Genomic DNA, 55318 nt, shown 5'->3' with positions numbered 1-55318 from the left:
TCGTAAGTCAGCACGGTGCCGGTGCGCAGGCGGCGCTTGAGCTGGTCGCCGCGCTCGCCGGTCACCAGGGCGGCAGCTTCCTGCAGCGCCAACTGCACCTCGGCCAACGCCGGGATCGGGATGTGCGGCGGCAACACCCGGTCGAGGATGCCGTCGCGGCGCATGTAGGCGTGGGCCAGCACGTAGTCGCCGATGGTCTGCGACTGCCGCAGGCCGCCGCAGTGGCCGACCATCAACCAGCAATGCGGACGCAGCACGGCCAGGTGGTCAGTGATGTTCTTCGCGTTGGACGGGCCGACGCCGATGTTCACCAGGGTCACGCCGTCGCCATCCTCGGCGATCAGGTGATAGGCCGGCATCTGGAAGCGATGCCATTCGACACCTGCGACTATGGCATTGGCCTCGCCCTCGTCCATGCCGCGTTCGATGATCACGTTGCCCGGCAACACCATGCGCACGAAACGCGGATCGTCGCGCAGCCGCTCCAGCCCCAGGTGGATGAACTGGTCGACGTAGCGGTGGTAGTTGGTCAGCAGGATCCACGGCTGCACGTGGCGCCAGTCGCTACCGGTGTAGTGCACCAGGCGGCGCAGGGAGAAATCAGTACGCGCGGCGTGGAACAGCGCCAGCGGCATCGGGTCGGCGCCCTCCCACTCGTAGAGGCCGTCGGCGATGCCATCGGAGGTGGCGGACAGGTCCGTGCTGGGGAATACCCGCGCCAGCTCCGCGGCGGTCACCCCGGAGCCGCCCAGTTCGTCGCCCTGCTCCACCACGTACGGGTAAGGAATGTTCTGGTCGCTGACGCCGACCTCCACCCGCACAGTGAAGTCCTCCATCAGCGGGCGCAGCTGCTCCAGCAGGTATTTGCGGAAGGCCTTGGGCTGGGTGATGGTCACCGCGTAGGTGCCGGGCACCTGGACTTTGGCATAGGCACGGGTGGTGGAAGGCACCTCGCCCTGACACAGGTAGATCACCCGCAACTCCGGGTAACGGAACAGGCTGCGCTGCTCGGCGTCGGGCACCACGCGCTCCTTCAGGTAGCGCTTGAGCGCCTGGTTCAGGGCGCCGGTGGCCCGCTCGTGCAGCACGGCCAGTTGGTCGACGGCCTCTTCGGCGGTCTGGGCGACGAAGAGCTCGTCGCCAGTCGAAAGACTCATGGTGGGCATCCTGTCTGAACGATCAGCCCCATCTTGCCTGCTTCCGTCACGGAAAGGGATGACAGATTTCGTACCGGCAGGATGAGCGGAAAGGTTGAATAAACCTTATGACAGAATCCGCGCCTGCAAGTGCGGATGACAGCGCCAATGAACCGGTGCCTGTTCCGTTTTCGCATATCGCGTGACGGGGCGTCCCAAGCTGCCGGCGGTGCCTTGTTTGCCCAGGCGCCCTCGGTAGATTGGCCGGCGCTGCGGTCAATCCCGCAGCCGGGTTTGACGGCCCGATCATTTGGGCGCGCTTGCGTCTAGCGACGCATGTGAAGCTGGCGAACAGAATGGAACGACCCGCTCTGGGTCCGCTACACCAATGTGCCGCAACTACTGCAGCCCAAGCACGACAAACGCTCACTAACCGGCTGGTGGCGCTCGTTACGTTGGCGCCTGTCGATTCCGTAGAGCGCATAACCTGGAACTGGTTATCCGCCGGAACCCTCCCGACAGATAGCCGCTAGCGCGTTATGCGCCCGACGAAACGGGAGAAAGCTCTCAGGCGTGCTGCTCGATGTACTCGCTCAGCGCCCGGCGGGTCAGATCGTTCAGTGTGATGTTCTGCTGGATAGCCGCAATGCTGGCCGCCATATGCAGTTCATGCCCTACGCGAACATTGAAAGATCCCTTGCAGGGAATCTCAGGCTCTACGCCCGTTGCAGCACAGTCGGCCAGGTAATCATCGACCGCAGCGCGGAACGCGCCGGCCAGCTCGGCGACCGTCTCGCCCTCGTAATTGACCAGGGCCCGGATGAACAGCAGCTTGCCGAACAGGCAGTTGTCCTCGGGGCTGGCCTCGATGGACCCGTAATAGCCTCGGTGCTGTAGCAGGTTGTTCATCGAATCAGTCCTCCGCTTTTCAGATGTTCGATCACCTGGCGCCTGGCATAGGCCTTCAATTCATTGCCGGGATGGGGTTTGTGCAGGTTGATCATTGCTCGCGGGTCGCCATTATCGAATTTGACCCGACTGCCATCGCCCTCGAGCTTCCGATAGCCAAGCCCGTGGAGCAACACCACCAGTTCCTGCCAGGTAAGCACGGACTGCTTGTTCAATAGCTTTGCCAGCAGCTTCTCATGCTGAGACATACCCTCTCCCAGCTGCAACTAATTTTAGTTGCAGTTATAAACCAAGGCAATCTCACTGCTGAGCTGCCTGCACGGAAATGAAGACCAGCGAGACTCATCCCGGCACCAGCGAAGAATCCTCCCCGTGCAACCTATTGATCGACAAACAACTGTTCAACCCGAAAGCTTCTACTGAAATTTCCTCAGACCAGATGCGGCGTCGAGCGCGCCACCAGCGCCGCCACATCCACCCCGCGCGGCAGGGTGCCGTAGACGCGGCCGCCGTCGCTCAGGCGGCTGGCAATGAAGGCGTCGGAGACCGTCGCGTTGCCCGCCTCCAGCAACAGCTTGGCCTGCAGGGCGACCGCCACGTTTTCGGTGAGCTGGCGGGCGCGGTACTGGATGTCGTGGGTGTCGGCGAAGGACGCCTTGAGGTTGCCAATAAAGGACGCGAGCCGCGCATCGCCGTGGCCGTCGCCCAGTTCGGCGAACAGCGCGTCGAGCACGCCGGGCTCCTTGGACAGGGCACGCAGCACGTCCAGGCACTGCACGTTGCCCGAACCTTCCCAGGTGGAGTTGACCGGCGCCTCGCGGTACAGGCGCGGAAGAATGGTGTCCTCGACGTAGCCGGCGCCGCCCAGGCATTCGGCGGCTTCGTTGATCATCGCCGGGGCGCGTTTGCAGATCCAGTATTTGCCCACGGCGGTGACCAGGCGGGCAAACTTGTCTTCCTGCTCGTCGTGCAGCCGGTCCAGCGCGCGGCCCATGCGCATGGTCAGGGCCAGCGCGGCTTCGCTTTCCAGGGCAAGGTCGGCCAGCACGTTCTGCATCAGCGGTTGTTCGGCCAGCACGCGGCCGCCGACCTGGCGGTAGGCGCAGTGGTGCGCGGCCTGGGTCAGTGCCTGGCGCATCAGCGAGCTGGAGCCGATTATGCAGTCGAAGCGGGTCATGGCGACCATCTCGATGATGGTCGGCACCCCGCGGCCTTCCTCGCCGATCATCCAGGCCAGCGCGCCGCGGTACTCCACTTCGCTGGAAGCGTTGGACCAGTTGCCCAGCTTGTTCTTCAGGCGCTGGATGTAGAACTCGTTGCGGCTGCCGTCCGGGCGGTGGCGCGGCAGCAGGAAGCAGGTCAGGCCCTTGTCGGTGTAGGCCAGGGTAAGGAAGGCGTCGCACATGGGCGCAGAGCAGAACCACTTGTGGCCGACCAGCTCGTAGGCCTGGCCCGGGCCGGGGATACCCACCGGGTAGGCGCGGGTGGTGTTGGCACGCACGTCGGTGCCGCCCTGCTTCTCGGTCATGGCCATGCCGATCGTCACGCCGCTCTTCTGCTCCATGGGCAGGTTGCGCGGGTCGTACTGGGTGGAGAGGATTTTCGGCAGCCACTTCTCGGCGATGTCCGCTTGCAGGCGCAGGGCGGGCACGCTGGCGAAGGTCATGGTCAGCGGGCAACCGGTGCCGGCTTCGGCCTGGCTGTGCAGGTAGCTGAGGCCGGCGCGGGCGACCTGGGCGCCGGCACGCGGGTCGGTCCAGGGCATGGATGGGATGCCGGCTTCGATCGAGGCGCGCATCAGTTCGTGGTAGGCCGGGTGGAATTCCACCAGGTCGATGCGGTGGCCGTAGCGGTCGTGGGACTTGAACACCGGCTTGTTCTCATTGGCCAGGAAGCCCGCCGCCATCAGCGGACCGCCGGCCAGCGCACCGTAGGCGTCGAGCTTCTGCTCGGCCCAGCCGCCTTCGTAACGGCGTACCCACTCCTGCAGCGGCAGGTCGACGCGGTAGAGGTTGGCGCCGTCCAGCGGCGGTACCTGGTTGGTCACTTCATGGGTTTCGGCGTACTGGTGCAGGCTCATGGCTGATCCTCCTTGGCAGGCGATTGCATAGCGGAAAGGGACGCACCGACGGCGCGCAGGCAGAAATGGACGAGGGCGTCGCTGACATGCGCCAGCGACGCACCGGGCTGGCCGGCATCCCGTGCGGCGCGCGCCGGCGGCGACAGAGGCCCGACCAGGGCTTCGGCGATGGCGCCGACCAGGCAGGCGGCGACCAGGTGAACGGGCTGGGGCGGGAATTCACCCTGGGCGATGCCCTGCTCCAGCAGCTGCACGAACAACGCCGCGTAGGCTTCGCGGTAGATCAGGCGCTGTTCGTCGACTTCGGGATCGACCGGTTCGGCGATCAGCGCGAAGGCGAGTTGGCGGCTGCCCCAGGCCCGCGCGGCAAACTGGCGCAGGCCGTGCTCCAGGCGTTTGGCGGCCTTTTCAGGCGCGTGGAGCGCCTCGGCCAGGGCATCGACTTCATGCTGGCTGGCGCGGGCGAAGACCTCGGCGGCCAACTCGCCCTTGCCGCGAAAGTGCCGGTACAGGCTGCCGGTGGCGATGCCGGCGTCTTCGGCCAAGGTCTGCATGGTCAGCGCGGCGAAACCGCCGTCGGCCACGCGGGCCAGCGCCAGGGAAAGAATCCGCTCGCGCTCCTCGACGTCTCGGCGCTGGCGCGCTTCAGTGACACGGTAGGCCATGCTCTGAACCCGGATTCAGGACTTTCAAGCAGTGAACCATGCTTCAGGACTTGACCAAAGGGGCAAAAGCGCCAGCGGTAGCGACTATCAGGACAACCCCGCGCAACGTCCGATCGGGGGTGTCGCTCGGTTCCCGATGCGACTGATGGCAGGGATATTCACCTGCGAGTGCCCACAGCCGCGAATATCGCCGGTATCATGGCAAGTCTTGGTGGAGTCCTGGTGGCGACCATCAAGCGGTGGACACCGTTCCCGCCGCGCAGCCGAATCCTGGTCGATTCAGGCCGCGCCCGCCGCCAGGGTCCCGAAATCATCTGTCCGGATGCTCGCCTGTCGCTCCCTTGCAGGCGAGCCTTCGGTAATCCCATTGAATGAGGCAACCATGGAACAAAAAGACATCGATTGGGGCTCGCTCGGATTCGATTACATCAAGACCGACTTCCGCTACATCTCCCACTGGCGCGATGGTCTGTGGGACGACGGCAAGCTGACCGAGGACAACACCCTGCACATCAGCGAGGGCTCCACGGCGCTGCACTACGGCCAGCAGTGCTTCGAGGGCCTGAAGGCCTACCGTTGCAAGGATGGCTCGATCAACCTGTTCCGCCCGAACCAGAACGCCGCGCGCATGGCGCGCAGCTGCGCCCGCGTGCTGATGCCGCAGGTCTCCGAAGAGCAGTTCATCGACGCCTGCAAGCAGGTCGTCCGCGCCAACGAGCGCTTCATTCCGCCATACGGTTCCGGTGGTGCCCTGTACCTGCGTCCGTTCGTGATCGGCGTGGGTGAAAACATCGGCGTGCGTCCGGCTCCGGAGTTCATCTTCTCGGTGTTCTGCATCCCGGTCGGCGCCTACTTCAAGGGCGGCATGAAGCCCCATGACTTCATGATCTCCACCTACGACCGCGCCGCGCCCCACGGTACCGGCGCCGCCAAGGTCGGTGGCAACTATGCCGCCAGCCTGCTGCCGGGTTCCCAGGCCAAGAAGGCCGGTTTCGCCGACTGCATCTACCTCGACCCGGCCACCCACAGCCGCATCGAGGAAGTGGGTTCGGCCAACTTCTTCGCCATCACCCACGACAACGAGTTCGTCACCCCGCGTTCCAGCTCGGTGCTGCCGGGTATCACCCGCCTGTCGCTGATGGAGCTGGCGGCTGACCGCCTGGGCCTGAAGGTGATCGAAGGCGACGTGGAGATCAACGACCTGGCGCGCTTCAAGGAAGCCGGCGCCTGCGGTACTGCTGCGGTGATCACTCCGATCGGTGGCATCCAGTACAACGACAAGCTGCACGTGTTCTACAGCCGCGAAGACGTCGGCCCGGTAACCCGTCGTCTCTATGAAGAGCTGACCGGCATCCAGACCGGCGACGTGGAAGGCCCGGAAGGCTGGGTCGTCAAGGTCTGAACCTGACCCGCAGCGGCCTCCCAGCTTCGGCTGGGGGACCGTTCGCCCCAAAGAGCGCCGCGATGCCTGTTGGTATCGCGGCGTTTTTATTTGGGCCGGGGTGAGGGGCCATGCCTCCGGCATGGGAACGGTTCGCGAGCAAGCTCGTTCCTACGAAGAGCGCGCCGGAGCAGACCTGTAGGAGCGAGCTTGCTCGCGAACCCCACGGCACAAAGCAGTACGAAGCTATCGCCGACGAAGCCCGCTCCTACGCAAGCCAGGCCTCAGGCGTGACTCGGCAGCGCAGGCTGGCACAGCAACCAGTCATGCAGCAGCGTCTGCAATTCCTCGAACTTCACCGGCTTGGCCAGGTAGTCGCTCATCCCGGCGGCCAGGCAGCGCTCGCGGTCACCGCTATGGCTGTGGGCGGTGATCGCCAGCACCGGCAGGTCGCCGCAGCGCGGCAGGGTGCGCAGGGCGCGGCAGGTGGCGAAGCCATCCATCACCGGCATCTGGCAGTCGAGCAGCACCGCGTCGACGGCTTCGCGGCGCAGCAGTTCGATGGCTTCGGCGCCGTTGTCGGCGGTACGCACGCGGTAGCCGAGCTTGAGCAGCATGCCGCGGATAACCAGTTGGTTGATGGCATTGTCTTCCACCACCAGCACGGTGCACTGGTCCGGGCTACGCAGCGCCTGCCCTCCCGCGCGGCGTGGCGGCGGGGCGATGCTCTGCACCGGTTGGCCGACCTGCAGGGTCAGGCTGAAGCAGCTGCCCTGTCCAGGCGTGGACTCGTGGGACAGCTCGCCGCCCAGCAAGGCGACCAGTTTGCGGCACAGCGCCAGTCCGATGCCCAGGCCGCCGTACTCGCGGGTCAGCGAACCGTCGAGCTGGTAGAAACGCTGGTAGAGCGCGCCATCCGAGGGCGTAGCGAAGCCGATCCCGCTGTCCTGGACCTCCAGGCGCAGTGCCAGGCCTTCCGCATTGGGCTCGCCGCTGACGCGCAGGCTGACCCCGCCGTGATGGGTGAACTTGATGGCGTTGTCGATCAGATAGCCCAGCGCCTGGGCCAGCTTGCCGGCGTCACCTTCAAGGGTATCGGGCAGGCTCTCGTCCAGTTGCAGCACGAAGCGCAGGCCCCGCTCCTCGGCACGCGGCGCGTACTGGGCGCGCAGGCCATCGCACAGGCCGCGCAGGCTGAACGGCTCGCGGCGCGGGTAGAGCTTGCCGGCCTGCAGTTCGAGCAGTGCGAGAATGTCGTTGACCATGCGCATCATGTCCCGCGCCGAACCGGTGGCGGTCTTGTGGTACTGGGCCAGCTCGATGTCCATCGGCACCGTCTGCATCAGTTCCAGCGAACCGATCACCCCGCTCATGGGCGTACGCAGTTCGTGGGTGACGGTGGCGAGGAATTCGTCCTTCAGGCGGTTGCTGCTGGCCAGCTCCAGGTTCAGTTGCTCCAGCTTGCGGCTGGTCTCCTGGAGGATGCGGGTGCGTTCTTCCTTCATGGCGTTGATGCGGTCCGCCAGCGCCAGGGACAGCAGGCCGACCTCCAGCGCCGAACCGATCTGGCTGGCGTACATGGTGAGGAAGACGTTGGGCAACAGGCCGAGCACCATCAGCGTGTTGACCACCCCGCCGAGCAGGAAGGCACTCCAGGCGAAGATGAAGTAGCGCGCCACGCGCATGCCGCGCAGCCAGGCGAGAATGCCGGCGGTGAAGATCACCACGGTGAAGGCCAGCGCCAGGTAGGTGGCCAGGCGCAGGGCGACGGCGTAGCTGACGGTCAGCGCGAGGGTCATCACCAGCGCCCCAACCCCCATCAGCACCAGCAGCAGGCGGTCGATCCACAGGCTGTGCTCGCGGGTGTGCAGGAAGCTGCGGGCGAACTGACAGCCGAACAGCCCGGCCGAGCCGATCAGGAAAGGCGTGGAGGCATTGGCCCACCAGGGGCTGTTGGGCCAGAAGTACTCGATGCCGGCGCCGTTGACCGAGATCTGGTAGAGGCCGAACGAGGCGATATAAAGGATGTAGTAGAGGTAGCTGGTGTCGCGGACGCTGAGGAAGATGAACAGGTTGTAGATCAGCATCACCAGCAGCACGCCATAGATGATGCCCAGCACGTAAATGCGCCCCGGCTGCTCTTCCAGGTAGGCCTTGGGCGACCAGAGCGTCAGCGGCGCCTGGATAGAGCCCTGGCTTTCCAGGCGCAGGTACACCCGCAGCGGCTTGCCGGGCTCCAGCTTGAGGTCGAACAGGTAGTTGTTCTGGCGGATCGGCCGGCTGGCGAAGGGCAGGGTGTCGCCGGTGCGTTGCGCCAGCTGGAAGCCGCCCTTGCCGTCGGGCAGGTAGAGGTCGAGCTTGTCCAGCGGCGGGTAGGCCAGTTCCAGCAGCCAGTTGGCGGGGTCTCGGGAAGCCTGGGGCTGGTAGTCGAGGTCCAGGCGCAGCCAGAACACCGAACGCGAGTAGCCGGCGTTGAGCACGTCGCGCTCGTGCCGGCGGAAGCTGGCCGCCAGCGCCGGAGAACTGATCTCCGAGATATCGGCCGTGCCGCGCACGTCTTCGAAGACATCCATTGCCCGGCCCAGGGGCAATCGCCCGACATGTTCGTCGAAGCTGATGGCGCTCGCCACTGGCGAGAGGATGAGAAGGATCAGGAAGATCAGCCAATGCCGCATGGTGCCCCGCAGTGCCACCGACAGCCGCGCCGGGGAGCCCCATCTCCCGCTTCGGCGCGCCGTAGAGGCGTTGTGTTGGAATCGGCGAACTCTAGCACAGGCCTTGTGCCACGTGGCATTCGACCCTCCGGCCAGGGTTCGGCCGGGCGATGCGGATCGGACCGTTCGGTCAGCTCAAGGCCACGTTTTGGTGATAAGCTCCCGCGCCATGAAAACGCCAACCTCCCGTCCCGTAGTGCTCTGCCTGTCCGGCCACGACCCCAGTGGCGGTGCCGGCCTGCAAGCCGATATCGAAGCCCTGATCGCCCAAGGCTGCCACGCGGCGCCGACCGTCACTGCGCTGACCGTTCAGGATACCGTCAACGTTTCCGACTTCCGCGTGCTCGACCGCGAGTGGGTGCTGGCCCAGGCCAACGCCGTGATCACCGACATGCCGGTGGCCGCGGTCAAGCTGGGCATGCTCGGCTCGGTGCAGATGGTCGACACGGTCGTCGAGATCATGCAGTCCCTGCCGGGCGTGCCGCTGGTCTGCGACCCGGTACTGCGCGCCGGTGGCGGCGGCTCACTGGGCAAGGATGATGTTGGCTACGCCATGCGCGAGCGGCTGCTGCCGATCGCCGCCATCGCCACGCCGAACCTGCCCGAAGCGCGCATCCTTGCCGAACTGCCCGAGGGCACGGCGGACGAGTGCGCCGAGAAGCTGCTGCCTTATATCCAGCATCTGCTGATCACCGGCGGCCATGGTGACGAATCCGAAGTGCACAACCGCCTGTACACCCGCGACGGCCAGCGCCACACCTTCACCTGCCAGCGCCTGCCCGGCAGCTATCACGGCTCCGGCTGCACCCTGGCGAGCACCCTCGCCGGCCGCCTGGCCCTGGGCGAGGAACTGGTGAGCGCGGTGCGCAGCGCCCTGGACTACACCTGGCGCACCCTGCGCGACGCGGAAGCACCCGGCCACGGCCAGTACGTGCCGCGCCGCCTGCCGCTGGACTACTGCAACTGATCCACCGCACCAGAAGATCGAGGCCTTGATGAAACTGCGCGGACTCTACGCCATCACCGACAGCCAGCTGCTCGACGGCGGCCGCCTGCTGCCCTACGTCGAAGCGGCCTTGAAAGGCGGCGCGAAACTGCTGCAGTACCGCGACAAGTCCGACGACGCCTCGCGCCGCCTGCGTGAAGCCGAGGCCCTGCGCGAACTCTGCGCGCGCTACGGCGCCACGCTGCTGATCAACGACGACGCCGAACTGGCCGCGCGCCTGGGCGTCAGCGTGCACCTGGGCCAGACCGACGGCTCGCTGGCCGCCGCACGCGCCCTGCTCGGCCGCGACGCGGTGATCGGCGGCACCTGCCATGCCAGCCTGGAACTGGCCGAGCAGGCCATCGCCGAAGGCGCCAGCTACGTCGCTTTCGGCCGCTTCTTCAATTCCCAGACCAAGCCCGGCGCCCCGGCCGCCAGCGTCGAACTGCTGGAACAGGCCAAGGCCCGCTTCAACGTGCCGCTGGTGGCCATCGGCGGCGTGACCCTGAACAACGCGCCCGAGCTGATCGCCCGCGGCGCCGACATGATCGCCGTGATCCACGCGCTGTTCGCCGCCGACGCCCCGGCCGAGGTCGAACAGCGCGCCCGCGCCTTCAGCCAACTCTTCGAAACCCGCTGAGCGCGCCATCCGCGCCCGGCACCCGACAGCTTCGCGAGGTACACCCATGTCCCGTTCCGAAACGCTTTTCGCCAATGCCCAGAAACACATCCCCGGTGGCGTGAACTCGCCGGTGCGCGCGTTCAAGAGCGTCGGCGGCACCCCGCTGTTCTTCAAGCATGCGGAAGGCGCCTATGTGGTGGACGAGGATGACAAGCGCTACGTCGACTACGTCGGCTCCTGGGGCCCGATGATCCTCGGCCACAGCCACCCGGACGTGCTCGACGCGGTGCGCAAGCAGCTCGACCACGGCCTGTCCTACGGCGCACCGACCGCGCTGGAAGTGGAAATGGCCGACCTGGTCTGCTCCCTGGTTCCGTCGATGGACATGGTGCGCATGGTCAGCTCCGGCACCGAAGCCACCATGAGCGCCATCCGCCTGGCCCGTGGCTATACCGGCCGCGACAGCATCATCAAGTTCGAAGGCTGCTACCACGGCCACTCCGACAGCCTGCTGGTAAAAGCCGGCTCCGGCGCCCTGACCTTCGGCGTACCGAACTCCCCGGGCGTACCGGCGGCCTTCGCCAAGCACACCCTGACCCTGCCGTTCAACGACATCGCCGCGGTCGAGAAGACCCTGGCCGAAGTCGGCAAGGAAGTGGCATGCATCATCGTCGAGCCGGTCGCCGGCAACATGAACTGCGTGCCGCCGGCCCCGGGCTTCCTCGAAGGCCTGCGCAGCCTGTGCGACCAGCACGGCGTGGTACTGATCTTCGACGAAGTGATGACCGGCTTCCGCGTGGCCCTGGGCGGCGCCCAGGCCCACTACGGCATCACTCCGGACCTGTCGACCTTCGGCAAGATCATCGGCGGCGGCATGCCAGTGGGCGCCTTCGGCGGCAAGCGCGAGATCATGGAGCAGATTTCCCCGCTCGGCCCGGTCTACCAGGCCGGCACCCTGTCGGGTAACCCGCTGGCCATGGCCGCCGGCCTGACCACCCTGCGCCTGATCAGCCGTCCGGGCTTCCACGACGAGCTGACCACCTACACCACCCGTATGCTGCAAGGCCTGCAGGAGCGCGCTGACGCCGCCGGCGTGCCTTTCGTGACCACCCGGGCGGGCGCCGCCATGTTCGGCCTGTACTTCACCGGCGCCGACGACATCGTGACCTTCGAGGACGTGATGGGCAGCGACGTGGAACGCTTCAAGCGCTTCTTCCACCTGATGCTGGACGCTGGCGTGTACCTGGCGCCGAGCGCCTTCGAGGCCGGCTTCACCTCCATCGCCCACGGCGAAACCGAGCTGAAGCTGACCCTGGACGCCGCCGAGCGCGCCTTCGCCGCGCTCAAGTAAGTCCCTGCGAAGGCGCCCGAACGGGCGCCTTCCGCTCTACCCCGCCTTTATTCCCGCGTTACGCCTTCCTCCCCCGCCTTCACCGCTTCTGCAGAAAAAACAGAAAAGAAGGTAAAGACTTTGTAAGGAAGCGCCCGCTTATTTCATAATGTGAAAGCTGGCGCATTTCGCCGGCCGGGCTTTGCCCGCCCCGATTCTGGAGGCCGCTGTTCCCCATGTACCGCACCGGTCGTACCCTGCTACTGGGTTGCCTGTTGCTCGCCTTCCCCCTGTTGACCCAGGCGGGCGGTAACTCGCTGCTGATTCCGGCGACCGGCCGCTGCGTCCTCAACACCGTCCCCGAGCAATTGCAACAGGCTCTGGCCAGCTGCCAGCAGGCAGCCAATGGCGGCGATGCGCAAGCGCAGTACGAGCTGGGCGAGTTCTACTACACCGGCGACCTCGCCCCGCGCGACTTCCAGGCCGCGCTGCACTGGTTCGAGAAAGCCTCGTTGCAAGGCCACGCCAATGCCCAGCTGCGCCTGGGCACCATGTTCTTCCGCGGTGAAGGGGTGAAGGCCAACAACGTGCAGGCCTACATCGTGCTGAAGATGGCGGCAGTGAACGGCGCCGAAGACGCCATGGACAGCGCCGACCTGGTCGCCGAGCAGATGAACAAGGACGAGCTGGACATCGCCACCAAGGTGCTCGGCCAGATCTTCCGCAATTACCTGATCGAACTGCAGACCGCCGGCAACTCGCCGTTCTCGCCGTTGCCCTGAATCACGCCTGCTCTTTGTAGGAGCGAGCTTGCTCGCGAACAGGGCTACACGACTTACATAGGCACTGAGCGCTTCGCGAGCAAGAACCAGGCGTCCCCCTCGCTCCTGCGAAAAGCGAAACCGCGCGGAGGCTTAGTTGTCCTTACCCGGCATCGGCATGGGGAACGGCATGACGTTGCCACTCATCTTGGCTTCGCTGATCTTCGCGGTGCCCAGACGCTCCACCTCGTCGATGCGGATGATCGAGTGCAGCGGCACGAAGCTGCGGATGACGCCGTCGAACTGCGCCTTCAGCTTTTCCTCGCTGGGGTCCACCACCACCTGGGTGCGCTCGCCGAATACGAACTCCTCGATCTCCAGGAAGCCCCACAGATCGCTCTGGTAGATCTGCTTGGCATACATCTCGTACACCTGGCCCTGATTGAGGAAGACCACCTTGTAGATCGGGTTCTCGCGCTTGCTCATGAACGAAGGATGACAGCTTTGCAAAATGGGCACGCAGCATAGCACAGCCGCGTCCGCCCCACTCAGCCAGCGGTGGCAGACACCAGCGCCGAGGCATATAATGCGCGGTCATTTTTTAACCAGCTTAGAAAGATTCCATGGCCAAGAAGCTTTTCATTCAGACCCACGGTTGCCAGATGAACGAGTACGACAGCTCGCGAATGGCCGATCTGCTGGGTGAACACCAGGCCCTGGAAATCACCGAGAAGGCTGAAGAAGCCGACGTGATCCTGCTCAATACCTGCTCGATCCGCGAGAAGGCCCAGGAGAAGGTATTCTCCGAGCTGGGTGCCTGGCGCGTGCTCAAGCAGCAGAATCCGAACCTGGTGATCGGCGTCGGCGGCTGCGTGGCCAGCCAGGAAGGTGCGGCGATCCGCGAGCGCGCGCCGTACGTCGACGTGGTGTTCGGCCCGCAGACCCTGCACCGCCTGCCGGAGATGATCGACGCCGCCCGCGCCACCCGCAAACCGCAGGTGGACGTGTCCTTCCCGGAAATCGAGAAGTTCGACCGCTTGCCTGAGCCCCGCGTCGACGGCCCCACCGCCTTCGTCTCGGTGATGGAAGGCTGCAGCAAGTACTGCACCTTCTGCGTGGTGCCCTACACCCGTGGCGAGGAAGTCAGCCGCCCGTTCGACGACGTGCTCGCCGAGGTGATCCACCTGGCCGAGAACGGCGTGAAGGAAGTCACCCTGCTGGGGCAGAACGTCAACGGCTACCGCGGCCAGACCCATGACGGCCGCATCGCCGACTTCGCCGAGCTGATCCGCGTGGTCGCCGAGGTCGATGGCATCGAGCGCATCCGCTACACCACCTCGCACCCACTGGAATTCTCCGACGCGCTGATCGCCGCCCACGCCGAAGTGCCGCAGTTGGTGAAGTTCGTTCACCTGCCGGTGCAGGCCGGTTCCGACCGCATCCTCGCGGCGATGAAGCGCAACCACACCGCGCTGGAGTACAAGTCGCGCATCCGCAAGCTGAAGGCGGCGGTGCCGGATATCTGCATCAGTTCGGACTTCATCGTCGGCTTCCCCGGCGAGACCGACAAGGACTTCGAGCAGACCATGAAGCTGGTGGAGGACGTCGGTTTCGACTTCTCCTTCTCCTTCATCTACAGCTCGCGCCCGGGCACCCCGGCCGCCGACCTGGTGGACGACACCCCGGAAGAGGTGAAGAAGCAGCGCCTGCTGATCCTCAACAGCCGCCTGCAACAGCAGGGTTTCGAGATCAGTCGACGGATGGTCGGCACCGTCCAGCGCATCCTCGTCACCGACTACTCCAAGCGCGACCCCGGCCAGCTCCAGGGCCGCACCGAGAACAACCGCGTGGTGAATTTCCGCAGCGACAACCCGCGCCTGATCGGCCAGTTCGTCGACGTGGAAATCTACGAGGCGCTGCCCAACTCGCTGCGCGCCACCCTCGTGGAAGCACGCCACTGATCATCGACCGCTGAATACCCCCGATGGCGTCCGAACTTTCGTACTCGCTCGCCCGGGGTTATTCTTCGACCATCCCCTTTCGCAACATGGCGACTTAGACAACACCTTGAACGCCCCTCTGGATATTCATCGTTTCATGCTCGAACCTTTCGAGGCCCGCAGCTTTGCCAACCTGTGCGGGCAGTTCGACGAGCATCTGCACCAGATCGAGAAGCGCCTCGACATCGAGATCCGCAACCGCGGCAACCAGTTCGAGCTGGTCGGTGAACCGGACCGCACCCAAGCGGCCGAAAATCTTCTGCAGCGCCTCTACCGCGAGGCCCAGAACGGCACCGAACTGACGCCCGACATGGTCCACCTGTTCCTGCAGGAATCCGGCCTGGAAGACCTGGTCAACGCCCCCGAAGCGCCCCTGGTAACGCTCAAGACCCGCAAGGCGCACATCCGTCCGCGCGGCGCCAACCAGCAGCGTTATGTGAAGGCCATCCTCGATCACGACATCAACTTCGGCATCGGCCCGGCCGGCACCGGCAAGACCTACCTCGCCGTGGCCTGCGCCGTGGACGCCCTGGAGCGTGAGCAGATCCGCCGCATCCTGCTGGTACGCCCGGCAGTCGAGGCCGGCGAGAAACTCGGCTTCCTGCCGGGCGACCTGTCGCAGAAGATCGACCCATACCTGCGCCCGCTCTACGACGCGCTGTACGAGATGCTCGGCTTCGAGACCGTGGCCAAGCTGATCGAGCGCCAGGTGATCGAAGTTGCGCCGCTGGCCTACATGCGCGGCCGCACGCTGAACAACAGCTTCATCATCCTCGACGAAAGCCAGAACACCACGATGGAACAGATGAAGATGTTCCTCACCCGCATCGGCTTCGGCTCCACCGCGGTGATCACCGGCGACGTCACCCAGGTCGACCTGCCGCGCGGTACCCGTTCAGGCCTCAAGCACGTGATGGAAGTGCTGCGCGACGTGCCCGGCATCAGCTTCACCCACTTCAAGTCCAAGGACGTCGTGCGTCACCCGCTGGTGCAGCGCATCGTCGATGCCTATGACGCCTACGAGAACCGCCTGACCGGCGTCGAAAGCCAAGGCAACAAGCATGCTTGAACTGGACCTGCAGGTCGCCTCGCAAGCGCCCGGCCTGCCGAGCGAAGCCGACTTCCGCCGCTGGTGCGAACTGGCCCTGCGCCAGCGCCAGAACGACTCGGAGCTGACCATCCGCCTGGTGGATGAAAGTGAAGGCCGCGAACTGAACAAGACCTGGCGACACAAGGACTACGCCACCAACGTACTGTCTTTCCCCGCCGACGTTCCCGACGAGCTGCTGGACATCCCGCTGCTCGGCGACCTGGTGATCTGCGCCCCGGTGGTGCAGCGCGAAGCCGCCGAACAGGGCAAATCCCTCGAGGCCCACTGGGCCCATCTCGTCATCCATGGTTGCCTGCACCTGCTCGGCTACGATCACATCGAAGATGCCGAAGCCGAGGAAATGGAAGGCCTGGAACGGGAATTGCTGGCCGAACTGGGTCACCCGGACCCGTACGCGGCCGATGAAGAATAAACGCCACTGAGCAAGGAAAGATGAGCGAAGACCGATCGAGCAATGGGCACAAGTCGTGGTTGGACAAGATCACCCAGGCTTTTGCCCATGAGCCGAGAAACCGCCAGGAGCTGCTTGAGCTGCTGCGCGAAGCCCACGACAACAAGCTGCTCGACAGCGAAGCGTTGTCCATCGTCGAAGGCGCGATTCAGGTGGCGGACCTCCAGGTCCGCGACATCATGATCCCGCGTTCGCAGATGATCACTATCAAGTCGACGCAGAAGCCCGCCGACTTCCTCCCCGCCATCATCGAAGCGGCGCACTCGCGCTACCCGGTGATCGGCGAGAGCCTGGACGACATCATGGGCGTCCTGCTGGCCAAGGATCTGCTGCCGCTGATCCTCCACGACCAGAACCACGCCTTCAACATCAGGGACCTGCTGCGCCCGGCCACCTTCGTGCCCGAGTCCAAGCGCCTGAACGTGCTGCTGCGTGAGTTCCGCGCCAACCGCAACCACATGGCCATCGTCATCGACGAATATGGCGGCGTGGCGGGCCTGGTGACCATCGAGGACGTGCTGGAGCAGATCGTCGGCGACATCGAGGACGAGCACGACGTCGAGGAAGACAGCTACATCAAGCCGTTGCCCAGCGGCGACTTCATCGTCAAGGCGCTGACCCCGGTGGAAGCCTTCAACGATTTCTTCGGCGCGGAATTCTCCGACGAGGAGTTCGACACCGTTGGCGGCGTGGTGATGAGTGCCTTCGGCCACCTGCCCAAGCGCAACGAGACCACCGAACTGGGCGGCTTCCGCTTCCGCGTGCTCAACGCGGACAGCCGCCGCCTGCACCTGCTGCGCCTGACCCCGCTGCAGGACTGAGCTTAGGGCGTACAACCGTTCGCGGTTGTACGCCGATGCTCGCGAACATGTCCCGCAGTGGGGCTGGTTCGCGAGCAAGCTCGCTCCTACAAATAACTCCGACGTTTCCTGCAACACCCTGCCGCAACCGGCTCATGGCTTTTGGCTTGCATCCCCATAGCCTACCGTTCGTCTCTCCATTACTCTTGCGCATCGCTTAACCGCAACAAGGATTCCCGATGCGCTGGATCACCCGCCCCGGCCTGCCAGGCCATCTGCTCGCCCTGGCCGCTGGCGCGCTCACCCCGCTGGCCCTGGCTCCGTTCGGCTACTGGCCGCTGGCGCTGCTGTCCCTCGCCCTGTTCTACCTCGGCCTACGCGGCACCACCGCCGGCTCCGCCCTGTGGCGTGGCTGGTGGTATGGCTTCGGTGCGTTCATCGCCGGCACCAGCTGGATCTACTTCAGCATCCACGACTTCGGTGGTGCCTCAGGGCCCTTGGCCGCCTTCCTGGTGATCGGCTTCAGCGCTGGGGTAGCCTTCTTCTTCGCCCTGCCCGCCTGGGCCTGGGCGCGCCTGTTCCGCCGCAACAACGCGCCAGTCAGCGACGCGCTTGCCTTCGCCGCGCTGTGGGTGGCGCTGGAGCTGTTCCGCAGCTGGTTCCTCACCGGTTTCCCCTGGCTCTACGCCGGCTACAGCCAGCTGCAAGGGCCGCTGGCGGGGCTCGCGCCCATCGGCGGCGTGTGGCTGGTGTCGTTCAGCATCGCTCTCACCGGCGCGCTGATCATCAACATCCCAGCACTCACCCAGCGCCCCGCACGCCTAGTCGCCGGCCTGATCCTGCTGATCGCCCCCTGGGCCGTCGGCATTGCCTACAAGGGCCACGCCTGGACCACCCCGGCCGGCGCCCCTCTGAAGGTCGCCGCCCTACAGGGCAACATCGCCCAGGAAATGAAGTGGGATCCGAAGGCCGTAACCCATCAGCTGGAGCTGTACCGCGACCTGACCGCCGAGCAGAACGGCGTCGACCTGATCATCTGGCCGGAAACCGCCGTGCCCGTGCTCAAGGACCAGGCCACCGGCTACCTGGCAATGATCAACGAAGTTGCCACCGCCAAGAAGGCCGCGCTCATCACCGGCGTGCCCGTACGCCAGAAGGCGGCCGAGGGCGTGCGCTACTACAACGGCATCACCGTGGTTGGCGACGGCAGCGGCGACTACCTCAAGCAGAAGCTGGTGCCCTTCGGCGAATACGTGCCCCTGCAGGACCTGCTGCGCGGCCTGATCGCCTTCTTCGACCTGCCGATGTCCGACTTCGCCCGTGGGCCGGCCGACCAGCCGCTGCTCAAGGCCAAGAGTTACAGCATCGCGCCCTACATCTGCTACGAAGTGGTCTATCCGGAGTTCGCCGCTGAACTGGCGGCGCAGAGCCAGCTGCTGCTGACCATCAGTAACGACGCCTGGTTCGGCACCTCCATCGGCCCGCTGCAACACCTGCAGATGGCACAGATGCGCGCCCTCGAAGCCGGCCGCTGGATGGTGCGCGGCACCAACAACGGCGTGACCGCGCTGATCGACCCGTTCGGCAAGCTGGCGGTGCAGATCCCGCAGTTCCAGCAAGGCGTGCTGCACGGCGAAGTGGTACCGATGCAGGGCCTGACGCCCTATCTCAAGTGGCGCGTCTGGCCGCTGGTGATCCTGGGTTCGGTGCTGCTGGTATGGGCACTGGTGCGGCGGAAGACGCATCCAGAAGAGCGCCGCCTGTTCCGCTGACCGCACAAAGAAAGGGCCTCGTGAGAGGCCCTTTTCCTTAGTGAAGTCAGAAGCTCACCCGAACGCAGGGCGAACAACCGTTCGCGGTTGTTCGCCGATACACCCGGCCCCTCGACCGGCTCCGTGGCTGAGCCCGGAGCGATCTGAAACCAAGGCCAATCGGCGTGCCCTATCGATAAAACACCCGGTAACCCACCAACCCGATCGCCTCGTTGAGCAACTGCTCGCTCTGCCAGATGGCGCGCCCTTCCGGCAGCCAGCCGCCCAGCGGCCGGGCGTTGTCCACGCCGATATAGCCAACCGGCGCCGGAACCACCTCGAAACCCGCCTTCTCGAAGCTCCACATCGCGCGCGGCATGTGCGCCGCCTGGGTCACCAGAACCACGCGCCGGATGCCGGCCTCACGCAGGATAGGCGCGCTGAGCTGGGCATTCTCCCAGGTCGTGCGGCTCGCCCCTTCCTGCCAGCGCACCTCGACGCCGTAGTCGTCGCTCAGGCTGCGGGCCATGATGTCGGCCTCCGTGGGCGGCGTTCCGTAGTGCAGGCCGCCAGAAGTCAGCACCGGCAAGCCGCTGGCCTTGGCCAGGCGGGCGGCGTAGCGCAACCGTTCGCGGGCCATCAGGCCGGGCTGGTCCTCGTCCCAGGCGCGGTCGCCGCGCACCCGGCCGGCCCCCAGCACCACGATGGCGTCGGCGCGCTGCGCCAGCCCAGCCCAGTCCGCCTGTTTCAGCGGCGCCTGCTGCTCCAGCTGGCGCGCGCCCCACTCCACGGTCACCGGCAGGCTCATCGCCAACAGGCCAAGAAAGCCGGTGAAGAAGCACAGGACCGAGAAACGGGGAAAACGTCGGCGCAGGACAAAGGCCAGGAGCAGCAGCAGAAGCAGCAGTCCTGGCGGCATCAGAATCTGTTTGAGAACGTAGCGAAGCGGCATTGGCGACTCCTTGTCGAGCGCCAAGCCTAACGGATCACCGCGCGATCAGCGCGCCTTTGCGTTGCGGAACAACTGGGAACCGCAGGACGTGCAAGGCAGCACGCCCTGGCTACGACTCCAGGCCACCGGCGTGCCGCACAACGCGCATTGCAGCTGCTGCGGATGCGGACGCCCTATCAGCCGTGGGCGGCTGCTGGGCGGCGTGACGTGGCGCGGCGGGCGGGATGTCCGTGCCGGCCCCTGTTCCAGTAGCGCCAACTCCTCTGCGGCAGCATGCCAGCCGCGCAGCCAGTTCACATCCTGATCGAGATAGGCACGGATCAGCTGCATTTCCGCACTGCTCAGGCCGCGCAGCTCCAGCTCGACCGGGCATTCGTCTCGTAAACGTTCAGCGGTATCGGCCTCATCCAGAGCCAGCGCCAGTCGTTGCAACAACCGTTCATACAGACCGGAACCCGAAGCACTTGCGCGATGCAACTCAGCCATCAGTCACCTCAAGACAGGCGGAAACCTCCCGCCCTCAGCCAAAGCTTAGCGGCCCACCCTGCGCCACACCGAGCGTGCGACAAACGGCGCGGGCTACCGGCTCGGGTGGGGGTCATGTATGCTACGAGGCTTTCTGTAGCCGCCCGGCCCATGTCTTCTCAGGGGTCGGTGAGCGGAGGGCCACTCGACCTCCCCGGCCGCACACTTCTTTTCCGTACAGGTTCAAATCGCGCCATGCACGAGCAATATCAGCCTCTCGAGATCGAATCCCAGGCCCAGAAGTTCTGGAACGAACACAACTCCTTCCGCGTCGACGAAGTCGCCGGCAAGGAGAAGTTCTACTGCCTGTCGATGTTCCCGTATCCGAGCGGCAAGCTACACATGGGGCACGTGCGCAACTACACCATCGGTGACGTGATCAGCCGCTATCACCGTATGCAGGGCAAGAACGTCCTGCAGCCGATGGGCTGGGACGCGTTCGGCATGCCGGCGGAAAACGCCGCGATGAAGAACAACGTCGCGCCGGCAGCCTGGACCTACGACAACATCGCCTACATGAAGTCCCAGCTCAACAGCCTGGGTCTGGCGATCGACTGGTCCCGCGAAGTCACCACCTGCAAGCCGGACTACTACCGCTGGGAACAGTGGCTGTTCACCCGCCTGTTCGAGAAAGGCGTGATCTACCGCAAGAACGGCACCGTGAACTGGGACCCGGTGGACCAGACCGTGCTGGCCAACGAGCAGGTCATCGACGGCCGTGGCTGGCGTTCGGGCGCGCTGATCGAGAAGCGCGAAATCCCGATGTACTACTTCAAGATCACCGCTTACGCCGAAGAGCTGCTGGAAAGCCTCGACCACCTGCCGGGCTGGCCGGAACAGGTCAAGACCATGCAGCGCAACTGGATCGGCAAGTCCCGCGGCATGGAGATCGCCTTCCCCTATGACCAGGCTTCCATCGGCGAAGCCGGCCAGATGAAGGTCTTCACCACCCGTCCGGACACCCTGATGGGCGCCACCTACGTCGCCGTGGCCGCCGAGCACCACCTGGCCACCCTCGCCGCCCAGCGCGATCCGTCACTGCAGGCGTTCATCGACGAGTGCAAGCGCGGCGGCGTCGCCGAAGCCGACATCGCCACCCAGGAGAAGAAAGGCGTCGCCACTTCCCTGTTCGTCGAGCACCCGCTGACCGGCGAGAAGCTGCCGGTCTGGATCGCCAACTACGTCCTGATGACCTACGGCGAAGGCGCCGTGATGGCCGTGCCGGGCCACGACGAGCGCGACTTCGAATTCGCCAACAAGTACGCCCTGCCGATCAAGCAGGTGATCGCCCAGGTTGGCGCCGACAATGATTTCGAGCCGACCGTCTGGAAAGAGTGGTACGGCCTGAAGGACGACACCGTCGTCACTGTCAACTCTGGCAAGTACGACAGCCTCGGCTACCAGGCCGCATTCGACGCCATCGGCGCCGACCTCGCCGCCAAGGGCCTGGGCCAGGCGCGCACCCAGTTCCGCCTGCGCGACTGGGGCATCAGCCGCCAGCGCTACTGGGGCTGCCCGATCCCGATCATCCACTGCGACGCCTGCGGCGACGTACCGGTCCCGGCCGACCAGCTGCCGGTCGTCCTGCCTGAAGACGTGGTGCCGGACGGCGCCGGCTCGCCCCTGGCCAAGATGCCCGAGTTCTACTCCTGCAACTGCCCGAAATGCGGCCAGCCGGCCAAGCGCGAAACCGACACCATGGACACCTTCGTCGAGTCGTCCTGGTACTTCGCCCGCTACGCCTGCCCGCAGTTCGAAGACGGCATGCTGGACAAGAAGGCCGCGAACTACTGGCTGCCGGTTGACCAGTACATCGGCGGCATCGAGCACGCCATCCTCCACCTGCTCTACGCGCGCTTCTTCCACAAGCTGATGCGCGACGAAGGCCTGATCGACTCCGACGAGCCGTTCAAGAACCTGCTGACCCAGGGCATGGTCGTCGCCGAGACCTACTACCGCACCAACCCGAACGGCAGCAAGGACTGGTTCAACCCGGCCGACGTGGAAGTCGAGCGTGACGCCAAGGCCAAGGTCATCGGCGCGCGCCTGAAGACCGACGGCCAGCCGGTGGAAATCGGCGGCACCGAGAAGATGTCCAAGTCCAAGAACAACGGCGTGGACCCGCAGGCCATGATCGACGCCTATGGCGCCGACACCTGCCGCCTGTTCATGATGTTCGCCTCGCCGCCAGACATGAGCCTGGAGTGGTCCGACTCCGGCGTCGAAGGCGCGAGCCGCTTCCTGCGCCGCGTCTGGCGCCTGGCCCAGGCCCACGTCAACGCAGGCCCCGCCGGCGCCGTAGACAAATCCGTCCTGGACGACGCGCAGAAGGCCATCCACCGCTCCATCCACCTGGCCATCCGCCAGGCCAGCCAGGACGTGGGCCAGAACCACAAGTTCAACACCGCCATCGCCGCCGTGATGACCCTGATGAACGTACTGGAAAAGGCCCCGACCGCCACCGACGCCGACCGCGCTCTGCTGCAGGAAGGCCTGGAAAGCGTCACCCTGCTGCTCGCCCCGATCACCCCGCACATCTGCCACGTGATCTGGCAGGAGCTGGGCAAGGACGGCGCAGTGATCGACGCCAGCTGGCCGCAGGTCGACGAAGCCGCCCTGGTGCAGGACAGCCTGCAACTGGTGGTGCAGGTCAACGGCAAACTGCGCGGCCACATCGAAGTGCCCGCCAGCGCCAGCCGCGAAGAGGTGGAAGCCTCGGCGCGTGCCAACGAGAACGTACTGCGCTTCACTGACGGCCTGACCATCCGCAAGGTGATCGTGGTTCCGGGTAAGCTGGTCAACATCGTGGCCAACTAACACCAACGCTGGAAAAGACCTATTCGCCCGTGGCACCTTGGCCACGGGCACCCCGGATCAACAGGAGTGAGGGAAGCTTGATGAAACGTATCCTGACCAGCCTCGCGCTGATCGGCCTGGCCAGCGTGCTGACCGCCTGCGGTTTCCACCTGCGCGGCATGGGCGATACGAACTTTGCGCTCAAGGAAGTCGACCTGACCGCCCGCAATGCCTATGGCGAAACGGTCAAGCAGCTCCAGCAAGTGCTCGAAGGCAGCGGCGTGAAAGTCGTCTCCCGCGCGCCTTACCACGTCATCCTCGCGCGCGAAGACGTGACCAATCGTACCGTCAGCTACACCAGCTCGGCACGTAGCGCGGAAAACCAGCTGACCAACACCCTGGACTATGAAATCCGCGGTACCAACAACCTGCTGCTGATGAATGGCCAGGTGCAGGTGCGCAAGGTCTACGTACAGGACGAGAACAACCTGGTCGGCTCCGATCAGGAAGCCGCGCAGATCCGCGAAGAAATGCGCCGCGACCTGGTCCAGCAGATGGCCATGCGCCTGCAGATGATCACCCCGGCCCAGCTGGATGAGCTGCAACGCAAGGCCGATGCCAAGGCCAAGGCCGAAGCGGACGCGCAGAAAGCCGCGGAGGATGCCGCCAAGGCCCAGCCGCAGCAGTCGCCGATCGAATTCCCGAAAGCCGAGTGACAGACAGGGGCCGGACAACCGGCCCCTTTTTCATCATGAAGCTCAATCCCGGACAACTCGCCAAGCACCTGCAAGGCAACCTGGCCCCCGTCTATGTGGTCAGCGGCGACGAACCGCTGCTCTGCCAGGAAGCCTGCGACGCCATTCGCGCGGCCTGCCGCCAGCGTGACTTCGGCGAGCGCCAGGTATTCAACGCCGAAGCCAACTTCGACTGGGGCCAGCTGCTCGAAGCCGGCGCCAGCCTCTCGCTGTTCGCTGAAAAGCGCCTGATCGAGCTGCGCCTGCCATCCGGCAAGCCCGGCGACAAGGGCGCGGCTATCCTGCTGGAATACCTGCAACGCCCGCCGGAGGACACCGTCCTGCTGGTCAGCCTGCCCAAGCTCGACGGCAGCACGCAGAAGACCAAGTGGGCCAAGGCACTGATCGATGGCGACGGCGCCCAGTTCATCCAGATCTGGCCGATCGACGTGCACCAGCTGCCGCAGTGGATTCGCCAGCGCCTGTCCCAGGCGGGACTGGCCGCCAGCCAGGAAGCGGTAGACCTGATCGCCGCCCGGGTGGAAGGCAACCTGCTGGCCGCCGCCCAGGAAATCGAAAAGCTCAAGCTGCTGGCCGAAGGTCAGCAGATCGATGCCGCCACCGTCCAGGCGGCGGTGGCCGATAGTGCGCGCTTCGACGTCTTCGGCCTGATCGATGCAGCCCTCGGCGGCGAAGCGGCACATTGCTTGCGCATGCTCGAGGGCCTGCGCGGCGAGGGCGTGGAGCCCCCGGTGATTCTCTGGGCCCTGGCCCGGGAAATCCGCGTGCTCGCGGCCCTGGCGCAACAATTCAGCCAGGGTGTGCCGCTGGACAAGGCCTTCAGCCAGGCCCGCCCCCCCATCTGGGACAAACGCCGCCCACTGATGACCCGCGCCCTGCAGCGCCACACCGGCAGCCGCTGGAACCAGATGCTGCAGGATGCTCAGCTGATCGATGCGCAGATCAAGGGGCAGGCACAGGGCGATCCCTGGAGCGGTCTCGCCCGCCTCGCGCTGCTGGTCGCCGGACAGCGCATCAGCCTGCCATCGGCCTGATATCCGGTCTACGACGGGTTCGCGAGCAAGCTCACTTCTAAAGGAATGCGTACAGGCTCATCGTAGGAGCGAGCTTGCTCGCACCGCCCATCCATCAAGAATGTACCAGCGGCGCCCGACGCGACTCCCCGCCCCGATCCAGCGCCACTCCCCGTGTATCGCGCCCGGTGCTGATCAGCATGCAGATCAACACCGCCACGACTCCGGCCACAATGGCCATTGCCGTGCCATAGCTGTAGCTCTTTGCAATCTCCGCCTGCAGCGGGGCGTTCACCGAAGCGACCAGATTGCCTAGTTGGTAGACGAACCCCGGCAATACTGCCCGCGTACCCACCGGAGCGAGCTCGTTGAGGTACGCGGGAATCACACCCCAAGCTCCCTGCACCATGAACTGCATGAGGAAGGCGCCCAGACCCAGCGCCACCGCGCCATGGCTGAAGGCCCACAGCGGCAGGACTGGCAGCGCCAGCAGCGAGCCACAGATGATCGCCTTCTTCCGCCCGATACGCTCGGACAGGCTGCCAAACAGGATACCGCCCAGGATTGCAGCGATGTTATAGGCCACCGCGATCAGGCTGACCGTGTGCGGATCGAACCCGTGCTGCACCTTCAGGAAGGTCGGGTACAAGTCTTGGGTGCCATGGCTGAAGAAGTTGAAGCACGCCATCAGCAGCACCGCGTACAGGCACAGCTTCCATTGCTTGCGCAGTACCGGCCACAACGGCGTCGACTCCTTGCGCTCACGCGCCGCCTGCCAGATTGGTGACTCCGGCACCTTGAACCAAATGAACGCCACCAGCACCACCGGCAGACAGCCGAGAATAAACATCCCGCGCCACCCCAGGACTACGAAGAACAGACCGTAGACGATCGAGGCAATCAGGTAGCCGGCCGGGTAACCGGCCTGGAACAACCCTGACACCATGCCGCGGGAGCGCTCTGGGATGGTCTCCATCGCCAGTGACGACGCCACGCCCCAGATCCCCCCCATCGCCACGCCGTAAACCACGCGCAGGATGAGGAAAGTCGTCAGGTTTGGTGAGAAAGCCGAAGCCAACTCCAGCAGCGAGTAGATCAGGATGTTGATCATCAGCACCGGCCGTCGGCCGTATCGCTCGGCGGAGCGGCCGAATAGCAGCGCGCCGATAGGCCGCACCGCCAGGGTCAGCAGGATCGCCAGCGAGACCTGCGGCAGACCGACGTGAAAGGTCTGGGCGATGTCGGTGAGAACGAAGACCAGCAGGAAGAAATCGAAAGCATCCAGCGTCCAGGCGAGCACCGAAGCGATCACCACATTGCGCTGGGTCGGGGACCATTGCTGCATGAGACATCTCCAGCCGATGGCGAGGCAGTCCCTGCGCGCCGTGGCGATAGTTGGCTAGCTATTAACCTAGCTCAGCCCTTGGCTCGCCCATAGCCGTGCGCCCGAAAAGGACTGTTACAACGTTGGCGACAATCCCACAGCCTCCTTCGCCATGCGCTCGCTGTTGCCTGCACAGCAAACGCCTGGAGTTTTTCGTTTCCAGCCGATGCCCCCGAATCGCCCCGTAGTGCGCTAAGCCGGCCGGCCAATCAGCGTCATTCCCATTCCCGCACCTGCCGAACCTCCACGCAGCCCAGTCGCCCTGGCGGAATCTTCGCAGCGATGCGCTGGGCCTCTTCCATATCGGTAGCCTCGATCAGGTAAAAGCCGCCGAGCTGTTCCTTGGTCTCCGCGAAGGGACCGTCAGTGATTGCCAGCCGCTCGCCCTGACCGCGCAGGGTCCGGCCCGTGGGCGTGGGTAGCAGCGCGTTGGCGGCGATGTAGTTGCCGCTGCGTCGCAATTGCTCGCTGTAGGTCATGCATTCATCGACGATGCCGCGCAGCTCGGCCTCCGGCAATTCAGCCGCCTTGCGCTCGTCGAAGTAGATCATGCAGAGAAACTTCATCGCCCTTGTCCTCGTTCTTGTCCATTACGTCAAAAGGTACGCCGCTGCCAGAGTAGCCCCAAATGCCACCTGCCGGCCTTGGTCTGCCCATCGACTGACCAAAGGCGTTGGACATACGTGCCAAATAGGCAGAACATTCGCGCGCCGGCAAGAGGCCGGTCTCGATGAGGACATCATGATGGCAAAGCACTCCAAACGGCCGAACAAGGCCAAATCCCTGGTCGCGCAACCGCTGTTCCGCAGCCGCCAGGAAAAGCCCCTCAAAGGCAAAGGCAGCTACCGCCGCGAAGCCTCCCACAATTGGGAGGCTTCTTCGCTTCTGGCGGCCTGAAAACGTCAGAAAACCTGAACCCTCCGCACCCTTTAGCTTTCAACCGGACAGCCAAGCCAAGGAGGTCCGCACATGAAAGCGCCCCTGATCGTCGCCATCCTCGCCCTACCCTTCAGCCTATCCGCCCATGCGTTCTGCTCCGATCAGGAAGCCGAAGCCAAGGGCAGGCAAGTCGCCGCCAAGGTCACCGAAGTCACCCGCAGCGATCCCCAGCGTGCGCAGAAGCTCAACGAAAAACTCGCGGAAATGAAGAAATCTCGCTCCAGCGAGCAACGCCCGGACGACTGCGCCGCCTATGACGATATGCTCAAGGAACTGGACCAGAGTGCGCCCAAGGTCGATCAGGAAAACGGAACCCAGCCCAAGCAATAGCGGCTTGGCCACCCCCGTGCCGCCCGGCGGGCACTGCGCGACCTCGGGAATTTTCCTTTACCGTTGCCATCGAAGCCTGCAGACCCGTTGCTTCTGCCCAGCGCAGACGCTTCACAGTGGCCATGCTATGGTGGCCGCTCCCCTGCCAGTACTCGAGGAGAGCAATGCGCAAGCCCGTTCCATCTGTTGTCGGCCAACGCTGCCTGCTCGTCGCCGCTCTGTCCCTGGCCACCTTCGGCCTGCTGTCATCCTGTGCCGAGGCGCCACCCCAAGGCACGCCTGGCACCCCATTCGCCACGCAACCGACACAAAGCTTCGCCCAGTGGCGCGACGATTTCCGCAGCCAGGCCATGGCCGCCGGCATCAGCGCCCACACCTTCGATACGGCCTTCGCTGGCATCGAGCCGGATGATTCCGTGATTACCGCCGACCGCAGCCAGCCCGAGTTCACCCGCCCGATCTGGCAATACCTGGAAGGTGCCGTTTCAGCGGCGCGGGTGCGTAACGGCCAGGACCGGCTTCTGCAGAACACCGATGCGCTACAACGCATCGACAGCACCTACGGTGTCGACCGCGAAGCGGTAATGGCCATCTGGGGCATGGAGAGCAACTTCGGCCAGCAGATGGGCAGCAAGAACGTGATCCGCTCGCTGGCCACCCTGGCCTACGAAGGTCGCCGCCCGGAATTCGGCCGCGACCAGCTGATCGCCGCCCTGCAGATTCTCCAGCACGGCGACGTGCCGGCGAGCAACATGATTGGCTCCTGGGCCGGCGCAATGGGCCAGACCCAGTTCATCCCCACCACCTACAACCGCTACGCGGTGGATTTCGACGGGGACGGCCGACGCGACATCTGGGGCTCATCCAGCGACGCCCTGGCTTCGACTGCTAACTACCTGCACGCTTCGGGCTGGCAGCGTGGCCAGACCTGGGGCTTCGAAGTAAGCCTGCCCCAAGGCTTCGACTACGCCGAAGCGGACATGGGCATCCGCAAACCCATCGCCGAATGGCAGCGCCTGGGAGTGCGGCCAGTGAGCGCCAATCAGCCCATCGCGGCCACCAACGCCTCGCTGCTACTGCCGGCAGGCCATCGCGGCCCGGCCTTCCTGGTCACGGACAATTTCCGCGCCATCCTCAAGTACAACAATTCAACCTCCTACGCCCTGGCTGTCGGTCTGCTGGCTGACAGCTTCAAGGGCGGCGGACAGTTGGCGGGACAATGGCCAGTCGATGAGGCGCCACTCAGCCGGAGCGAGCGTATCGAACTTCAACAGAAGCTGATGGATCGCGGCTTCAACCCCGGTTCCGTAGACGGCATTATCGGCGCCAATACCCGGCAGGCGATTCGCGCCTTCCAGAAAACCATCAGTTGGCCGGCAGACGGTTATCCGACCCAAGCACTGCTGGACCGTCTGCGCGATTGAAAGGCGCAGAAAAAGGGCCCTGAAAGGGCCCTTTTTCACCTGGCTTATCGACGCACGCCGATAGGTCAATTGTACGTAAGGTACAGGTAGGTAAATGTCGAGAGATCCCCGCCAGTCACCGGCAGCGCCTTGGCATAGTACTTGGCTACATAGGTGAACGTCTGGCTGGTGGTAGTGAAGCTGACGCCCGGATCGTTCACCAGGTTGATGGCGGTAGTGCCATCACTCTTGAACAACTGAATCTGTGCACTGGTGCCGCTCGAGTTGGTGTTCTTCAGCGTACCGGCAGCGGCATCGACGTTCACGGCCGCGTCCCACTTCATTGTGGTGGTGGCCGTCGGGCAGTTGGTCAATACGATATCGAACGACTTCTGATTCTTGCTCAGCGCGCCCACTGCCGCAAAATCACTGCTCATGACCGAACTCAGCGGTACGTTGATCTGAGTCGGGGCGCTTCCAGTGCCTGCGATAGTGCAAGTTCCGTCGATAACCTTACCAGTAATATTGATTTGCGCGTCCGGTATTGCCGCGTATACGTTGGCGGCGCAGGAAAATATCCCAGCAGCAGCAAGAATTTTTTTCATATCAACCTCACCTTTCTTGAATTTTACGTATTAAAGATAAAGCATCGTCAATTGGACAAGCCCGACCACTTGCCCGGGCGTTACTTGCGCCGCAGTACCGGTTCTGTAATAAGCCACATTCAGGTTGATCGGCAACATTGAGTTTCCGCTGGTCGGACTGTAGCCCGCCAACGTATAGCTGGAGTCTGCAAACCTGATCGGGTTGGTTCCGGTACTATCGGTGATCCTAATTCCCACTCCACCAGCCATTCCTGGGCCGGATTGGTTGCTGAAAGTACCGTTTGTAGAACTGATGATGCTCGCTCCAATGGGCTCCAGTTCGTAGCGAATAACATTCATGCCCGATGGGCAATTCTTGACCTGGATCTGTAGCGGCTTCTTCTTAACCTCTGTCGTCGAGGCGTAGTCCCACACATACGAGTCGGCCAATTGCAGATCCACAGAGTCCACTTGGCACATCAGTACGTTGAACTGTACCGGAGATGTCATAAATTGTTTTGGGCCGCCTTGCGCCCCATAACTTCCATCCACATAAACCACCGCACGTGTTAGCTCGCCGCCAACGAGCATCCCCGCAGTGATTTGTCCATATTGAACGAGACGAATCTGTACTTGGCCACCGTTGGTTATAGCTCCATCAGCGTTACAGGCGTTATATCCATAGGGATACGTACTTGAAACCAGCCCATTCCAGCCAGCCCACCCGCAACCATTCGCATAGACATTATATTTAAGTACAAAGCCAACCCCATCCTTGCTGGTTTTCCAGACTGTGTACGTACCGCTGCCATCCGAGTAGGAAGCATTTGCGCTGGCAGGCTTAAAAACAGCAGAACCGGTATTAGAGTTATTAGAAGTATTACAATTCCACCAGTTTGTAGCGGATGGGCCCGCAACCCAACCGGTAAGGGCCGTCACTTGTGTACTATCACGAGGCACGGAGATTGCCGATGGAAAATTGAACGTATCCGGTGCTGGATTGCCACTACAGGTGGCTGCAGCCACTGCCTTGCCCGACATGAGAGCCACAATCGAACAGACAAGGATTACCCGCAGCAGCGTATCGCTGAACCACCACCTCTTCCCATATATCTCATGCAAACCCATTGAACACCTACTTCCGAATTAACAATTCAGACAATTACGATCAGTAATTAGCGCCCGGCAACTTTAGGTGCATCCAGAATCGCCCGGCAGGTCGAACTCACCTTCATGAAGGGGAGCTTGTCATCGCTCTGAGCTGGCAACGAGTAATCGATCTGGCAAGTTTGCCCGGAGCCATCCCCCCACTTGACGAACAAACGGCCCTTCGGCTCCAGGCCCCGCAGGAATATCCTGCCGCCTTGACCAACCATGGACAGATTGTTGCCTTTCGCATCCAACACTTCGGCGCCCATGGGGATGGCCTCCCCACTATCCCGCACCACCTGCATGAGGACAGGGGCACCGGTGATGGTGGAATACTTCAGCATGACCACCGAGCCATAGCGCGGCGCTGTCTGCTGGGAGGTCACCTCAAGCTCAACATCCTTGGAAGTACCCTTAGGATCCAAGTCAATGTCATTACGACGGTAGGGTGTCAGCCCGCCAACGACGGCATAGCCGTTTTTGGCAACCTTGGCACCGACGTTGGTGCTGATGGACGCACCTTCAGCCCCCTTGGCCTCGACCACGGCCATGGTTTCGCTCTGGTTCTGCGAGAAGTTGATGCCACCAGGGTGTGCGACGACCGATCCGCGAGCGCCAAGTCCTACTTGCTTGTATCCGTCACCTGTACTGAAGTTGGCGTTGTAAATAGCTTCCGGCGCGCTGTAGGAAATGTTTGCGCCGCTGTTGTAGGTGCGGTCGCCGTCATACTTGTTACCGGACCCGTAAACACCGTAGGCAATCTGGTTGTCGTCACCTGCCGAGCCGTTCAGGCTGGTCTGAATGCTGTTGTTCTTGCCGTTGGTAAAGTTGACGTTACTCGTCAGCGACATCGGATGGCGATTACCCAAACCAATGGGAACGGTCACACTCAGCATATAGGTGTTGTCGTATTCACCGTCCTGGTTGCTGGTACGTGAGGCCGATAGCGACATCGATCCCCAGTTAAAGCCCGTGTTGACGCCACCCTGGAAACTGGCATCACTGCTGCCCTTGTTCCAGTAGTTCTGCTTCGAACCACTGAAGTACAAGGAGCTGCGATCCGTAAGCGGCTGGTTGATACCTAGCTGATAACGGTTACGCTGGCGATACAGGTTGTAGTTGTTCTGGTGGTCAGTACCCCAAGCCTGGGCAAAGTCCTGGAAGCTCAGGTAGTTTTCGCTGTTGAAGCGATAGGCAGCGATAGTGAAGTTGGTATTCGTCGGTTCCAGCAGCTTGCTGTAGGTCACGCGGTAGCTCTGGCCGCTCATGTCCTTTTTCAGGCCGTACTGGCTGTCATTCAGGTCTTTGGCCTTGGACTGTGTTACGTCCGCCGCCAGGGCCCCCAGCGAAGTACTCAACGCCAGGCCCCCCTGGGCCGCCGCGTAGTCCTCAGCAACGATGCCGCCGGTATAGGCAGTCAAGTAGTTACTGATACCGTACTGGTACGTGCCCTGAGCGAAGTTGGGCTCACGATCCAGGTTGTCATCGCGATACTTGCCCGCCGTTACGCTGTACCGGGATATACCTGGGCGGACGAGCTGGTTGATCGACGCGAACGGCACCAGGAACGATTTCACGCGTCCATCGGCCTCGGTGATTTCCACCGTCAGGTCGCCGGAATATCCCGTGTTGTAAAGGTCGTTGATCTCGAACGGACCGGGAGCGACGCTGGTTTCATAAATGACGTTGTCGCCCTGCTTTACCCGCACCCGCGCATTGGTATCCGCCACGCCACGGATGTTGGGCGCGAAGCCCCGCTGAGAATCCGGCAACATGCGATCGTCGCTGGCGAGCTGCACGCCGGTGTAGGGCACGGAGTCGAACACGGCACTGTCGGTGTAATACTGACCGGCGGTGAACTGCGCCTTCAACGGTGTAACGTCACGTTGGACGTAGGTACTGATGGAGTTGTAGTTGCTTGTTGTCTTGCTTTTATCCGTTTCGTTGCGACTGTAACTACCGTTATAGCGGGCACGCCATTCGCCCAGGTTCACACCCGCGTTGATGCCCGCGTAATAGTTGGTCGAGTCGGAACCCTGGCTATCGCTCTTGTAGACGTTGGTGTCGTACATGAGGAAGCCGGCGGTTACGCCACTGTCCCACTCTGATGGGTCGACGTAACCGTGGACTTGCCGGCCCAGATACAGTTGCGGCACAGAGATGCTGGCGGAGAGTTCGGAGAGGTCCACATCGAGCTTGCCCGAAGGGACGACCGCATTGAAATCAACGCAGTCACCGGTAATCAACTTCTGCTTTTCTGGCGGAAGCTTGCTGACATCGACGCCCAGTTCGGCGAACTGGGAGCTCTTGATGCAATAGGTCGAGGTGGCGTCCCGGCCGCTACCTTCAGACACCGCGCGTACCGGCATCCGTCCCACCCAGGACTGGTTGACGTAGATGTCCAGGCGATAGACGCCGGGCTCGACGGGTGTCCCTTTCTCGAAACGGGAAACGTCCACGCTCGGCACGCTGCCGCCATGGTCGAAGAAGCTCGGGTTGAATTCAGCGACCTCCAGGGAGCTGGAACTCCGCTTTACGGCAGGCGCGTCATCCGCCAGGGCGGAGGCCACGCCAAAAGCGAGCAAGACTCCGTACAGCAGACAACATCCCATGGCGACAGGGAGCCAAGTCGACCCCATGGCGATCGCTGCCGCCAATGGGGTACGTTGCTGGGTGAAGGGGCCTTGCGTGATATCCATAATCGTTTTCTCTGTTGATCCGTCTTCTTGCGGACGAGCAAGTCCACACCCGGACGAAGGCTGGGTGTGCAGGGTGGAAACGCATTTGGTTCGCTAGGGCCGCCAGCCGGCGCTTGGCTCAACTGGCGGAATCAGGCGGTCAGAGCTTGGCTTCAACCTTCTGCGGGGAACCCCAGTCGTTCACCCATTGGTAGTCGACTTGGGTTCCAGCACCGGGTGCGGTATTCAGCCCTTGAACCGGGAAGGTCTCGCTGGCACCGGGAGCGACCATCTTCACGTCCTCAGGCTTGACCTGATACGACCTGCCATTGGCCTGCACAGTGATGGTCGAGAGCGAGACGTGGAAGGCACCGCCGTTCGTGGCGCGCACGGCATAGCCGCCGCCTGTCTGGACCACTGACCATTTCAGGCCCTGGGCCGATTCAGCCGGGGAGCCGGGTAGGCCGTCAGGGCGATAGAAGATCTTGAGGCGCGAACGGACTGCCACCTGGAGGAAGTTGGCTTCCTTGTCCTTGGGCATGGGCGGAACGTCGAGCACGTTCAGCCAGAAAACGGTTTCCTGCTTCTTGGAAGCAGCGTCATCGCCGGTGTAGACCAGGCGCAGCGCCTGCCCTTTCTTCGGCTCCACCCGGGTAATGGGTGGCGTGATGAGGAACGGGCCATCGGCCTTGTCGGGCGTCAGCTTGGAATTGCCTTTGTCGACCCAGGCTTGAACGAGTGACGGCTCTTCTGCGTTATTGGTCATCTTGACCGTCACTTCTCTGTCCTTGGCGGGGTAAACAACGCGGGAGCCAGTGATCACGATGCCAGCACTGACCATGCTGGACCACAGGACGACTGCGCCCATGCAGCCGGCAAACCACAGGGATCTGGAAGAGAGCTTGAACATCACACACCAACCTTTGAGAAGGGACGTCGGGAGCGAAGCGCTCCCGACGGGTATTGCAGCCACCCGATGCGGCACAGCGGCCGCACGACCTTAGTAGGTCAGGGTGATGTAGCCGTAGGTGTTGACCAGACCGGTAGTGGCCGGCAGCACGTTGGCGTAGTACTGGCCGTAGTAGCTCACGGTGGCGCTGTTGGAAGCGTCCAGCGTCACTGGGAAGCCAGCGTCGTTGTTCAGGTCGATCACCTGCTGGGCCTGGTTCAGAACCTGGACCTGGACGTTGGAACCGCCAGTGGACAGGTTCTTCAGGGCGCCAGTGGTCAGGTCAACGTTCGGCAGCGGCTCCCAACGCAGAGTCGGGGCAGCGGTGCAGTCGGTCAGGGTCAGGTCGAACTTCTTCGCGCCGGAAACTCGGGAGTTGACAGAGAAGGAGGTCGCACCGACCTTCGGCAGGGTGACAGCGACGTCGACCATCGGGTCGGAACCATTGATCTTGCAGGTCTGGTCAACCACTTCGCCGTCGAAGGTGACTTTGACGTCAGCGGCGTAAGCACTGATGGAAGCAGCGGAGACCAGGGCAGCTACGAGCAGCTTTTTCATTTGAATTTCTCAGCAGTGTTCTGGGAGGCCGGGGGTGCTCCTTCCAGGGAGTCGAGCCACATCGTTGTTCCCCCGTGGCACATGTCGCTCCCCGTTGGATGGGGGCTCGCGACACGGGCCATTTTCCGGACTGGAGAACCTGGGCGATGTCGGCTCACTCTTCATGGCCTATCAGAATTTTCTTGTTCGAAGCGAATCGAGCTGAAATTCAAAGATTTCAGTATTTCCGGGGGCATTGATGATTAGCGATGGCCTCGCGCGATATGAACCGTTATGTGGAGGGGCGAAGCGCGGCGGGCAGTTCAGCGATGCCGATGCTGGGCTGAGATAAAACAAAAGGCCGCGTCCCTGGCGGGAGGCGGCCTTGTTTGGAACAGGCTCGATCAGCCGATCTTGTGCCCGTGCGCCTGCTGGTCGGCATGGTACGAGGAACGCACCAGCGGGCCGGAAGCGACGTTCTTGAAGCCCATCTTCGCGCCTTCCTCGGCGAACCAGGCGAAGGTATCCGGGTGGACGAAGCGCTGCACCGGCAGGTGGTTGCGCGAGGGCTGCAGGTACTGGCCGAGGGTGAGCATGTCGATGTCGTGCTCACGCATACGCTGCATGACTTCGATGACTTCCTCGTCGGTTTCGCCCAGGCCGAGCATCAGGCCGGACTTGGTCGGTACGTGGGGGACCATCTGCTTGAACTTCTGCAGCAGGTCCAGCGACCACTCGAAGTCGGAACCCGGACGCGAGGACTTGTACAGGCGCGGCACGGTTTCCAGGTTGTGGTTGAACACATCCGGCGGCTCGTTGGCGGTGATTTCCAGGGCGATATCCATGCGGCCGCGGTAGTCCGGGACCAGGGTTTCCAGCTGGATGCCCGGGGACAGCTTGCGGATCTCGCGCAGGCAGTCGGCGAAGTGCTGGGCGCCGCCGTCACGCAGGTCGTCGCGGTCCACCGAGGTGATCACCACGTATTTCAGGCGCAGGTCGGCGATGGCGATGGCGAGGTTCTTCGGCTCGTCGACGTCCAGCGGCTTCGGCCGGCCGTGGCCGACGTCGCAGAAGGGGCAACGGCGGGTGCAGATGTCGCCCATGATCATGAAGGTGGCGGTGCCGCCGGAGAAGCATTCGCCCAGGTTCGGGCAGGAGGCTTCCTCGCAGACGCTGTGCAGCTTGTGCTTGCGCAGCAGTTGCTTGATGCGGTCGACTTCGGGCGAAACGGGGATGCGCACGCGAATCCAGTCGGGCTTCTTCGGCAGTTCCTCGGTGGGGATGATCTTCACCGGAATGCGCGCGACCTTTTCCGCGCCGCGCAGCTTCACGCCGACTTCCACCTTGCCCGGCTTGGCGGCTGGGGCAGCCTGACCCGGGTTGTCCACAACAGTGCTCATCTAGGTTAGATCCCGCCCGTTAGGGTCTTCTGTGCTGCGTAGCCAAGGCGCTGGACGAGTTCGCCACGCAGGCGCTCGCGCACATCGGCCAATGCGATGGGGCCCGCCAGCTCTCGCAGCTGGGTCATGGCCATGCCTGCGTAACCGCAGGGATTGATGCGTCGAAAGGGTTCCAGGTCCATGTCCACGTTCAGCGCCAGGCCATGGAAGGAGCGGCCGTTGCGGATGCGCAGGCCGAGGGATGCGATCTTCGCGCCGTCAACATAGACGCCCGGAGCATCGGGTTTGGACACAGCGTTCACGCCGTAGCTGTCCAGCAGACCGATGAGGCTCTGTTCGATGCGAGAGACCAGATCGCGCACGCCGATGCCGGAACGGCGCACGTCGAGGAGCAGGTAAGCCACCAATTGGCCGGGGCCGTGGTAGGTGACCTGGCCGCCGCGGTCGACCTGAACGACCGGGATATCGCCGGGGAACAGCACATGTTCGGCCTTGCCGGCCTGCCCCTGGGTGAAGACGCGCTCGTGTTCGAGCAGCCAGACTTCGTCGGGCGTAGCGGGCTCGCGCTCGGCGGTGAAGCGCTGCATGGCGTGCCAGGTCGGCTCGTAGGGCAACATGCCCAACTCACGAAATCCCAGCGTTTCGCCCATCAGAGCACCATGTGGACGCGACCGGTGGCGCGCAGGTCTTTATGGATGTTCTGCAACTGGTCGACGCCAGTGGCGGTGATCAGCACCTGCACGGACAGGAAGCGGCCGTTGCGGCTGTCACGGGTGACCAGGGTGGTGACGTCGAGGTCGGGCGCGTGGCGCTGGATGATTTCGACGACCAGGTCGGAGAAGCCTTCGCCGGCGTCGCCAATGACCTTGATCGGATAGCGTTCGCAGGGGAACTCGATCTTCGGCGCGGGCTGCTCGTTCCCGGAATTGAGGGGGTCGACGGTATTGGTGGTATCAGTCATGGCACTCGCGGGCGGGTGGCCCGCCTCCGCATGAGCGCCCTGGATGAGGTCGCTCCGGGTGGATCGGACGACGGCTGCCGGGCCACGGGGGGACCGCGCAGTCGCAGGCGGGCATTTTACCCGAGTTTGCGACTGCGCGTGAGGATCAATCCCGGCTTTGTATACAAAAGTACAAGGCCGGGACGGGCGGTCAGTTGAACAGGCCGTAGAAGAACAGGCGCAGGCTGTCCCAAATGCGGCGGAAGAAGCCGCCTTCTTCAACGGCGTTCAGCGCGACCAGGTCGGAGGTACGGACGACCTTGTCACCCAGCTTGACCTCGACCTTGCCGATCACCTGACCCTGCTGGATCGGGGCCATCAGGCTCGGCTCGACAACCATGTTGGCCTGCAGCTGCTTGAGCTGGCCGCGCGGTACGGTCATGGTCAGGTCTTCGGCCAGGCCGGCTTTGACTTCGTGCTCGGAGCCCTTCCAGACCATGGCCTTGGTCAGCTCGGCGCCCTTCTTGTAGAAGGTCTGCGATTCGAAGAAGCGGAAGCCATAGGTCAGCAGCTTCTGGGTCTCGGCGGCGCGGGCCTGTTCGCTGTTGGTGCCGAACACCACGGCGATCATGCGCTGGCCGTCACGCACGGCGGAGGCCACGAGGCAGTAGCCGGCTTCGTCGGTGTGGCCAGTCTTCAGGCCGTCGACGGTCTTGTCGCGCCACAGCAGCAGGTTGCGGTTGGGCTGCTTGATGTTGTTCCAGAAGAACTCTTTCTGCGCGTAGATGGCGTAGTGGGTCGGCTCGCCGTAGATGATGGCGCGGGCCAGGACGGCCATGTCCTTGGCGGACGAGTAGTGGTCCGGGTTGGGCAGGCCGGTGGCGTCCATGAAGTGGGAGTTGGTCATGCCCAGCTTCTGCGCGGTGGTGTTCATCATGTCGGCGAAGGCGTCTTCGCTGCCGGCGATGTGCTCGGCCAGGGCGACAGAGGCGTCGTTACCCGACTGGATAATGATGCCGTGCAGCAGGTCACTCACCGAAACTTGGGAGCCGACCTTGATGAACATGCGCGAACCGCCGGTGCGCCAGGCATGCTCGCTGACGGTGACCATGTCGGATTCGGCGATGCGGCCGCCTTCGATTTCCTTGGTGGCGATGTAGGCGGTCATCAGCTTGGTCAGGCTGGCCGGGGGCAGGCGCTCGTCGCCGGCGTTCTCGACGAGAATCTGGCCGCTGGCGCCGTCCATCAGGACCCAGGCCTTGGCCGCCAGTTGCGGCGCGGCGGGAACGACTTCAGCGGCCCAGCTGGCCACGGGGGCGCTGAGCAGCACAAGCAATGACAGGCGTTTGGCGATGTTGAAGATGTTCATCCGTTTCTCTGGGGTTCACTAATGGTCAAACAAACAATCCCCTCGTGGGGGAACTCATGCCGCGGCCTCTACGGACCACTGCGGCTCGTGCCGTGGAGACTCAGTCCAGATGCACGAGCTTGGGTTGGCCAAGATTGGCCACGCGGATGCTGTCCTGCATCCGGCTTGCTTCATCCTGCGTGTTGATCGGCCCCAGGCGCACTCGGTACAAGGTCTGCTGGTTGACCACGACCGAGCTGATAAAGGATTTCGCCCCCGTCAGGCTGCCGACCTTCTCCTTGAGAAGCTCCGCAGCGTCCGGGTTGGCGAAGGCACCCACCTGGAGATACAGGCCATCGGCTGGTAATGAAGCGTTTTTTTTTGAGTCGATCTGAACCGGCGCCACGGGCGCTGCGTGCTGCGTGGGCGGCGGGGTGTAGGTTTCGATCGATTGCGCCATGGCCACGGCCTGTGGCTGCGCGGCGGCCGGCTGCTGCGGGGCCATTTTCGGCAGCGCCATGATCATCGGCTGCGACTTGCCCTGGGAGGCCCACCAGCGATCCGGGTCGATACCCTCGACCTTGACCCGCGCGGTGCCGGTTTCGGCGTAACCGAGCTTCTTCGCCGCGGCGAAGGACAGGTCGATCACCCGGTCGGAATAGAACGGACCACGGTCGTTGACCCGGACGATCACGCTCTTGCCGTTGTCCAGGTTGGTGACGCGCACGTAGCTGGGCAGCGGCAGGGTCTTGTGCGCGGCGGTCATGCCGTACAGGTCGTACTGCTCACCGTTGGCGGTGGCCTGGCCGTGGAACTTGGTGCCGTACCAGGACGCGGTGCCTACCACGTTGTAAGTACGTGCGTCGTTCATCGGGTAGTAGGTCTTGCCCAGCACGGTGTAGGGGTTGTTCTTCACCGGCCCGTTGTGGCGCATCGGCACGGCATCAGGGATGCGCGAAACGTCGACGTCCCACCAGGGCGCGCCGTCGCGATGCGGGCGGTTGTAGTCGTAAGGGCCGGAAATGCCGCTGCTGGCGACTGGCTGCTGCTGCGGCGCGCGGTTACCCGTACAACTGGCGAGGAACACAGTGCTCAGGCCAACGCAGGCGGCCAGCGACCAGAGGCCGGGACTTGCGATTCGCTTGCTCAATGGACACCTCGCGCCTTGGCGATCTCGCCAGCCAGCTGATGGACCGCCATGGCATACATGGCGCTGCGGTTGTAACGGGTGATCACATAGAAGTTCGGCAGCCCGACCCAGTATTCGGAGCCCTGGTCGCCTTCCAGGCGCATGGCGGTGACCATCAGGTCGTCGCGCAGTACGTCATGGGTGCGCCAGCCCTGAGAGCGTAGCTGACCGAGGTTCAGCTGCGGCTCCAGGCCCTGGGTGATGGCATCCTCGGCGGTGGAGGTGCCCAGCTCGGCCTGCGACACCACCGGTTCGCCGGTGTGCCAGCCGTGCTGCTTGAAGTAGTTGGCGACGCTACCGATGGCATCGGTCGGGTCGCTCCAGATGTTGATGTGGCCGTCGCCGTCGAAGTCCACGGCATAGGCGCGGAAGCTGCTTGGCATGAACTGCGGCAGGCCCATGGCGCCCGCGTAGGAGCCGGTCAGGCTGAGCGGGTCGACCTGCTGTTCGCGGGCCAGGAGCAGGAACTGCTTGAGTTCCTTGCGGAAGAAGTCGGCGCGCGGCGGGTAGTCGAAGCCCAGGGTGGACAGCGCGTCCATCACCTTGAAGTTGCCGGTGTTGCGGCCGAAGAAGGTCTCTACGCCGATGATGGCGACGATGTATTGGGCCGGCACGCCGTATTCCTGCTCGGCGCGAGCCAGGGCCTCGGCGTTCTGGTTCCAGAAGTCCACGCCACGGTTGATGCGCGCGTCGGTGACGAAGATCGGGCGGTATTCCTTCCAGGTCTTCACCCGTTCGGCAGGGCGGGAGATGGCGTCGAGGATCGATTGCTTGCGTTCCACGTCATGGAACAACGCCATGAGCTGTTCGCCGGCGAAGCCGTACTCACGGGTCATTTCGCTGACGAACTCGGCCACTTGCGGCGAGCCATCGTAGTCGCCCGCGGCAGCGGCACCGGACATGCCGATCGCCCCCGCGATTCCGACCCAATGCACTCCCCTGGCAGCCCAGGCGCGCAATACTTGCATCCCTTTCTTCACTCTTGTCATCAAACCTGGGCGATCCACTTGCGATGGGTATGGATCGACATCAAAACCCCGAACCCTGACATCAGGGTCACCAGTGAAGTTCCGCCGTAACTAATGAAGGGCAGCGGAACCCCCACCACTGGCAACAACCCGCTGACCATACCAATGTTGACGAACACATACACGAAGAAGGTCATGGTGATACTGCCGGCGAGCAGCTTGCCGAACAGCGTCTGCGCCTGGGCGGTGATCCACAGCCCCCGGTAGATCACCAGCAGGTACAGCACCAGCAGGAGGCACACCCCGACCAGGCCGAACTCTTCGCCGAGCACGGCAATGATAAAGTCCGTGTGGCTTTCGGGCAAAAAATCCAGATGGGACTGCGTACCCAGCAGCCAGCCCTTGCCGAAGACCCCGCCCGAGCCGATGGCGGCCTTGGACTGGATGATGTTCCAGCCGGTGCCCAGCGGGTCGCTTTCCGGGTCGAGGAAGGTCAGTACGCGCTGCTTCTGGTAGTCGTGCATGACGAAGTACCACATGGCCACCGCCACCGGCACCGCCGCCGACACGGCCATGATGATCCAGCGCCAGCGCAGGCCGCCGACGAACAGCACGAAGGCGCCGGAGGCCAGCACCAGCATGGCGGTACCCAGGTCCGGCTGCTTGAGGATCAGCACGAAGGGCACCACGATCAGCGCCAGGCCCACCACGCTGTGCTTGAAGCCCGGCGGCAGCGAGCGCTTGGACAGGTACCAGGCGATGGTCATGGGCATCAACAGCTTCATGAACTCCGCCGGCTGGAAGCGGATCACCCCCGGGATGTTGATCCAGCGGGTCGCGCCCATGGCGTTGTGGCCCATCACGTCCACTACCACCAGCAGCGCCACGCCGATCAGGTAGCCCAGCGGCACCCAGCGGGCGAGGAAGCGCGGCTCGATCTGCGCCAGTACGAACATAGCCCCCAGGCCCAGGCCGAAGGATGACGCCTGCTTGATCAGCAGGTCCCAGCTCTTGCCGCTGGCCGAATAGAGGACGAACAGGCCGACGGAGACCAGGGTCACCAGCAGCAGGAGCAGCAGGCCGTCGATGTGCAGGCGCTGCAACAGGCTGGAGCGCCGCTTCATCACGTCTTCGTTGGACAGGGTGCGGTCGAAATTGCCGTTCTTGGTCATGGCTTGGCGGCCTCCGCCGTGGCCTGGGGCGCGTATTCAGGCTTGAGCTTGCCGTTCTCGTCGAGCAGCCAGGCGTCCATCACCTGCTTGAGCACGGGTGCGGCGACGCCGGAGCCGGACTCGCCGTTCTCCACCATCACCGCCACGGCGATCTGCGGGTTGTCCGCCGGGGCGAAGCCGACGAACAGGGCGTGGTCACGGTGCCGTTCGAGGAGCTTGGAGCGGTCGTACTTCTCGCCCTGCTTGATCGCCACCACCTGCGCCGTACCGGACTTGCCGGCGATGCGATAGACGGCGGTGGCGCCGACCTTGTGCGCGGTGCCACGGGCACCGTGGACCACCTGCTGCATGCCATTGTCGACCAGGCTCCAGTTGTTCGGGTCCTTGAGCAGGATGTCCGGCATCGGTTCGGGGTCCACTGGCGGCTGGCCGTCGATGGTCTTGGCCAGGTGCGGACGGATCCACTTGCCCTTGTTGGCGATCAGCGAGGTCATCTGCGCCAGTTGCAGCGGCGTGGCCTGCATGTAGCCCTGGCCGATGCCGAGGATCAGCGTCTCGCCGGGGAACCAGGCCTGGCGGCGCAGCGCGCGCTTCCATTGCCGGGAGGGCATCAGGCCCTCGGCCTCGCCGAACATGTCCAGGGCCACGCGCTGGCCGAAGCCGAACTCGCTCATGTAGTCGTGCAGGCGGTCGATCCCCAGCTTGTGGGCCAGGTCGTAGAAGTAGGTGTCGTTGGACCGCATGATCGCGGTTTCCAGGTTCACCCAGCCATCGCCCGAGCGGTTCCAGTTGCGGTACTTGTGGTCATAGTTCGGCAGTTGGTAGTAGCCGGGGTCGAACACACGGGTGGAGGGCGTCACCACGCCGGCGTCTAGGCCGGCGATGGCCACCGCCGGTTTTACCGTCGAGCCCGGCGGATAGAGGCCGCGCAGCACGCGGTTGTACAGCGGGCGGTCCTCGGAATCGCGCAGGGCGGAATAGTCCTTGAAGCTGATGCCGGTGACGAACAGGTTGGGGTCGTAGCTCGGCTGGCTGACCATCGCCAGCACGTCGCCGGTGGACGGCTGGATCGCCACGATGGCGCCACGACGGCCGGCCAGGGCCTCCTCGGCCTTGGCCTGCAGCTTGCTGTCGATGCTCAGTACGATGTCGCGGCCGGACACCGGCTCGGTGCGCTTGAGCACGCGCAGCACGCGGCCACGGGCGTTGGTCTCTACTTCCTCGTAACCCACGGTGCCGTGCAGTTCGTTCTCGTAGAACTTCTCCACGCCGGTCTTGCCGATGTGGTGGGTGCCGGAATAGGCCACCGGGTCGAGCTTCTTGAGCTCCGCCTCGTTGATCCGCCCGACGTAGCCGACCGAGTGGGCGAAGTGTTCGCCCAGCGGGTAATGGCGGACGAACTGCGCGGCCACGTCGACGCCGGGCAGGCGGTACTGGTTCACCGCGATGCGGGCGATCTGCTCTTCGGACAGCTCGAACATGATCGGCACCGGTTCGAACGGCCGGCGGCCCTGCTTCATGCGCTTCTCGAAGATGGCCTGGTCTTCCTCGGTGAGGCCGAGGATGTCCACCAGGGTCTTGAGCGTGTCCTTGAGGTTCTCGGTGCGCTCGCGGGTGATGGTCAGGCTGAAACTGGGACGGTTGTCGGCAATGATCACGCCATTGCGGTCGAAGATCAGCCCGCGGTTGGGCGGAATCGGCTGGACGTGGACTCGGTTGTTTTCCGACAGCGTCGAGTGGTAGTCGTACTGCGTCACCTGCAGGTGATACATGCGCGCCACCAGCACCAGCGCCAGCAGGAAGATCGCCACCCCGCCGACGATGACGCGGGCGCGGACCAGGCGGGCGTCCTTCTCGTGGTCCTTGAGCTGTATCGGCTGCGGCATCGAAAACGGCTACGACTACTTGTGGTAGGGGTGCCCGGACAGAACCGTCCAGGCGCGGTAGATCTGCTCGCCAACCAGGATGCGCACCAGCGGATGCGGCAGGGTCAGCGGCGACAGCGACCAGCGCTGTTCGCTGCGCGCGCAGACCTCCGGCGCCAGGCCTTCCGGCCCGCCGACCATGAGGTTGACGGTGCGCGCGTCCAGGCGCCAGCGGTCGAGCTCCTGCGCCAGCTGGGGGGTGCTCCAGGGCTTGCCTTCGACTTCCAGGGTGACGATGCGTTCCCCGGGCTGGACCTTGCTCAGCATGGCCTCGCCTTCCTGGCGAATCAGCCGCGCCACGTCGGCATTCTTGCCACGCGTGTTGAGCGGGATTTCCACTAGCTCCAGGGACAGCTCCGAGGGCAGGCGCTTGACGTACTCCTGCCAGCCCTCTTCCACCCAGCGCGGCATGCGCGAGCCGACCGCGATCAGACGCAGACGCACGGCGGACTTACTCGGCGCTGTGGTGTGCGCGGCTCTGCTCGGCGCCCTGCCACAGGCGCTCCAGGTCGTAGAACTGGCGGGTGGCCGGCTGCATGACGTGGACCACGACGTTGGCGAGGTCGATCAGAACCCACTCGCCGCCTTCCTGGCCTTCGCTGCCAATCGGCTTGACGCCCTGTTCCTTGACCTTCTCCAGCACGTTGTCGGCCAGCGACTTGACCTGGCGGCCGGAGCTGCCGGTGGCGATGACCATGACGTCGGTGATGCTGGTTTTCTCGCGCACATCGATGACGGTGATGTCCTGCGCCTTGAGATCTTCCAGAGCGGCGATGGCCAGCTCGACCAGTTGTTCGGTTTGCATTGAATGACTCTCTAACTTGATCAGTGAGGCGCCTGGTACAGGCCGTGTGCCTCGATATAGTTCAACACCGCGTCCGGCACCAGGAAGCGCGCCGAGCGCCCTTGCGACAGGAGTTGGCGAATCTGGGTGGCGGAAACTGCCAGCGGCGTCTGCCAGACGAAGGTGATCTGCCCGGCCGGGCCGGTCATCGCCTTCGGGTCGGCAACACTGCGCGCCGCCAGCAGGTCGCGCAGGTCTTCCGGCGGCTCGCTGTCGGCATCCGGGCGCTGCAGCACGACGACATGGCAGTGCTCCAGCAACTCTTCCCAGCGATGCCAGGTCGGCAGACCGCAGAATGCGTCCCAGCCGACCAGCAGGAACAACTGGTCCTGCTCATCCAGCTCCCCACGCAGCGACTCCAGGGTGTCGATGGTGTAGGAGGGTTTGTCACGTTTGAGCTCGCGGTCGTCGACCACCAGCGGGGCCACGCCGGCCACCGCCAGCTCGACCATCGCCAGCCGCTGCGCCGGCTTCACCTGCGGGGTGTCGCGGTGCGGCGGACGAGCGTTGGGCATCAGGCGCAGTTCGTCGAACTCGAACTGCTCTGCCATCTCCACCGCGCTGCGCAGGTGGCCGATGTGCACCGGATCGAAGGTGCCGCCGAACAGGCCGATCCGCCGGGGACGCGCCTTCTTCATCAGGTGCGCACGTGCCCGTCGCCGAACACCACGTACTTCTCGCTGGTCAGGCCTTCCAGGCCGACCGGGCCGCGGGCGTGCAGCTTGTCGGTGGAAATGCCGATCTCCGCGCCCAGGCCGTACTCGAAACCATCGGCGAAGCGGGTCGAGGCGTTGACCATGACCGAGGCCGAATCCACTTCGGTGAGGAAGCGGCGGGCGTCGGTGAAGTTCTCGGTGATGATCGCGTCGGTGTGCTGCGAGCCGTAGGTGTTGATGTGCTCGATGGCCTGTTCCAAGCCATCGACTATACGGATCGACAGGATCGGCGCGTTGTACTCGGTGCGCCAGTCTTCCTCGGTGGCTTCCAGCACGTCGTTGCCCAGCAGCGCGCGGGTGGCGGCGTCGCCGCGCAGCTCCACGCCCTTGTCGCGGTAGATGGCGGCCAGCGGCGGCAGCACGCGGTCGGCGATGCCGGAGTGGACCAGCAGCGTCTCCATGGTGTTGCACGGCGCGTAGCGCTGGGTCTTGGCGTTGTCGGCGACGCGGATCGCCTTGTCCAGGTCGGCGGCAACGTCGATGTAGACGTGGCAGATGCCGTCCAGGTGCTTGATCACAGGGACCTTGGCGTCGCGGCTGATGCGCTCGATCAGGCTCTTGCCGCCGCGCGGAACGATCACGTCGACGAACTCGGGCATGGTGATGAGCGCGCCGACGGCAGCGCGGTCGGTGGTTTCCACCACCTGCACGGCGCTCGCCGGCAGACCGGCGGCGGCCAGGCCCTGCTGGATGCAGGCGGCGATGGCCTGGTTGGAATGGATCGCCTCGGAGCCTCCGCGCAGGATGGTCGCGTTGCCCGACTTCAGGCACAGGCTGGCGGCGTCGATGGTCACGTTCGGACGGGATTCGTAGATGATCCCCACCACGCCCAGCGGCACGCGCATCTTGCCGATCTGGATGCCGGACGGCACGTAGCGCATGTCGCGGATCTCACCGATGGGGTCCGGCAGCGACGCGACCTGGCGCAGGCCCTCAATCATGTCGTCGATGCGTGCCGGGGTCAGGGCCAGGCGGTCCAGCATGGCTGGTTCCAGGCCATTGGCGCGGCCGTTGGCCAAGTCCTTTTCGTTGGCTTCGGTCAGCTGGGCGCGGGCGGCGTCCAGGGCATCGGCAGCGGCCAGCAGGGCTTGGTTCTTCTGCGCGGTCGTGGCGCGCGCGACAACGCGCGACGCTTCACGGGCGGCGCGGCCCAGGCGGCTCATATAGTCGAGAACGGACTCGGTCATGATCTAACGCGTCTGCGTGAGGGAAATGCGCGATTATAGCGGGACCGCGCCCTTACCGGCCAGCCACAGCAGCCGGCCGGTAGACAGGCCGTTTCACGCCCATCCGGGTAACGCCATCCCTGCGCACGCCCAGGCGCCCGGCGGCGAAACGGTGACACCCAGGCCGTTCCCCTCGCACATCGCCCCCCGAAGGTTGGGTAAACAAATTCGTATCCACTGTTTACTTTGCTCAGGGCCTGCAGTCGTTTCGCATCGGCCTCGCCTGAACGGCTGCAGGCCCTGGTGCGAAATGCCCCCGTGCCTCCATCACACGGCGCCAGGGAAGAACAACAAGAGGCGGCCCACCGCCGGAGAACTGCCATGCGCTATCGCACCGATTACAGCGCCCAGACGCTGAGCGCCGCTCCCGCGGTGCTCGATCTGGACGGTTGGCAACTGCATTACCAGGCCTTCTCCTCGCGGGAAGACGACCCCAGGCCGCCGGTACTGCTGCTGGGGGGCGCGTTCCAGAGCTTCCGCTCCTTCGCCAGCGAGGTCTCCGAGCTGCTCGCCGGGCATCCGGTGATCCTGCTCGACCTGCCCAGCCAGGGCGGCAACCTGCAACTGGCGCCAGAGCTGAGCCTGGAAGACCTGGCTGACCTGATCGCCGCCTTCGCCGAGACCCTGCAGTTGCCGCCGCTGATGCCCATCGGGCTGTCCTACGGCTCTGCGTTGGCGGCGCTGTTCGCCGCCCGCCACCCACGGCGTTGCGCGCGCCTGCTGCTGGCCGGCATCACCGCCTTCGGCCGTCCCGGCGCCCGCGCCTTGCTGGAAGAGGCCCTGGCCCGCCTGGAGCTGGGCGAGCAGGAGCCCTTCGCCTACGGCGTGCTGACCGGCCTGATCAACCCGCTGCGCCTGGCCGATACCGGTGTCTCCCCGGTATTTCGCAAGGCCCTGCTGCGGCAGTTGCAGCGCCTGACCCCGGCGGAAATCGAGCGCTACCGACAGAACAGCCAGCGCCTGCTGGCCTTCGGCGGCTTCGACCGCCATCCGCAGTGCCCGACCCTGGTGCTGGCCGGCGAATACGATCACTTCACCCAGCCGTGGGAGCACGCCGAGTTCGCCCACGCCTGTGCGGACGCGCAATTCGCCCTGATCCACAACGCCGACCACCTGGCCCAGTTCGAACGCCGCGACGCCTGCGCCCGGCTGTACAACCCCTTCCTGCGAGGTGAAGCCCTGCCCCGCAGCGCGGCGGGCAGCACACGCTTCCAGCGTCAGCAACTGCTGCATCTGGAGCGCCGTTTCGAACCGCGCCTGGCGCCGTCCGACACCCGTGCCGTGCTGCGCAATGGCGAAGGCGGCGAATGGCGCTGCGAGCTGGCGGAGCTGGGGTATTTCGGCGGGCTGATTCGCGTCCAACTGCCAGCCGAGCGCCCGGCACGGGGATGGAAGCTGGCCTCCGCCGACCTGCCCGAGCTGGATATCCTGCCGCTGCGCTACAGCGGCGACGGCCTGGCCTTCATCTTCGCCCACGGCGACCCACAGGCCAGCGCGGCGCTGGCGGCGATGGTGGTGCCGATGCAGCAGGGGGCCTTCGCAGCCTGATAAATAATCCCCGTAGGGCGCATGACGCCTCGGGAGTTATCCGCCATCAGCCGGGTCAATCGAAGAGAGGTGGCGGATAAAGCGTTCCGTTTTATCCGCCCTACGACCTGGCACCGTTCGCGAGCAAGCTCGCTCCTACAAAAAGCGGCTCCGGTGCATCCGGGACCTTGTAGGAGCGAGCTTACTCGCGAACCGCCCGGCCCAGAATCTAAACCCGCGCCTCGATCACCCGCACCAGACTCGGCATCCGCCCCTTCGGCAAGCCCAACCCCGCGCCATCCACCTGCGGATCGAGCACCGACACCCGGCCGAACCCGCAGCCGCGGAATGCTTCGCCGATCTCCCCGGCACTGCGGTAATGCAGCGGATACCCGCCCCGAGTCAGCCGCCCGATCAGCCCCACACCCCAGCGAATCTGCCGGTAGCGCGGATGCTCGCGCAGGTCAGGATAGAGCTCGGTCAGGTAGGTCGCCTCCGGGAATACCCGCAGCGCCTCCGCCAGCCGTCGCCAGAAGCCCTCGATCACCGGCCGCTGGAAGTAGTTCACCAGCCCTTCGGTGATCACCACCACCGGACGGCTCGGGTCGAGCCCGGCCAGCAGGGCGCCGAGGCTCTGCTCGCCGTGCTCGGCGAGGATATCCACGGGCCGCACGCGGTGCTTGCCGTCGAGCCAGCCCTGCTCCTGCAGCAGCTCCGACTTGCGCGCAGCCATGGGCGGCAGGTCGGCCTCGAGGTAAGTGAGCTGTGGATAACGCTGGCGGAAGCGCCGGCCACGGGGCGACAACCCGCAGGCGATCTCCACCACCTGGGTGACCCCGCGCTGCTCGATAGCCTGGGAGAGCCGGGCGTCGATCAGCAAATGACGCTGCAGCAGGAAGTCTTCGATATTCAGGCCGAAGCCGATGCGCGCGCCCCAGTTGATCGGCGCCACGCAGCCATGCACCCAGCGGCCGAAGGTCGTGGCGAAGGCCGGTTCGGCCAGTTGATGGCGGAACCACACGTAACCGGTGTAGTGCGCGCTTGGAGTGATGTGGGCGCTGTCGGCCCGGACGCGTTCAGCCATGGTTAAGATTCTTGTTGTTATGATTCGCCAGCCTAAGACCGGCTCTCCTGGCCCGACAATCCGATGCCCGACGAACCCAACCTAAGTTTGCCCTGGCCCGACGCCAATCCCCTGCCGGATACCTTCTTCAACCGCGATGCGCTCACCGTCGCCCGGGAACTGCTGGGCAAGGTGATCCGCCACCGGGTCGGCGACCTCTGGCTGTCGGCGCGGATCATCGAGACCGAAGCCTACTACCTGGCCGAGAAAGGCAGCCACGCATCCCTCGGCTACACCGAGAAGCGCAAGGCGCTGTTCCTCGACGGCGGGCACATCTATATGTACTACGCGCGCGGCGGCGATTCGCTCAACTTCAGCGCCGGCGGCGCCGGCAACGCCGTGCTGATCAAGTCCGGACACCCCTGGATGGACCGCATCTCCGGCGACGCCGCCCTGGCTTGCATGCGCCAGCTCAACCCGGCCGCCGACGGCAGCGAGCGCCCCATCGGCAAGCTTTGCGCCGGCCAGACCCTGCTCTGCCGCGCCATGGGCCTGAAGGTGCCGGACTGGGACGCCCAGCGCTTCGATCCGCAGCGACTGTTCGTCGACGACCTCGGCGAGCACCCCGCGCAAGTCATCCAGGCCGCGCGCCTGGGCATTCCCCACGGCCGCGACGAACACCTGCAATACCGCTTCGTCGATGCCGCCTTCGCCCCCTTCTGCACGCGCAACCCGCTGCGTCGCGGACAGGTCGAAGGACGCGACTACCACCTGCTCGAAACTCAGGACGCCCCACTGCGATGATCGACCTCGCTGCCTTCAACACCTGGATGGCCACCCACCCGCAATGGCTTGCCGGGGTCCTGTTCCTGGTCGCCTTCCTCGAATGCGCCGCCATCATCGGCATCCTCCTGCCCGGCGTGGTGATGCTCTTCGCCATCGCCGTGCTGGCCGGCAGCGGCATCCTGGGTCTGGGCGAAACCCTGGCGCTGGCGTTCTTCGGCGGCCTGCTGGGCGATATCTCGTCCTACTGGATCGGCCGCCACTTCCACCAGGACATCCGCCGCCTGCCTGTGCTGCGCCATCGCCCGGAATGGCTGGCCGGCGCCGAGGGCTTCTTCGCCCGCTACGGCGTCGCCAGCCTGCTGGTCGGCCGCTTCATCGGCGCGCTGCGGCCGTTCCTGCCGATGATCGCCGGCATGCTCGACATGCCCTTCGGCCGTTTCCTCGCCGTCTCGATCGTCGCCGCTGCCGGCTGGTCCATCGCCTACCTGGTGCCCGGCTGGGCAACCGGCGCCGCCATGCGGCTGCCGCTGCCGGAAGGTTTCTGGGCGGAGGCCGGGGTGGTTGCCGCGTGCATCGCGGCGGTGCTGGCGCTGATCATCCACGCCGAACTGCGCAAGGAACGCAACGCACCGCTGATCGGCGCCATTGGCTGCTTCGCCCTGCTGATCGCCATGCTGGTCGGCTGGCCGCACCTGGACGCCCTTGACCACGGCCTGATGGCGCTGGTGCAGGAGCATCGCCAGGGCTGGCTGGATGAGGTGATGGTGGCCGTCACCCGAGTCGGCGACTTCCGCACCCAGTTCATCGCCGGCGCCCTCCTCGCCCTGCTCCTCGCCGTGCTGCGCCTGTGGCGCCACGCCATCTTCGCCGCCGGCACCCTGGTCGGCACGGCGCTGCTCAACACCACGCTCAAGCACTTCTTCGGGCGCGCCCGCCCCGAGGTGATCGCCGACCCGCTGTCGGCCTTCAGCATGCCCAGCGGCCACGCATCGGCCTCCTTCGCCTTCTTCCTGGTGCTCGGCGTGCTGGCCAGCCGCGAGAAAAGCCCGCGCGTGCGCCTGACCTGGATGCTGCTGGCAGTCATCCCGGCGGCCTTCATCTCCATTTCGCGGGTTTACCTGGGCGCCCATTGGCCCAGCGACATCACCGCCGGCGCCCTGCTCGGCGCCTCGGTGTGCGCCGCCAGCCTGTGGATAAGCCAGCGCCGCCTGGAGCTGTCAGCCCTGGCGCCCCGCCTGTGGTGGAGCCTGCTGCCGACCGTCCTGATGTTGCTGGCCTTCGCCAGCATCTGGGGCCTGGGCAGCGCCATTCATCGCTACCAGCCCCTCTAGGGTTTACGCCCAGGGCCGATCCCGCATCAGCTCGGCGCAGCGCAACTGGATGAACTCGCGCAGCTGAGTCACCGCCCGGCTGAGCTGCGCGCGGTGGGTGCAGAACAGATTCATCGGCGTGGCTTCGCCCAGGTAGTCCGCCAACGCCACCTCCAGGCGGCCGGCGCGCACGTCAGCCGCCACGTCCAGCCAGGACTTGTACACCAGGCCCTGCCCCGAGACCGCCCAGCGGCGCACCACGTCCGCGTCATCACAGAGGCGGTCACCGCGCACCGTCACCTCGTGCTGTTTGCGGCTGTCGCTGAAGCGCCAGCGCTCATGGGCGCGGCCGCCGAGCATGTAGAGCAGGCAGTTGTGCTTTTGCAGCTCGTCCGGATGCCTGGGCTTGCCGTGGCGGGTGAAGTAGTCCGGCGCGGCGCAGAGTACCCGGCGGTTGTCCGGGGCCAGCGGCAGCGCCACCAGGTTCGAATCCCCCGGCAAGCCCAGGCGGAACGCCACGTCCACCGGCTGGCGGTAGAGATCGGCCTGGCGGTCGCTGATCAGCAGGCGCAGGTTCATCCGTGGATGCAGTGTCTGGAACTCGTCGAGCCAGGGCAGCAGCACGTTGCGGCCGAAATCCGAAGGCGCCGAGACCTGGAAGTTGCCGGCGATCTCGCTCTTGCCGCCGGCCAGCAACTGGCGGCCATCATCCAGGCTCTGTAACGCCGCGCGGGCATGGGCCAGGTACAGCTCGCCCTCGGCGGTCAGGCGCAGGCTGCGGGTGGAGCGGGCGAACAGCCGCACGTCCAACTCGCTTTCCAGGCGCTTGAGCGCCGCGCTGGCCACCGCCGGCGATAGTTCCAGCTCGCGGGCCGCGGCCGAGAGACTGCCGTGTTCGGCGGTGCGGACGAAGATCTGCAGGTCGTCGAAACGCAACATTTTCAAAATTCCTTTGAAAGAGACTCTCTACTTACGCGGTTTTTCTTGATGGCGAAAGAGAGCAGCATGCCTTCACCTTCAACGCACCTGGAGACCTTACGGATGAGCCTGACCCTGATCGCCATCATTCGCGCCAAGCCCGGCCGCGCGGACAGCCTGCAGCAGCACCTGCACGACATGCTCGCGCCGTCCCGCGCCGAAGCCGGTTGCCTGCAGTACGACCTGCACCGCGACATCAAGGACGCCGATCTGATCTACATGATCGAGCAGTGGCGTGATGAAGACGCCCTCGCCGAACACGAAGCGAGCCCGCACTTCCAGGCCCTGCTGAAGGCCTCCGAACCTGACCTGGCGGAACTCGACATTCGCCTGATGAACCGCATCGACTGAAAGGAACGCCCATGAAAGCCATCGGCTACACCCAGAGCCTGCCCAGCAGCGACCCGAACGCCCTGATCGACATCCAGTTGCCGGAGCCCACGCCCGGCCCGCGCGACCTGCTGGTGGAGGTCCGCGCCATTTCCGTCAACCCGGTGGACACCAAGGTGCGCCTGCGCGCCCAGCCCGCCGAAGGCCAGTACAAGGTGCTCGGCTGGGACGCCAGCGGCGTGGTCCGCGCGGTGGGCAGCGAAGTCAGCCTGTTCAAGCCGGGCGACAAGGTCTGGTACGCCGGCGACCTGACCCGCCCCGGCAGCAACGCCGAGTTACAGTTGGTGGACGAGCGCATCGTCGGCCATATGCCGCAGAGTCTCGACTTCGCCCATGCCGCCGCCCTGCCGCTGACCACCATCACCGCCTGGGAGCTGCTGTTCGACCGCCTGCAGGTAGCCGAGGGCAGCGCCAGCAAGGGCCAGAGCCTGCTGATCGTCGGCGCGGCCGGCGGCGTTGGCTCGATCCTCACCCAACTGGCGCGCCAGCTCACCGGCATGACCGTGATCGGCACCGCGTCGCGGCCGGAAACCCAGGAATGGGTGCGCAACCTCGGCGCGCACCACGTGATCGATCACCGCAAACCGCTGAGCGAGGAGCTCAAACGCATCGGCATCGGCGAAGTCACCCACGTGGCCAGCCTGAACCAGACCGAACAGCACCTGGCCGAGATCGTCGCCAGCCTGCGCCCGCAAGGCCGCCTGGCGCTGATCGACGACCCGGAGAACCTCGACGTGCGCCTGCTCAAGCAGAAGAGCCTGTCGCTGCACTGGGAGTTCATGTACACCCGCTCGATGTTCCAGACCGACGACATGATCGAGCAGCACAAACTGCTGCAACGCGTGGCCGGGCTGATCGACAGCGGCGTGCTGAAGACCACCCTGGGCGAGCACTTCGGCCGAATCGACGCGGCCAACCTGCGCCGCGCCCACGCGCTGCTGGAGAGCAATACGGCCAAGGGCAAGATCGTGCTGGAGGGGTTCTGATACAGGCGCTCGCGAACCCACCCCACTCAGTCCGTGACCTTGGCCCCCGCCAACAACCGGCAGAGCTTCTCGGTGGCATCGAGCATCGCGTAGCTCGGTCGCTCCAGATTCTTGTCGGGGATGGGCCAGAGCTGGCCCAGGCGCGTGGCGGTGAGCTGCGGCATCTGTGTCCAGGATTGCAGCTCGGCATGGCTGCCCCCCAGGATCACCTCCGGATCGCGCGCCAGCACGGCCTCCTGGCTGACCTGCGGCGCCGGCAGGCTGAGGTCGGCGAACAGGTTGCGGCCGCCGCACACGCCCAGCGCATCGCTGATGATCTGGTTGCCGCCCAGCGTGTAGAGCGGGCGATTCCAGACCTGATAGAACACCTTCAGCGGCCGCTCCCGGTGGAACTGGCTACGCAGCGTCTGCAAACGCTCTTCGAAATGCTTCGCCAGCACCTGTCCCTGTTCCTGCCGGCCCAGGCGCTCGCCCAGCTCGCGCAGTTGCCGCGCGACGTCCTCCAGGCGATGGGGATCAGCGATGTAGAGGGGAATACCGAAGGATTTCAGCCGCGCCAACTGCGCTTCCGGCACGGCGCCGGGCCACACCAGCAGCAGATCGGGGCGCAGGTTGAGCACCTGCTCCAGATTCACCTGCCCATAACGCCCCACCGACGCCAGGCCATCCAGCCCCGGCGGACGCGGCCCACCATCGAGCACGCCGACCAGCCGGTCGGCCGCGCCGAGTTCGAGCACCATGTCGGTGAGGGACGGCGCCAGGCTGACCACCCGCTCCGCCGCCGCCAACGGCAGCGCCAGCAGCAGTGAAAGCAGGCAGAGGAGACGACGCATTCAGACGAGCTGGCGGGGAATGCGGTACAGCCAGAGGATGACCAGGCTGGCCAGCCCCAGCAGTAGGACGGCGACGCCACTCAGGTCGACCAGCACCGCCAGAGCACCGAGCCAGGCCGGCAGGCTGCCGACCAGCACGCCACGGCGTTGCGCGGCGCCGAGCGCCTGCCAGGCCGCGGGCTCTTCGGCGGAGTCACGGGCGTTCTGCGCGGCGACCAGCGCGCGCTTGTAGCCACGGAACAGCGGCAGGGTGAAGAACATCGAGATCAGCCCGGCGACGAAAACCGGCGTGGCCAGCTGTTCAGACCAGCCCGTTTCACCCACCAGCGCCAGCAGCAGATGCTGCGGCGCCAGCGCGAGGGCCAGCAGCAGCCACCAGATCAGATTCAGCCGGCGCCGCGCGACGGCGCGGTTCACGAAGCTTCGACCTCGGCCTCGGCTTCGCCCTGATGCATGTTGCCCAGCATGTGGCCGAGCTTGCCGGCCTTGGTCGCCAGGTAGCGCTTGTTGTGCGGGTTCAGGCCCTTCTGCAGCGGCACCCGCTCGGCAACGGTCAGGCCGTAGCCTTCCAGCGCCTTCACCTTGCGCGGGTTGTTGGTCATCAGCTTCAGCGAGCAGACGCCCAGGTGCTTGAGCATCGGCAGGCACATGGCGTAGTCGCGCTGGTCGGCGCCGAAACCCAGGGCCAGGTTGGCTTCCACGGTGTCCGCACCCTCATCCTGCAGGGCGTAGGCGCGAATCTTGTTGAGCAGGCCGATGCCACGGCCTTCCTGACGCAGGTACAGCAGCACGCCGCGACCTTCTTTGGCGATGGCCGAGAGTGCGCCTTCGAGCTGGAAACCACAGTCGCAGCGCAGGCTGAACAGCGCATCGCCGGTCAGGCACTCGGAGTGCAGACGTCCCAGCACCGGCAGGCCGTCGTCGAGCTGGCCCATGGTCAGGGCGACGTGTTCCTTGCCGGTTTCCTCATCGAGGAAGCCATGCATGGTGAACTCGCCGAAGGGAGTGGGCAGCTTGGAGGCGGCGA

General features: G+C 64.7%; 54 protein-coding genes (2 of these 54 only partly in view). 21 read left to right on the top strand and 33 right to left on the bottom strand.

Going from position 1 to position 55318, the window contains the following annotated elements:
• The 5 genes from amn to O6P39_RS03705 form a co-directional block, all read right to left on the bottom strand.
• Positions 1 to 1157, bottom strand: partial view of an AMP nucleosidase gene (gene amn, locus O6P39_RS03725; protein ID WP_275610085.1) — the 5' portion only. Its footprint begins 319 nt before the window's first position; the window shows 1157 of its 1476 coding nt (coding positions 1–1157); its start codon is at positions 1155 to 1157; the stop codon falls past the left edge of the window.
• Between the two features lie 546 nt (positions 1158 to 1703).
• Positions 1704 to 2045 carry a type II toxin-antitoxin system HicB family antitoxin gene (locus tag O6P39_RS03720; protein WP_275610084.1) on the bottom strand — a complete coding sequence of 114 codons (342 nt, stop codon included), beginning with the start codon at positions 2043 to 2045 and terminating at the stop codon, positions 1704 to 1706.
• Positions 2042 to 2293, bottom strand: a complete 252-nt coding sequence (locus tag O6P39_RS03715) for a type II toxin-antitoxin system HicA family toxin (RefSeq protein ID WP_275610083.1) — start codon at positions 2291 to 2293, stop codon at positions 2042 to 2044. Before O6P39_RS03715 ends, O6P39_RS03720 begins: the two co-directional genes overlap by 4 nt.
• 182 nt (positions 2294 to 2475) lie before the next feature.
• A complete protein-coding gene (locus O6P39_RS03710; protein ID WP_275610082.1) occupies positions 2476 to 4125 on the bottom strand; it encodes an acyl-CoA dehydrogenase family protein in 1650 nt (549 codons plus the stop codon).
• Entirely contained in the window at positions 4122 to 4790 is a 669-nt protein-coding gene (locus O6P39_RS03705) for a TetR family transcriptional regulator (protein WP_275610081.1), read from the bottom strand. Before O6P39_RS03705 ends, O6P39_RS03710 begins: the two co-directional genes overlap by 4 nt.
• A 382-nt stretch (positions 4791 to 5172) precedes the next feature.
• Between O6P39_RS03705 and O6P39_RS03700 the strand changes: the two genes are divergently transcribed.
• On the top strand, positions 5173 to 6192 hold the full coding sequence (locus O6P39_RS03700; protein ID WP_275610080.1) for a branched-chain amino acid aminotransferase: 1020 nt from the start codon (positions 5173 to 5175) through the stop codon (positions 6190 to 6192).
• A 263-nt stretch (positions 6193 to 6455) separates the two neighbouring features.
• On the opposite strand, the gene O6P39_RS03695 is transcribed toward O6P39_RS03700, so the two are convergent.
• On the bottom strand, positions 6456 to 8846 hold the full coding sequence (locus tag O6P39_RS03695; protein WP_275610079.1) for a hybrid sensor histidine kinase/response regulator: 2391 nt from the start codon (positions 8844 to 8846) through the stop codon (positions 6456 to 6458).
• Between the two features lie 208 nt (positions 8847 to 9054).
• Between O6P39_RS03695 and O6P39_RS03690 the strand changes: the two genes are divergently transcribed.
• From O6P39_RS03690 to O6P39_RS03675, 4 genes are all read left to right on the top strand, one after another.
• Entirely contained in the window at positions 9055 to 9852 is a 798-nt protein-coding gene (locus O6P39_RS03690; protein ID WP_275610078.1) for a hydroxymethylpyrimidine/phosphomethylpyrimidine kinase, read from the top strand.
• A gap of 28 nt (positions 9853 to 9880) precedes the next feature.
• Positions 9881 to 10510, top strand: coding sequence for a thiamine phosphate synthase (thiE, locus tag O6P39_RS03685; protein WP_275610077.1), 630 nt, complete (start codon positions 9881 to 9883; stop codon positions 10508 to 10510).
• 46 nt (positions 10511 to 10556) lie between these two features.
• Positions 10557 to 11843, top strand: a complete 1287-nt coding sequence (gene hemL / locus O6P39_RS03680; protein WP_275610076.1) for a glutamate-1-semialdehyde 2,1-aminomutase — start codon at positions 10557 to 10559, stop codon at positions 11841 to 11843.
• A gap of 215 nt (positions 11844 to 12058) precedes the next feature.
• Complete coding sequence (locus O6P39_RS03675) at positions 12059 to 12604, top strand: tetratricopeptide repeat protein (RefSeq protein ID WP_207884645.1); 546 nt, start codon at positions 12059 to 12061, stop codon at positions 12602 to 12604.
• A gap of 132 nt (positions 12605 to 12736) precedes the next feature.
• Here the strand turns inward: O6P39_RS03675 and O6P39_RS03670 are convergent, their stop codons facing one another.
• On the bottom strand, positions 12737 to 13069 hold the full coding sequence (locus O6P39_RS03670) for a DUF1820 family protein (RefSeq protein ID WP_275610075.1): 333 nt from the start codon (positions 13067 to 13069) through the stop codon (positions 12737 to 12739).
• A gap of 137 nt (positions 13070 to 13206) precedes the next feature.
• Between O6P39_RS03670 and miaB the strand changes: the two genes are divergently transcribed.
• From miaB to lnt, 5 genes are all read left to right on the top strand, one after another.
• Positions 13207 to 14544 carry a tRNA (N6-isopentenyl adenosine(37)-C2)-methylthiotransferase MiaB gene (gene miaB, locus O6P39_RS03665; RefSeq protein WP_275610074.1) on the top strand — a complete coding sequence of 446 codons (1338 nt, stop codon included), beginning with the start codon at positions 13207 to 13209 and terminating at the stop codon, positions 14542 to 14544.
• Positions 14545 to 14650: 106 nt separating this feature from the next.
• Positions 14651 to 15652 carry a PhoH family protein gene (locus tag O6P39_RS03660; protein WP_275610073.1) on the top strand — a complete coding sequence of 334 codons (1002 nt, stop codon included), beginning with the start codon at positions 14651 to 14653 and terminating at the stop codon, positions 15650 to 15652.
• On the top strand, positions 15645 to 16106 hold the full coding sequence (gene ybeY, locus O6P39_RS03655; protein WP_275610072.1) for an rRNA maturation RNase YbeY: 462 nt from the start codon (positions 15645 to 15647) through the stop codon (positions 16104 to 16106). The genes O6P39_RS03660 and ybeY overlap by 8 nt, the downstream gene beginning before the upstream one ends.
• 20 nt (positions 16107 to 16126) lie before the next feature.
• Positions 16127 to 16966 carry an HlyC/CorC family transporter gene (locus O6P39_RS03650; protein WP_275610071.1) on the top strand — a complete coding sequence of 280 codons (840 nt, stop codon included), beginning with the start codon at positions 16127 to 16129 and terminating at the stop codon, positions 16964 to 16966.
• Between the two features lie 218 nt (positions 16967 to 17184).
• Positions 17185 to 18717, top strand: coding sequence for an apolipoprotein N-acyltransferase (gene lnt, locus O6P39_RS03645; RefSeq protein ID WP_275610070.1), 1533 nt, complete (start codon positions 17185 to 17187; stop codon positions 18715 to 18717).
• Between the two features lie 169 nt (positions 18718 to 18886).
• Here the strand turns inward: lnt and O6P39_RS03640 are convergent, their stop codons facing one another.
• Positions 18887 to 19648: an ElyC/SanA/YdcF family protein gene (locus O6P39_RS03640; RefSeq protein WP_275610069.1), complete on the bottom strand. Its 762-nt coding sequence runs from the start codon at positions 19646 to 19648 to the stop codon at positions 18887 to 18889.
• A 45-nt stretch (positions 19649 to 19693) separates the two neighbouring features.
• On the bottom strand, positions 19694 to 20134 hold the full coding sequence (locus O6P39_RS03635) for a hypothetical protein (RefSeq protein ID WP_275610068.1): 441 nt from the start codon (positions 20132 to 20134) through the stop codon (positions 19694 to 19696).
• A gap of 234 nt (positions 20135 to 20368) precedes the next feature.
• On the opposite strand from O6P39_RS03635, the gene leuS reads away from it, so the two are divergent.
• The 3 genes from leuS (at position 20369) to holA (ending at position 24758) form a co-directional block, all read left to right on the top strand.
• A complete protein-coding gene (leuS, locus tag O6P39_RS03630; protein WP_275610067.1) occupies positions 20369 to 22990 on the top strand; it encodes a leucine--tRNA ligase in 2622 nt (873 codons plus the stop codon).
• Positions 22991 to 23070: 80 nt separating this feature from the next.
• Entirely contained in the window at positions 23071 to 23685 is a 615-nt protein-coding gene (gene lptE, locus O6P39_RS03625) for an LPS assembly lipoprotein LptE (RefSeq protein WP_275610066.1), read from the top strand.
• 35 nt (positions 23686 to 23720) lie between these two features.
• Entirely contained in the window at positions 23721 to 24758 is a 1038-nt protein-coding gene (holA, locus tag O6P39_RS03620) for a DNA polymerase III subunit delta (RefSeq protein ID WP_275610065.1), read from the top strand.
• 94 nt (positions 24759 to 24852) lie between these two features.
• Here the strand turns inward: holA and O6P39_RS03615 are convergent, their stop codons facing one another.
• Entirely contained in the window at positions 24853 to 26082 is a 1230-nt protein-coding gene (locus tag O6P39_RS03615; protein ID WP_275610064.1) for an MFS transporter, read from the bottom strand.
• Between the two features lie 254 nt (positions 26083 to 26336).
• Positions 26337 to 26687, bottom strand: coding sequence for a YciI family protein (locus O6P39_RS03610; RefSeq protein WP_275610063.1), 351 nt, complete (start codon positions 26685 to 26687; stop codon positions 26337 to 26339).
• A 178-nt stretch (positions 26688 to 26865) separates the two neighbouring features.
• Here O6P39_RS03610 and arfA point away from each other — a divergent pair, with 178 nt between their 5' ends.
• From arfA to O6P39_RS03595, 3 genes are all read left to right on the top strand, one after another.
• Positions 26866 to 27018 (top strand): alternative ribosome rescue factor ArfA, encoded by a 153-nt coding sequence (gene arfA, locus O6P39_RS03605; protein ID WP_275610062.1) that lies wholly within the window; start codon positions 26866 to 26868, stop codon positions 27016 to 27018.
• 72 nt (positions 27019 to 27090) lie between these two features.
• The gene (locus O6P39_RS03600) at positions 27091 to 27390 is read left to right on the top strand and encodes a hypothetical protein (protein WP_275610061.1); all 300 of its coding nucleotides are present in this window, start codon (positions 27091 to 27093) and stop codon (positions 27388 to 27390) included.
• Between the two features lie 164 nt (positions 27391 to 27554).
• Complete coding sequence (locus tag O6P39_RS03595; RefSeq protein ID WP_275610060.1) at positions 27555 to 28814, top strand: lytic murein transglycosylase; 1260 nt, start codon at positions 27555 to 27557, stop codon at positions 28812 to 28814.
• Positions 28815 to 28879: 65 nt separating this feature from the next.
• Here O6P39_RS03595 and O6P39_RS03590 read toward each other — a convergent pair whose 3' ends face one another.
• The 17 genes from O6P39_RS03590 to O6P39_RS03510 all read right to left on the bottom strand — a co-directional run bounded on the left by O6P39_RS03590 (position 28880) and on the right by O6P39_RS03510 (position 46379).
• Positions 28880 to 29398: a fimbrial protein gene (locus tag O6P39_RS03590; RefSeq protein ID WP_275610059.1), complete on the bottom strand. Its 519-nt coding sequence runs from the start codon at positions 29396 to 29398 to the stop codon at positions 28880 to 28882.
• A gap of 30 nt (positions 29399 to 29428) precedes the next feature.
• Entirely contained in the window at positions 29429 to 30418 is a 990-nt protein-coding gene (locus tag O6P39_RS03585) for a fimbrial protein (RefSeq protein WP_275610058.1), read from the bottom strand.
• A 134-nt stretch (positions 30419 to 30552) separates the two neighbouring features.
• Positions 30553 to 33225: a fimbria/pilus outer membrane usher protein gene (locus tag O6P39_RS03580; protein ID WP_275610057.1), complete on the bottom strand. Its 2673-nt coding sequence runs from the start codon at positions 33223 to 33225 to the stop codon at positions 30553 to 30555.
• A gap of 139 nt (positions 33226 to 33364) precedes the next feature.
• Positions 33365 to 34114 (bottom strand): fimbria/pilus periplasmic chaperone, encoded by a 750-nt coding sequence (locus O6P39_RS03575; protein WP_275610056.1) that lies wholly within the window; start codon positions 34112 to 34114, stop codon positions 33365 to 33367.
• 90 nt (positions 34115 to 34204) lie between these two features.
• Positions 34205 to 34711 carry a fimbrial protein gene (locus O6P39_RS03570; protein WP_275610055.1) on the bottom strand — a complete coding sequence of 169 codons (507 nt, stop codon included), beginning with the start codon at positions 34709 to 34711 and terminating at the stop codon, positions 34205 to 34207.
• A 383-nt stretch (positions 34712 to 35094) separates the two neighbouring features.
• Positions 35095 to 36090 (bottom strand): lipoyl synthase, encoded by a 996-nt coding sequence (gene lipA / locus O6P39_RS03565; RefSeq protein WP_275610054.1) that lies wholly within the window; start codon positions 36088 to 36090, stop codon positions 35095 to 35097.
• Positions 36091 to 36095: 5 nt separating this feature from the next.
• A complete protein-coding gene (lipB, locus tag O6P39_RS03560) occupies positions 36096 to 36740 on the bottom strand; it encodes a lipoyl(octanoyl) transferase LipB (protein ID WP_275610053.1) in 645 nt (214 codons plus the stop codon).
• Entirely contained in the window at positions 36740 to 37051 is a 312-nt protein-coding gene (locus O6P39_RS03555; protein ID WP_275610052.1) for a DUF493 domain-containing protein, read from the bottom strand. Before O6P39_RS03555 ends, lipB begins: the two co-directional genes overlap by 1 nt.
• A 190-nt stretch (positions 37052 to 37241) precedes the next feature.
• Positions 37242 to 38399 carry a D-alanyl-D-alanine carboxypeptidase family protein gene (locus tag O6P39_RS03550; RefSeq protein ID WP_275610051.1) on the bottom strand — a complete coding sequence of 386 codons (1158 nt, stop codon included), beginning with the start codon at positions 38397 to 38399 and terminating at the stop codon, positions 37242 to 37244.
• A gap of 100 nt (positions 38400 to 38499) precedes the next feature.
• Complete coding sequence (locus O6P39_RS03545; RefSeq protein ID WP_275610050.1) at positions 38500 to 39528, bottom strand: septal ring lytic transglycosylase RlpA family protein; 1029 nt, start codon at positions 39526 to 39528, stop codon at positions 38500 to 38502.
• A complete protein-coding gene (gene mltB / locus O6P39_RS03540; protein ID WP_275611878.1) occupies positions 39525 to 40547 on the bottom strand; it encodes a lytic murein transglycosylase B in 1023 nt (340 codons plus the stop codon). Before mltB ends, O6P39_RS03545 begins: the two co-directional genes overlap by 4 nt.
• 8 nt (positions 40548 to 40555) lie before the next feature.
• Positions 40556 to 41659, bottom strand: a complete 1104-nt coding sequence (gene rodA, locus O6P39_RS03535; RefSeq protein ID WP_275611877.1) for a rod shape-determining protein RodA — start codon at positions 41657 to 41659, stop codon at positions 40556 to 40558.
• A gap of 44 nt (positions 41660 to 41703) precedes the next feature.
• Positions 41704 to 43593 carry a penicillin-binding protein 2 gene (gene mrdA, locus O6P39_RS03530; RefSeq protein WP_275610049.1) on the bottom strand — a complete coding sequence of 630 codons (1890 nt, stop codon included), beginning with the start codon at positions 43591 to 43593 and terminating at the stop codon, positions 41704 to 41706.
• Positions 43594 to 43608: 15 nt separating this feature from the next.
• Complete coding sequence (gene rlmH, locus O6P39_RS03525) at positions 43609 to 44076, bottom strand: 23S rRNA (pseudouridine(1915)-N(3))-methyltransferase RlmH (RefSeq protein ID WP_205338922.1); 468 nt, start codon at positions 44074 to 44076, stop codon at positions 43609 to 43611.
• Between the two features lie 7 nt (positions 44077 to 44083).
• Positions 44084 to 44437 (bottom strand): ribosome silencing factor, encoded by a 354-nt coding sequence (rsfS, locus tag O6P39_RS03520; RefSeq protein ID WP_275610048.1) that lies wholly within the window; start codon positions 44435 to 44437, stop codon positions 44084 to 44086.
• 20 nt (positions 44438 to 44457) lie between these two features.
• Positions 44458 to 45114, bottom strand: coding sequence for a nicotinate-nucleotide adenylyltransferase (gene nadD, locus O6P39_RS03515; RefSeq protein WP_275610047.1), 657 nt, complete (start codon positions 45112 to 45114; stop codon positions 44458 to 44460).
• Positions 45114 to 46379, bottom strand: coding sequence for a glutamate-5-semialdehyde dehydrogenase (locus tag O6P39_RS03510; protein WP_275610046.1), 1266 nt, complete (start codon positions 46377 to 46379; stop codon positions 45114 to 45116). The genes nadD and O6P39_RS03510 overlap by 1 nt, the downstream gene beginning before the upstream one ends.
• Before the next feature lie 360 nt (positions 46380 to 46739).
• Here O6P39_RS03510 and O6P39_RS03505 point away from each other — a divergent pair, with 360 nt between their 5' ends.
• A complete protein-coding gene (locus O6P39_RS03505; RefSeq protein WP_275610045.1) occupies positions 46740 to 47966 on the top strand; it encodes an alpha/beta hydrolase in 1227 nt (408 codons plus the stop codon).
• 208 nt (positions 47967 to 48174) lie between these two features.
• Here O6P39_RS03505 and O6P39_RS03500 read toward each other — a convergent pair whose 3' ends face one another.
• A complete protein-coding gene (locus tag O6P39_RS03500; protein WP_275610044.1) occupies positions 48175 to 49029 on the bottom strand; it encodes a class I SAM-dependent methyltransferase in 855 nt (284 codons plus the stop codon).
• Between the two features lie 63 nt (positions 49030 to 49092).
• On the opposite strand from O6P39_RS03500, the gene O6P39_RS03495 reads away from it, so the two are divergent.
• Together O6P39_RS03495 and O6P39_RS03490 are read left to right on the top strand one after the other, a co-directional pair.
• Entirely contained in the window at positions 49093 to 49812 is a 720-nt protein-coding gene (locus O6P39_RS03495; protein ID WP_275610043.1) for a DNA-3-methyladenine glycosylase, read from the top strand.
• Entirely contained in the window at positions 49809 to 51125 is a 1317-nt protein-coding gene (locus O6P39_RS03490) for a bifunctional DedA family/phosphatase PAP2 family protein (RefSeq protein WP_275610042.1), read from the top strand. The genes O6P39_RS03495 and O6P39_RS03490 overlap by 4 nt, the downstream gene beginning before the upstream one ends.
• Positions 51126 to 51128: 3 nt before the next feature.
• Here O6P39_RS03490 and O6P39_RS03485 read toward each other — a convergent pair whose 3' ends face one another.
• Entirely contained in the window at positions 51129 to 52043 is a 915-nt protein-coding gene (locus O6P39_RS03485) for a LysR family transcriptional regulator (protein ID WP_275610041.1), read from the bottom strand.
• A 102-nt stretch (positions 52044 to 52145) separates the two neighbouring features.
• Between O6P39_RS03485 and O6P39_RS03480 the strand changes: the two genes are divergently transcribed.
• Together O6P39_RS03480 and O6P39_RS03475 are read left to right on the top strand one after the other, a co-directional pair.
• Positions 52146 to 52433 carry a putative quinol monooxygenase gene (locus O6P39_RS03480; protein ID WP_275610040.1) on the top strand — a complete coding sequence of 96 codons (288 nt, stop codon included), beginning with the start codon at positions 52146 to 52148 and terminating at the stop codon, positions 52431 to 52433.
• 11 nt (positions 52434 to 52444) lie between these two features.
• Positions 52445 to 53458, top strand: a complete 1014-nt coding sequence (locus tag O6P39_RS03475; RefSeq protein ID WP_275610039.1) for a zinc-binding alcohol dehydrogenase family protein — start codon at positions 52445 to 52447, stop codon at positions 53456 to 53458.
• Positions 53459 to 53484: 26 nt separating this feature from the next.
• On the opposite strand, the gene O6P39_RS03470 is transcribed toward O6P39_RS03475, so the two are convergent.
• The 3 genes in view from O6P39_RS03470 to ribA are tightly spaced (each overlapping or abutting the next) and all read right to left on the bottom strand, a layout consistent with a single transcriptional unit that may run on beyond the window.
• A complete protein-coding gene (locus O6P39_RS03470) occupies positions 53485 to 54291 on the bottom strand; it encodes a cobalamin-binding protein (RefSeq protein WP_275610038.1) in 807 nt (268 codons plus the stop codon).
• A complete protein-coding gene (locus O6P39_RS03465) occupies positions 54292 to 54708 on the bottom strand; it encodes an MFS transporter (protein WP_275610037.1) in 417 nt (138 codons plus the stop codon).
• On the bottom strand, positions 54705 to 55318 hold the 3' portion of the coding sequence (gene ribA / locus O6P39_RS03460; RefSeq protein WP_275610036.1) for a GTP cyclohydrolase II. It continues 16 nt past the right edge of the window; 614 of the gene's 630 nt are visible here — the last part of the coding sequence; its start codon lies beyond the right edge, outside the window; the stop codon is at positions 54705 to 54707. The genes O6P39_RS03465 and ribA overlap by 4 nt, the downstream gene beginning before the upstream one ends.

The sequence above is a fragment of the Pseudomonas sp. PSE14 genome, assembly GCF_029203285.1.
Taxonomy (GTDB): Bacteria; Pseudomonadota; Gammaproteobacteria; order Pseudomonadales; family Pseudomonadaceae; genus Pseudomonas.
This window is presented reverse-complemented; position numbering and strand designations above follow the sequence as displayed.

What these genes read in the sequence shown, in the direction of transcription:
- O6P39_RS03720 (WP_275610084.1), bottom strand. Translation starts at nt 2,045, where the DNA reads ATGAACAACCTGCTACAGCACCGAGGCTATTACGGGTCCATCGAGGCC.
- O6P39_RS03715 (WP_275610083.1), bottom strand. Translation starts at nt 2,293, where the DNA reads ATGTCTCAGCATGAGAAGCTGCTGGCAAAGCTATTGAACAAGCAGTCC.
- O6P39_RS03710 (WP_275610082.1), bottom strand. Translation starts at nt 4,125, where the DNA reads ATGAGCCTGCACCAGTACGCCGAAACCCATGAAGTGACCAACCAGGTA.
- O6P39_RS03705 (WP_275610081.1), bottom strand. Translation starts at nt 4,790, where the DNA reads ATGGCCTACCGTGTCACTGAAGCGCGCCAGCGCCGAGACGTCGAGGAG.
- O6P39_RS03700 (WP_275610080.1), top strand. Translation starts at nt 5,173, where the DNA reads ATGGAACAAAAAGACATCGATTGGGGCTCGCTCGGATTCGATTACATC.
- O6P39_RS03695 (WP_275610079.1), bottom strand. Translation starts at nt 8,846, where the DNA reads ATGCGGCATTGGCTGATCTTCCTGATCCTTCTCATCCTCTCGCCAGTG.
- O6P39_RS03690 (WP_275610078.1), top strand. Translation starts at nt 9,055, where the DNA reads ATGAAAACGCCAACCTCCCGTCCCGTAGTGCTCTGCCTGTCCGGCCAC.
- thiE (WP_275610077.1), top strand. Translation starts at nt 9,881, where the DNA reads ATGAAACTGCGCGGACTCTACGCCATCACCGACAGCCAGCTGCTCGAC.
- hemL (WP_275610076.1), top strand. Translation starts at nt 10,557, where the DNA reads ATGTCCCGTTCCGAAACGCTTTTCGCCAATGCCCAGAAACACATCCCC.
- O6P39_RS03675 (WP_207884645.1), top strand. Translation starts at nt 12,059, where the DNA reads ATGTACCGCACCGGTCGTACCCTGCTACTGGGTTGCCTGTTGCTCGCC.
- O6P39_RS03670 (WP_275610075.1), bottom strand. Translation starts at nt 13,069, where the DNA reads ATGAGCAAGCGCGAGAACCCGATCTACAAGGTGGTCTTCCTCAATCAG.
- miaB (WP_275610074.1), top strand. Translation starts at nt 13,207, where the DNA reads ATGGCCAAGAAGCTTTTCATTCAGACCCACGGTTGCCAGATGAACGAG.
- ybeY (WP_275610072.1), top strand. Translation starts at nt 15,645, where the DNA reads ATGCTTGAACTGGACCTGCAGGTCGCCTCGCAAGCGCCCGGCCTGCCG.
- O6P39_RS03650 (WP_275610071.1), top strand. Translation starts at nt 16,127, where the DNA reads ATGAGCGAAGACCGATCGAGCAATGGGCACAAGTCGTGGTTGGACAAG.
- lnt (WP_275610070.1), top strand. Translation starts at nt 17,185, where the DNA reads ATGCGCTGGATCACCCGCCCCGGCCTGCCAGGCCATCTGCTCGCCCTG.
- O6P39_RS03640 (WP_275610069.1), bottom strand. Translation starts at nt 19,648, where the DNA reads ATGCCGCTTCGCTACGTTCTCAAACAGATTCTGATGCCGCCAGGACTG.
- O6P39_RS03635 (WP_275610068.1), bottom strand. Translation starts at nt 20,134, where the DNA reads ATGGCTGAGTTGCATCGCGCAAGTGCTTCGGGTTCCGGTCTGTATGAA.
- leuS (WP_275610067.1), top strand. Translation starts at nt 20,369, where the DNA reads ATGCACGAGCAATATCAGCCTCTCGAGATCGAATCCCAGGCCCAGAAG.
- lptE (WP_275610066.1), top strand. Translation starts at nt 23,071, where the DNA reads ATGAAACGTATCCTGACCAGCCTCGCGCTGATCGGCCTGGCCAGCGTG.
- holA (WP_275610065.1), top strand. Translation starts at nt 23,721, where the DNA reads ATGAAGCTCAATCCCGGACAACTCGCCAAGCACCTGCAAGGCAACCTG.
- O6P39_RS03615 (WP_275610064.1), bottom strand. Translation starts at nt 26,082, where the DNA reads ATGCAGCAATGGTCCCCGACCCAGCGCAATGTGGTGATCGCTTCGGTG.
- O6P39_RS03610 (WP_275610063.1), bottom strand. Translation starts at nt 26,687, where the DNA reads ATGAAGTTTCTCTGCATGATCTACTTCGACGAGCGCAAGGCGGCTGAA.
- arfA (WP_275610062.1), top strand. Translation starts at nt 26,866, where the DNA reads ATGGCAAAGCACTCCAAACGGCCGAACAAGGCCAAATCCCTGGTCGCG.
- O6P39_RS03600 (WP_275610061.1), top strand. Translation starts at nt 27,091, where the DNA reads ATGAAAGCGCCCCTGATCGTCGCCATCCTCGCCCTACCCTTCAGCCTA.
- O6P39_RS03595 (WP_275610060.1), top strand. Translation starts at nt 27,555, where the DNA reads ATGCGCAAGCCCGTTCCATCTGTTGTCGGCCAACGCTGCCTGCTCGTC.
- O6P39_RS03590 (WP_275610059.1), bottom strand. Translation starts at nt 29,398, where the DNA reads ATGAAAAAAATTCTTGCTGCTGCTGGGATATTTTCCTGCGCCGCCAAC.
- O6P39_RS03585 (WP_275610058.1), bottom strand. Translation starts at nt 30,418, where the DNA reads ATGTCGGGCAAGGCAGTGGCTGCAGCCACCTGTAGTGGCAATCCAGCA.
- O6P39_RS03580 (WP_275610057.1), bottom strand. Translation starts at nt 33,225, where the DNA reads ATGGATATCACGCAAGGCCCCTTCACCCAGCAACGTACCCCATTGGCG.
- O6P39_RS03575 (WP_275610056.1), bottom strand. Translation starts at nt 34,114, where the DNA reads ATGTTCAAGCTCTCTTCCAGATCCCTGTGGTTTGCCGGCTGCATGGGC.
- O6P39_RS03570 (WP_275610055.1), bottom strand. Translation starts at nt 34,711, where the DNA reads ATGAAAAAGCTGCTCGTAGCTGCCCTGGTCTCCGCTGCTTCCATCAGT.
- lipA (WP_275610054.1), bottom strand. Translation starts at nt 36,090, where the DNA reads ATGAGCACTGTTGTGGACAACCCGGGTCAGGCTGCCCCAGCCGCCAAG.
- lipB (WP_275610053.1), bottom strand. Translation starts at nt 36,740, where the DNA reads ATGGGCGAAACGCTGGGATTTCGTGAGTTGGGCATGTTGCCCTACGAG.
- O6P39_RS03555 (WP_275610052.1), bottom strand. Translation starts at nt 37,051, where the DNA reads ATGACTGATACCACCAATACCGTCGACCCCCTCAATTCCGGGAACGAG.
- O6P39_RS03550 (WP_275610051.1), bottom strand. Translation starts at nt 38,399, where the DNA reads ATGAACATCTTCAACATCGCCAAACGCCTGTCATTGCTTGTGCTGCTC.
- rodA (WP_275611877.1), bottom strand. Translation starts at nt 41,659, where the DNA reads ATGAAGCGGCGCTCCAGCCTGTTGCAGCGCCTGCACATCGACGGCCTG.
- mrdA (WP_275610049.1), bottom strand. Translation starts at nt 43,593, where the DNA reads ATGCCGCAGCCGATACAGCTCAAGGACCACGAGAAGGACGCCCGCCTG.
- rsfS (WP_275610048.1), bottom strand. Translation starts at nt 44,437, where the DNA reads ATGCAAACCGAACAACTGGTCGAGCTGGCCATCGCCGCTCTGGAAGAT.
- nadD (WP_275610047.1), bottom strand. Translation starts at nt 45,114, where the DNA reads ATGAAGAAGGCGCGTCCCCGGCGGATCGGCCTGTTCGGCGGCACCTTC.
- O6P39_RS03510 (WP_275610046.1), bottom strand. Translation starts at nt 46,379, where the DNA reads ATGACCGAGTCCGTTCTCGACTATATGAGCCGCCTGGGCCGCGCCGCC.
- O6P39_RS03505 (WP_275610045.1), top strand. Translation starts at nt 46,740, where the DNA reads ATGCGCTATCGCACCGATTACAGCGCCCAGACGCTGAGCGCCGCTCCC.
- O6P39_RS03500 (WP_275610044.1), bottom strand. Translation starts at nt 49,029, where the DNA reads ATGGCTGAACGCGTCCGGGCCGACAGCGCCCACATCACTCCAAGCGCG.
- O6P39_RS03495 (WP_275610043.1), top strand. Translation starts at nt 49,093, where the DNA reads ATGCCCGACGAACCCAACCTAAGTTTGCCCTGGCCCGACGCCAATCCC.
- O6P39_RS03490 (WP_275610042.1), top strand. Translation starts at nt 49,809, where the DNA reads ATGATCGACCTCGCTGCCTTCAACACCTGGATGGCCACCCACCCGCAA.
- O6P39_RS03485 (WP_275610041.1), bottom strand. Translation starts at nt 52,043, where the DNA reads ATGTTGCGTTTCGACGACCTGCAGATCTTCGTCCGCACCGCCGAACAC.
- O6P39_RS03480 (WP_275610040.1), top strand. Translation starts at nt 52,146, where the DNA reads ATGAGCCTGACCCTGATCGCCATCATTCGCGCCAAGCCCGGCCGCGCG.
- O6P39_RS03475 (WP_275610039.1), top strand. Translation starts at nt 52,445, where the DNA reads ATGAAAGCCATCGGCTACACCCAGAGCCTGCCCAGCAGCGACCCGAAC.
- O6P39_RS03470 (WP_275610038.1), bottom strand. Translation starts at nt 54,291, where the DNA reads ATGCGTCGTCTCCTCTGCCTGCTTTCACTGCTGCTGGCGCTGCCGTTG.